The sequence below is a fragment of the Albimonas donghaensis genome (assembly GCF_900106695.1).
GTDB classification, from domain to species: domain Bacteria; phylum Pseudomonadota; class Alphaproteobacteria; order Rhodobacterales; family Rhodobacteraceae; genus Albimonas; species Albimonas donghaensis.
This window is the reverse complement of sequence record NZ_FNMZ01000012.1, coordinates 55,803-107,866: the sequence shown is the minus strand read 5'-3', so window position 1 is coordinate 107,866 and position 52,064 is coordinate 55,803. Positions and strand designations below refer to the sequence as shown.

Below are 52,064 nucleotides of genomic sequence, written 5' to 3'. Positions count from 1 at the left end.
CCCCGCCTCGATCGCGAGGGACGGCAGGTCCCAGCCCCCGGACGCGAACACATGATCGAACGTCCCGTCGCCGTTGTCCGTCGTCGTCGGCGCCCCGAAGGCGCCCTTGAGCCAGAACCCGAGCGCGTGCGCGTCGAGCGGGATCGAGACCTCGCCGTCGGCCGTCAGCGCGTCCTTGATCGGCGCCAGCGGATCCCGGCCGTAGCCGAGAAGGTCGCTGTCGATCAGCGGCTGCTCGCTTCCGAGCGTGGACCGGACGAACGGAATGCGGGTGAACCCGCTCGCCGGCGCGGTCCCGTAAGTGCTTTCAAACGCGAGCAGCAACTGCGCCCGCGCGCCCTGAGCGCGTGCCATATCAAGGCCTCCTGTCGTTCGGGGTCAGAGAAGGGGATCGGGGGTCGAGTAGTGCAGAATGATCGGGACGATCGCGGCCTTGATCGGCTGGCCGCCCTCGGGGCTGACGTCCTGCGGCGCCGGGGCTTGCGCCTCGATCCAGTCGCAGAGCCCACCGAGCGTGCGGTCGGCGCTCACCGCGACGGCGACGGCCAGCTTGAGCGCGTCGAAAGCATCATCCCGCGGGCCGCCCTCTTCGCCCGACACCAGAAACTCGAGCTCCGCGCGGTGCTGATAGTGATAGGCGAGCGGCGAGAGCGTCGGCTCCGGCTCGCCCGGGTCGCCGTCGCGCAGGATCAACAGCCCGCCGGCGGGAATGCGGCCGGGCAACGTGGCGTTGCGAAGCGCCCGCACGCCCGACGGGGCGCCCGCCTCGAGGGCGACGAACAGCGCCTTGAGCACGGCCTCCGAAACACTGTCGCTCATCGCCCGCCCCCGATCCGCCCGCTGGCCCAATTCCGCACGATCCGGCCCGGCAGCCGCCCCTCCCAGGTCTGGGCGGCGCGGGCGAGGTCGAGTTTCTTGGCAAGCTGCACCTGCGGGATCAGGAGGAAAATGACCGCGGTCACCTGCCCCCGACCCGTCTTGGAACGCGAGGCCACGGCGAGCCCGCGCGCGTTGATGCGGGCCGCGTCGACGACCAGGAGGCTCGGTTGGCCCTTGCGATAGACGAAGCGGAGCTTGAGCCCACGCCGCGACTCCCAATCGCCGGGCGTGACTTTCCGGCCTCGCGACGCGGTCCCAGCCGCCGCGGTCGGAACCGCGAGGAAGAACCCGCTGTCGGACTGGATCAGCGCGCCCTCTTCATAGGCCTCGAGAATCTTGGGGGCTTTCGACCAGACCAGCGTCGCGGCGTTGATGCTGTCGCGCCCCTTCGGGAACGTTTCGCTCCGGACCGTGTTGGACAGGCGACGACCGAGACCGGCCGACGTGACCTGCCCGCGCCATTCCATTTTCAGGCCGTCGCCGACTTCTTTCATGCTGGCCGAAACCGCCCGGCGCCCGCCGGCGATTTCTTCCTGCATGGCCTGCGCAAGGCCGGTCACGCTGAAATCGAGCTTCACGCGGGCGAAACCTGCGCGGACCAGACAAGCCGGTCGGCGTCACGCTGCGGCTCGCCGACCACCCGGAACGCCTCGCCTGCGATCACCAGCATATCGCCGGCGGCGAGGTTCGGAGCCTCCGAGACCCGGACCTCGATCAGATCGGCGTCCGTCACCAGCGACGCCCCGCCCCAGGTCGTCAATTCGTCCGGACGGCGGCGCAGGATCCGAATACTGGACTGCCCGCCCAAGCCATCGACGCGATGCGCCGCCAGCCCGAGGTTGGGATCAGCGAAAAGCCGGTCCACCGCCCGGTCGAATACCGTCATCACGCGGCGCCGCCCGAGCCAGCTTCGGCCTCGCCGTCGCCCGAGCCCGAGCCAGCTTCGCCCTCGACGTCGTCCGAGCCAGCCTCGCCTTCGTCGTCGCGTCCCGAGGGCGTCGCCCGCGCCTTGGGCGCCGCCGGCGCGGCCCAGGCGAGCCCGCGCGCGATCAGCGCCTCCGCCTCTTCGGCCGGCAGGCTCACCACATCGCCCGGCGCGTGCTCGATCCGCTCGACTTCGCCGCCCCGCTTGGACGCCTTCCCAGTCACCAGCGTTCGGGCGCTTACCACTTTCATATTCGCCATGTCGGCCTCCTGTCTTTTGCGCCGTCAGGCGCAAGGCGGGCGCGCCGCGATCGGGCGCGCCCGCGTCTTCGCCGACTGATCAGCGCACGGTCGCGCAGAGCGAGGCGTTGGGCCGGGCCGGGATCACCAGCGGCGCCGACTGGCTCATGACCCACTCGACCGCCGGGTCGTCCTCGATCCAGCTCTTCGGGTAGATTTCGAGGGGCTGGTAGCCGGCCCGCGGGTCCTTGATGGCCCCGTGCGCCTGGTAGCCGGCGACGCCGGCCTCGACGCCCCGCCCGCCGAGGATGACGGTGTAATCCGGCATCATGTTGCCGGCGGTCCCGTCCTCGTTGGTGTAGGGCTGCGAATAGGTCCAGACGTCGAACTGGCCGACCGAACCGACATAGGTCGCCCACTGCCCCTCGCCGCGCGCGACCGGGCCGAGCTCGACCTCGGTCGAACGCGCATAGCGATAGTCGAGCAGCGCCGCGACCTGCGGGTCCTTGCGGAACAGCGCCCAGGCCTTCGGGTCCATGACCACGGTCGTCGCCGAGGCGCCCGAGGTCGTCGCGACCTCGTCGGCCCAGGTCTGCACATCGTCGAGGGGGGAGACCCCGGACTCGCCCCAGCGCGCGGAGGTCAGCAGCGCCTTGGTCAGCCCCGACGCCCGCCCGAAATTCACCGACTGCGCCGGGAAGCCCTCGCCCTCGACGGTCACGGCCCCGGTGCGAAGGGCGGCCGAGGCCATCCACTCCTTGCGCCGAAGCACGCGCATATACTGGTCCTCGAGCAGGTCGACGAGGGCGAGGTCGCGACGCTCGCTCGCGGACATGGCGCCGGCGAACCGCTCGCCCGGGCGGCGGCGCAGGGGACGCGAGGCGTCCAGCTCATTCTTGGGCTTCACATAGGCCGGCGTGAAGCTTTCGACCGAGGCGCCCCGGGCGGCGACCGGCGTCCCGGCCTTGAGCGGCGACACGAACGGGGCCAGTCCGGTCATGCGATCGAGCTTGTCGAAATCGACCGTCTCGGTATCGAACAGCGCCAGGTCCGGAAAGAACGTGTCCAGCAGGAACAGCTGCGGGCGGTCGAGCCCGCCGAGCACGCCGACCAGCGTGCGGGTGGTGTAGGAGTCGGGCATCGTAGCCTCCCGATGCGTGAGTGAATGAAGAGGCGGGACGCCCGTCGCGTCAGGCGACGGGCGACACCAGGAACAGAGGCGCCTGGGCGGCGCGCAGGGCCGTCGCGACGGAGGCGGCGGTGTGTCCGGTCCCGAAGGACAGCTTGTCCACATCGAAGGAACCGGCGACGTAGACCAGCGCCTCGACGTCGCCATCGGAGGCGTCGGCCGCCTCGGCGAGGATCGCTTTCGGGGCCTGCGACCCGTCGCTCGCGCCGGACGCGGACAGCAGATACTTGCCCCCGGTCGTGATCCGGCCGAGCACGGCGCCCGCGGCGAGGGCGACGGAATCCGCGATCGTCGCTTTCTCGACGAACACGGGGAACCCACCGGCCAGCAGGCCGGACGGGTCGTAGGTTTCGGTGGTGCGGCTGACCATGACGGCCTCCCGTTCGATCAGGTTGCAAGGACGCCGGCGGGGTCAGGCCCCGCCGGCGTGATTGTCAGGCGGCCTTGCCGGGGCGGCGCAGCGCGAGGATGCGCTCCGCGGCCTTGTCGTCGTCGCTCGACGCGCCGGCGGCCCCGGCGGACGGGGCGGCCGGGTTGCGGCCCTGCATGCGAGCCCCGAGGCCGCCGCCGGCCTTGGGGGCCGCGGCGAGGGTCGCCACGGCCTCGTCGGCCGACAGGGACGTGTTGAACGCGAGCTGCGCGGCCATCGCGACCGAGGCGGGATCCGCGGCGGCGAAGATCGCGGCGCAGCGTTTGCGCTCGGCCTTGCGTCCCGCGGCGAAGCCTTTGCGCCGGGCCGACGCGGCGACCTCTTCGCCCTCACCCTCTTCGTCTTCCTCCGGGGCCGCGTCCTCGCCTTCGGCGGCGGCGCCCGTGTCTTCCTCTTCCTCAGCCGGGGCGTCCTCGGCCTCGACCTCGGTATCCGGCTCGGCCTCGTCGCTGGCTTTCGGCTTGGAGCCGCGACTCGCCAGATTGGCGAACGTGAACCGCGTCATGAGGTTCCTCCTTGGTCAGCCGGCGGCGCCGGCGGTTGCGCCCTCGACGAACAGGGCGAGCGCCTGGTCGCTGGGCAGGATTGCGTCGAAGAGCCCGAGCTTGCGCGCGGCCTCGAGCGACTGCGGGCCGAGATAGGCCCGCGCCTCGGTGGCGAGGACGCCGGCGACGTCGATCGCCCCGGCGCGACCTTCGGCGACCGCCTCGGCGAACACGCCGCGCAGGTCGTCGAGCTCGGCCTGCACGGACGCCGCGGCCGCATCGGTCATAGGCTCGAGCGGGTGGCCCTCGGCCTTGTGAGCACCGGAGCGGAACAGCGTCGGCTTGATCCCCTCGGCGGCGAGCCAGCCGGTCACGTCCATATGCAGGCTGATCACGCCGATATGGCCGAGCCCGCCGGTCCGCGGGCAGCTGATCGTGTCGCCCGCGCTGGCCAGCCAGAACGCGGCCGAGAACGCATGCCCCATCACGATCGAAGCCACCGGCTTCGCCCCCCGCGCCGCCCGGATGGCCGACGCGGTTTCGTCGACCCCGGCGACGTAGCCGCCCGGGCTGTCGATCATCAGCGCGATCGCCTGCACCTGGTCATCGGCGAGGGCGGTCTCGACCTGCCAGCGCAGCTGCTCGCAGCCCGTCGCGCCGTCCCAGCCGATCAGGCAGAAACTCGGCAGGATGATCCCTTGCACCGGGATCAGCGCGACGCCCTCGCGCATGTCATAGGGCCGCCAGCCGGTGGCGGCCGCGGACATGGCGTCGTCGGACCAGGCGACGCCCTGCGGCGCGCCCCCGGCCTCCTGCAGGGCGAGGGCGCGTGCGGCGCGGCCTTCCGCCCAATCGAGGGCGGATTCCGACAGCGCAAGAGGTCCGGCGCAGAGCCGCGCGAGCGCGGATCCGTTGCGGGTCAGCATGGCAATGCCTCCGAAGGGTCGAGGGTCAGGCGGTCGAGGCCGGGCCAGCGTCGCGGTCGCTGGCATGCTCGCCGCCGATCAGCTCGGCGAACCGCTCTTGCGCCGGGTGCAGAACGCCCTCCGGCATTTCGGCGATTTCGCGCGAGAGCTGGGCGAGGTTGTCCTCGTAATCGGCGCCAGTCAGCTCGGCCGCCTCGTCTTCCATAGTCGACAGGCCGAGGGAAACGCGCATGGCCGCGGCCTGCGCTTCCTTGGTCGGGTCCACGAACCCGCGGCCGGGGCCGATCCACTTCGCCCGAAGCCACGCGCCGGGGGCTTCCCAGAACGCAGGCGCGCCGGCCGGAAGCTCGACGAGCCCCTGGTCGATCGCGTCTTCCATGACCGCAAGGCGGATCGGCGCGCACCAGCGTTGCGCGAAGCTCACCCGGCGGGCGGTCCAGCCGCGCCAGATTTCCACCAGCGCCGCGCGGGCCGAACTGTAATTCGTCTTGGACCAGTCGACGGCCAGCTGCTCGTAGCTCGTCCCCAGGCCCGCCGCGATCCGACGCAGGACGGCCGCCTCGAACGCCTCGAAACTCCCGCCCGGCCGCTCCGCCTTCACGGTGTCGATGCTGTCGCCCGGCGGCAGGACCGGCATGCGGACGCCCCCGAAGGTCAGGCCGTTTGCCCCGATCAGCTCGCGCCGCGCGTCGTTGAGCGCGAGGAACTTGCCGTCGCTCAGCAGGTCGGACACCTCGTCGGGCGCGAGCTGGCTTCGGACATAGACCCCGAGGATCGCGCTCAGCACGGCGGCCTGCAGCTCGACCCGCCCGTATTTGTCTTCCATCTTGAGAGCGTCGGAGACCGGCGCGAGACGGGAGACCCCGCGGCTTTGCCCGTCCCGATGCTTGTCGAAGAAATGGACGATCTGCGGCCGGCCCCACTCGGTTTCGCGCTCGATCCGATCGAATGCCCAGGACTGGCCGCCCCACATGGCGCTCGGGTGATCCCGCCGGAAATGATAGGCGAGCGCCGCGCCATGCTCGTCAATCTCGACGCCGCGACGCATGTCGATCCGGTCGGTCATGCCTTGCGGATTGTCCAGCAGGTCGGGGTCCACCACCCGCAGCCGGGTCCGGAAGCCGGTGGCGCCCTCGTCCCAATGCAGCACGGCGAGCGCGTCGCCCTCGAGGAAGTAAGTCCGATACCCGAGCGCCACCAGGCCGCCCCAATCGAGCGCCCGCGAGGCGTCGCAGCGCATCAGCGGATCGTCCGCCCAGGTCCGCCAGGCCGCGTCCATCTGGGCGCCGACCGCCTGCGCCGTCTCGCGGTCGATCCCCAGCGCGCGCCAGTCGGGACGCGAGGTCGGCCGGAACCGGGCGCCGACGACCGAGTCGACCTCCCGCTGCACGGCGCCCGCGGCGAACCCGTTGTTGCGGGCGAGGTCGCGCGCCCGGGCGGTGACCGTGTCACGCGCCCATCCCAATTCGCGATCCGGGTGATCCCGGCCAGGGCTCCACGCCGCGACCTCCGACGTCATGACGTCGGCCGCATCGTAGGGCTGCGACGTCTCGAGCGCCGCCCGGATCCCGCCGCCTCGCCGAATGTCGGCGAGCGTCCGGCGCACATGCGAACCCGCTCGGGTCATCGGAAGCTCACCCCGATCGCCGCGCCGCGCCGACGCTGGCCGAGCTGGCGGCGCAGCTGACCGATATAGGTCTGCAGCTGACCGGCGTCCGCGGCGGCATAGGACACCGACTTGCCGTCGGACGTGCGGACCTGCACCGCCGAGCGCCCGAGGCGGAGCTCATGCAGCGCGTCCTCGGCCTCGGCCAGGCGCACGGTCAGGGTCGCTTGATCGGTCATGTCATCCCTTCCGAAGGGCGGCGAACCGCGCGGCCAGGTCACTTGCGCCCGCAGGGCTTGCGGCCGAGGCCGGCGTGGGCGCCGGCGGTTCCGAAGCAGGGGCCGCGGTCACCGGACGGTCGAAGAGGTCGGGCTCGGCATCGGGCGCGGGAGCATCGCGCTCGGCCTCCAGCGCATCCCACTCGGCGTCCGTCGCCGACCGGAAGCCCGCGAGCCGCGCGGCGAACTCTGCCAGAACCCGCGTATCCAGCGGCTCGTTGCGCCCGTCCGCCTCGATCACTTCCCAGCGGCTTTCCATGACCCCGAAGCGGTTCCGCTTGAGGATCCGCCGCTCGGCGCAGAGGCCCCGAAAGAAGGCATCGCCAAGGCCCGCGGCGAAACTCTGAAAGCCGCGCGCCTGCGGGTCCTCTTTCTTGAGGTCGGCATAGAGGACCGCTTTCAAAGCGGAGACGTTGACCATGAAAGCCCGCTTTTGGCGGCGCTTCACCTTGCCGTCGCGCCGCCGCTCGAACTTCTGCGCCTGGTAGATCGGCCCCTTGTCGGAGCTGGCGCCCTTGGAAATCGAAACCCGTTCCCACGGGTGGCGCTTCGCCCAGGTCCAGACGTCGTCGGTATAGGCGCCGCCGTCGATCGCGAGACGGTCGAGGCGAATGTCGCGGCCCGCCTCGTTCCGCCACCGCCGCTTGAGCAGCCCGTCGAGCTCCGCCCATGCCTCGGCCTCGCCGATATGGTGCGGGATCAGCCCATGATCGACGACGTGGGCGCGGTTGTTCCGCCCGAAGGCGACGACCTGCCACTCGAGCCAGGTCCCCTGACAGTCGACGCCGCAGGCGAGGATCGGGAGACCCGTCGGGATCCGCCCTTTCTGCACCGCCTCGACCGCGTTCTCGGCGCGGTTGCGCAGCTCTTCCCAGCCCGGCGCGTCGCTGGCCGCTTCATAGGGCAGGCCCAGCACGTCGTTGAAGAACGTCTGCTCGCGTCCGGCGTCGCCCCGAGCCTGCAGCCAGGAGACCGCGATCGAGCGCCAATCGCGGAAGGGCATGATCGCCCGCCACAGATGAAAGCTCGGGTGATCCCCTTTCGGGTTGGTCGCCACCCACTCGCCCGCGGCGACCATGTCGTCGCGATGCTTGAACTCGATCTCGGCCCCGCAAGCGACGCAGACGAAATGCGAGCGGCCGGGGTCATCCTCGTCGACCCGGAAGTTTTCCCAGGCGAGCGCCTGTCGGTGGTCGCAGTGCGGACACGGCATCCGCCATTCTTCCGCGGTCCCGCGCTGGTAGGCATGCGATACCCGGCAGGCCCCGGTGATCATCGGCGTCGAGAAACGCCCGATCTTCGCGTCCTCGAACGCTTCCGCCCGCGAGACCGCCAGGGACTCCGGATCGCCCAGCGCGGTCGACTCGAACTTCGACAGGTCGTCCATGACCACGTTGGGCCGGGTCGTCCCGCTCAGCTCCGAGGGCGAGCCGGCCGAGACCGTTCGCAGAGAACAGGTCCGGTCGAGGGTCTCCTGATAGCCCATGTTGTCGAGCTGGCCGGCCGACGATCCGAACACCGCCCGCATTCTCGGGTTGGTGCGCCGATAGGGCATCCACTTGCTTCGCACCCATTCGGCCGCGGCCGTGTTGGTCGGGTGGACCACCAGCGTATTCCGCGGGGCCATGTCGAAGATGCACCCGAGAAAGGGCTTGATCAGCGCATCGGTCTTGCCGATCTGCGCCGAGCCTCGGACCGTCACCTCCCGCGCCGGGTGGTCGGGGCTCAGAACCTCATGGATCCGCCGCAGCATCGGAAATCGGGACGAGTCATAGGGACCCGGGAACGGACTTCCCTGGTCGAACGACAGGTTGCGTTCGGCCCAGCCCGAAACCTCAGGCGGCGGCGGCGGCTGCATCGCCGCGGCGATGGCCCCCATGACGACCCTCTCAGCTGGGACCAGGAACGGCCCGTGCGCGATCACTGACACGCGACGGCCTCCGCCTCGGCGGCCTCGACGTCGGCGAACTCGGCGCCCGCCGCCTGCGCCGCCGCGAGGTCCGCGCGACGCTGGCGATGCTCGCGCCATGCCTTGACCAGCACCGCGCGCACCGTCGGCGCGTCGAGACCATGCTCGGCGGCGACCTGCTGCGCGGCGGTCCGCAGCACGGTCTCGAACTCGGCGACCTCGGCGGCCAGCGCCCGGCGGATCTCGAGCTCGGCCTGCGACGCGAGCACATATCGCCCCTCGAGCTCGGCGAGCTTGAGCCGACCCTCGGTCGCTTTCATTTCCGCCATTTCGGCGCGCGCCCGCTGATAGCGGTCAGCGGCCGGGTCGCTCCGCGGGATCGCCGGGGCGCCGCGGCCCTCGCCGTCGGACGGCTCGAGGTCGGCCAGGTCGCGGAGGGCCCGGGCGGTCCCGGCGCCGTTGCCCATCAGCTGGCCCTGGTCGAGCGTCCGGCCGAGAGCCTCGGCGCACTTCGCCAGGTCGAACCGGCGCGCGCGCCCTTCGCCGGCGTAACAGCCGTCGAGCTTTCCCTCGCGGACATACTGGCTGATCCGGCCGGGCGACACGTCGAGCGCCTTCGCCAGACCGGATGCGTTGACCGTGGTCATGGCCTCATTGGTTTAGCTGGAGTTTAGGCTTTGCCGTTTGTTTAGCGACTCTAAACGTATGCGCTTAAGCGTCCCGTATACGGATCCGCCCAGGAAGGACCCGCTCGGGTTCATGCTTGGGAAAGGCAGCCCCGAACGCAGCGCGCCCGGGCGAAGGATCGACCGGGCGCGGTTGTAGAGCGTGACGACAAGATGCACTCACGCGGATTTTCCCGTCAACGGTCGCTCGGCAGAAATATACCCGAGCAGCACCGCCAGCCGCTCGACGCCGCCGAGGTAGGCGCTCAGGACCGCCCGGCGGGTCGAAGGCCCCCGCGACCAGCCGGACCGGCGCAGGAGCTCCGCAACCGTCAGACCGTCGAGGGCGACCGCGTTCACAACGTCGATCACGCGCAGCGACCGCCGCCCCCGATCCGCGTGCGCCCGGACGCCCCGGGCCGCGAGCGCCATGTCCGACCCGATCGCCGCCTCGCAGGCGCGCAGCTTGAGCGACCATTCGCACCGCGCCGCCGCGCCGCCATCGCCGAGCCCCGTCCGCGGCCCGTCCCCCGGCGCCCTCACCGAAGCGACCATTTCCGCGAGACCAGCGTATTCCCGCGCCGCGTCCTGCAGCGCCTTGGGCAGGCCATCCAAGGCGGCGGGTCCCTTGCGCCGCACCGCGCGCGCAGCATGGACGCGCGCCTCGCCAGTCTTCGGATCGGGGATCACTGTCTCGACCGCGACCGCCTCAAGCCCACCACGACCGAACCCGATCGGCCCCGCGTCGCCGTAGGGGCCGGGCAAGCTCGGCACGCCTGCCCGGCGATGGCGCCGGACCGCGACGCGCAATCGCCGCTCTTGCTCGGCGAACCGCTCGCCGTCGCCCGCGTCCACGTGCGAGCTGGAGACGTCGTCGCTCCACCCCGCCCAAATATCAGGCCGCTGCATCGCCCCGATCCTCCTGCTTGGAAAACACCAATGCGCGGACCTGAGGCTCGGCGCGCCGCCATGCCTCGAGCTCGCTCCGATCCGCTTCGCTGTCGCGCCCCTCGCCCTGCCGCCGCCCCGCCGCCGCCAGCTCGCGCCGGCGGTTCCCCGCGCGGACGCGGATCCCGGGCCAGTCGGCATCGAGCGGGGGGCGGCGGCGGCGGATCAGGAAGTTCGCCAGCTCGGCCGCGAGAAACGGGCTTTCGCCCCAGGCGACCCGCCCCGCCGCCGAACCCATGTAGCTGGTCAGCAGCCGGTCGCTGGCGGGCGGCGCCTTTTCGATCCCGTCGGCGAAGCGCAGGACGACCTGTTCGCTCGGCCATTCGTCCCGCGCCCGGCCGCCCGCCAGCCGATGCACCACCTCGGCCAGCGCCCGCAGCCCGTCCGGCGTCATGTAGGCCAGCCGCCCGACCAGCCGCTCGACGGTCTTCGCGTGGTCCTCGGCCTTCACCCCGCGCTTGCGCCGCAGCCCCTTCGCCTCCAGCGGGCGGATCAGGATCTCGCGCACCCGGGTCCGACCCGGCACGTCCTTCTCTGCATCTTCCACGGCGGCCTCCTGGTGTTGCGGGGGGACTAAGGGGGTTTCAGGTATGGGTGTGGGTATGGGTGCGAAACAGTTTCGCGAAACACTCGCGCAACACTCGCGAAACACTAGATTATGGGTCGACGGGTCGGCGGGAACGCATGATGTTGGCCACCTCGGCCAACTCCGATTGCGCGTTCGCCCGCGCCCGGTCCTCGCGCAGAGAGACCTCGGCCATCGCCCGCGCGACGTTGTCCGCCCGCCAGCGCAGGTCGCGCTCATGCAGGAAGGCCATCACCGCCGAGACGTAGTCGTCGCGCTCGGTCAGCCCCGCATGGGCGCCGCACTTCTCCCGCATGATCCGCTTGAGGCGCGAACGCAGCGCCCGCTCGGAACCGCGCTGGCTCGACGCCCGGCTGTCGGACAGCCGCTGCAGCGTTTGCGCGATGACCTTGACGAGGAACGGATGGCCGAGCCGCACGACGCCGTCGTCGATGGTGGCGCCCTCGTCGGGCGGCAGGCAGATCATCGGCTCCCACCCGTAGAGCGCGCCGCCCCGCACCGCCTCCCAGCCCGCCAGGTCCCGCCCGAAGCCCGCGAGGAACGCGAGCTCGACGTCGTCGGTCGGCAGCGTCCCGGCCGGGTCCTGCACCGCAGCGCGCGCCCAGAGCATCATGCCGTAGAACCCGGCGGCGGGGTCGACCGTCGCCGCGAAGCGCGACCCGAGAAGCCGCTCATGGTGCAAAGGGATCCAGTCGGCCTTGAGCCGCGTTCCGATCGCCACCGGATAGAGGGGATAATTCCCGATCATCCCCGCCCCTCCCGCAGCACCAGCACGGCGGCGGCGAGATAGTTGATCGCCCCCAGCAGCTCGGCCTCATCACGCCCCGCGGGCAGGCGGGCCGATTCCTGCGCCTTCTTGATCGCCTGCCCGGTCGCGAAGCCCGGGCCGACCATGCGCGCGATCTCGCATATGGGCTGGCGCAGGAACGGCGTGTCGCCCCGAGCGTGCCGCTCTTTGCCCTTGCCGTCCGCAGCCTGCGCCAGCGCATCGGCCAGAACCTCGGCCAGCGGCTCGTATCCGGCCGGCGCGGTCATGCCGTCGCCTCCGGCATCGGCGCATAGTCGCCCGGCCGGGTCAGCCGGCGGCGCGTGCCGGGCGGGATCCAGTCCAGCACCGTCACGCCGCGCCCGAAGGCCGGGTATCGCTCCCAGACCAGCCAGGCGTAGGCCGTCGCCGTGGACGGCTTGCGCATCACAGTGACCGCCTCGCCGTCGCGCTCGACCTGGTGCGGCTCGGCGACGTCGGGATCCGGAAGCCGGCCCGCGTGCATCACCACCCGCTCGCAGAACTGCAGGACGCGGGACGGCGGCATGTCGGCGAACAAGGCCTGGTATCGCCGCGCGCCCTCGAGGAACGCGACGCGGACCAGCAGAGCGCAGCCGATCGTCGCCACTTCCATCCCCCGGCGGGCGAAGTCCTCCGCCAGACGAAACGGCGGATTGGTGATGACCCAATCGACCGGCTCGACCTCACCGGGGAACAGAAAGTCGCCGACCGCGAAGCCGACGCCGTAATCGTGGACGTCCGACGCCCGGACGGAGCGCACCGCGCCCGCAAGCCCGCGCACCATGAAGCCCCGGTTCGCCGCGGGCTCCCAGACCGTGCGCGCGCGCCAGTCGGTTTCGCCCGAGCCCCGCAGGGCCTCGACCAGCGCCCGCGCGGCCCATGGCGGCGTCGGGAAGTCGTCGAGGCTGTCATGCGCCTCGACGCGCCGCTGGCGGACCGCGGTCGACAGGTTGCCGACGCCGGTCATGCCGACGCCCCGGCGAGGCCGATCGCCATGCTCACCGAAACATCGCCGACGCCCCGCAGCTCGCCCGCGAGCCCGATCGCGACCCGCGCCTCGGCCTCGGTTTCCGGCTCGCCCTGCACGCCGAGCCGCGCGAACAGCTCCGGCTGGCTGCGCAGCGCCCACAGCGCCGGCGTGGCCCGCGGACAGGGCGGGCGCGACGCCTCGGCCTCGCGCTGCCGCGCCAGCGCCGCCGCCTCCGCACGGGCCGCGTTCATGGCCTCCGCCTGCAGACGGTTGCTCTCGGTCCGCCGCGCGAGCCCCCGCGCGGCGATGGCCGGCGCGATGGCGGGATCATGCTGGTCGAGGACGTGCTTCACCGTCCAGTCGCCGCAGCCGAGCGCCCGGGCAATGTCGCCCAGGCACTCGGCCGAGGCCGCGGCCGCGATGATGGCGGAGCGCAGCTCCGGCGCGATCCGCCGGCCGCTGCGCGCGGCGGCGGCGGGACGCTGTTGCGCCCCGCCGCCCGCCTCGACCGCCCCGCTCATCCGTTGAACGCCTGGTGACGATTGCACGCCCGCCCGCGATGCACCGGAATATCGGGCAGGTCCACGGCGACCGCATCAACCAACCGGGCGAACTCCTGCTCAAGCAGGTCGTCCAGACGCAGGATCTTCACCGTGAACGTCAGCTTACCCTCCGCGACGCTGTAGGCGAACCGCGCCCGCCACTCGACAGGATCGGTCCCGAAGAACACCGGCGTTCGCAGGGTCAGCATTTTCGGGCATGCGACGGACCCCGCCGGCGTGTCCGATTCCTCGAACTGGAACCGCCGCTCGTTGGTGTGGACATTGACCACGGACCGGATCTTCGCCGAGCGGATGGCGTCGAAGTTGAGCGCCACCTCCATCAGATCGGCAGGCTCCGGCTCGATCGCGTCGGCGCAGCGATCCTCGAGGAAGTCGACGAACTCGCGCTGCGTGAGGGGCCTGCCGTCGACCTCCGCCCAGGCCGCGAAAGCAGCGGTGTAGGCCGCATGCCAGTAGGCGTCATGCGTGCCCCAGGACGCGTCGCCCGCCGCCCCGGAGGAACCATGCCAGTCCATGCGCGCGTGAACCCTGCGATCCTCAAGCGAAGCGAAAACGCGGGTCCGCCCGGCGACCGTGAAGTCGCGGACATAGTCGACGAAGCTCGCCGGCGTCTCCAGCGCCACCTCCGCGCGGATGGCGGACGGATGCGGCCGGAACAGCTCCATGCGCTCCAGCTGCACCGTCACGCCTGCGGGCTTGACGATGGCGGAGACGTCGCCCTCGCCGCCGATGGGCACGATCTCCGCCTTGCGCAGATGCGCGACGGCGGCGTCGATCACGTTGCGTTCCTGATCCATGTCGATCTCCTCAGGATTTCGCCATGCCGCCGGGGATCGAGCGCATCAGGCCCTCGTCCTCGTCGCGCGGCGGCGTGCGGGTCAGGTCGCAGTCCTCGGTCGGCCAGTAGAAGGCCTCGCCCTGCGGCCGCTTCGGCAGGGTCGCCTTGACCTCCGCTTTCAGCTTGAGCGCCTTCTCGCCGTTGGGCTCGACGATCAGGCTGATCGTCAGCTTGGCCTTTTCGCCGTAACGGACCACGTCGCGGACGCACTGCCGCAGCAGGTCGTCGGCGTTCTCCACCAGCGCCCCGCCGTCGTGTCGGCCGAGCGCCATCAGAACGGAACTGTTCATCGGGCTTCCTTTCGCGGCCGGCGCGGGGCCGATCCCCGCAGACCCCGGCCGGGCTTGATGCGGCGGGCCGGGACCGAAGGAAGCCGCCCTGGCCCGCCGCGCCCCGGCGACACGCGATCACGCGCCGGGGATCCGAAAAGCCCCGGGGCCGCAGCCCCGGGGGAGTCCAACAGGGAGGTGTCCGCCCGCACCGCTGCGGCCGAACCGTTGGACCGGAGCGCCACGGCGCCCCGGAAACCGAAAGGCCGGCCGAAGGCGCGAAGCCCCCGGCCGGAAGTCACGCGCCGGCTATCGGGGGCGGACACCCCCGCCGACGCGCACGCGAGCAGACCGGAGCGCCCGGGCAAGGGAAGGCTCCGGCCATCCGGACGCGCGCGCCCGGATCTGGTTGCAGCGGGGCGCGGCAATCTCCCGTCGCCGGCGCCGGCGGCGGCGCGCCCCGCTGCGAGCGGCGAGAGGGAGGCCCCGCCGCTGTTGGAATAGGTGCGGCCCGGCGCGAGGCGCAGCAGGCCGCGGGCCGGGGGCGTGGGGCCCTCGACCGCACGCGGGGCCAGGGGGAAGCCCCGCGCGATGATGCCGGCGCGGCTCACGACCGCGCCCCCTTGATCCGCTGGAAAAACTTTTCCGCCCGCGCTTCGAACCGGCGCCCAGCCGCGCGCGCCCGTGCGGCGCGCACCTGGTTGAAGCGGGCGAAGATGCGCCAAAGCCAGTTCATCGCCGCGCCCCCCGGTTGGACGCGGGGTCCGCCTCGGGCTCGAGCACCGCGAACACGGTCTCGGCGCCGGCCATGGCGATGACCCGCAGCACATAGCGGAAATGCGGGGCGTTCTCGCAGCGCAGCCAGTTGCGCACGGTCCGCGCATGAACCGGGCGCCCGTCATGCGACAGGACCTCCGCCGCCAGCTCGGCCAGCTCGTTTTCGGATCCAGCCTCGGGGAAGGCGCGCCGCAACAGGTCCGCGAACCATGCGCGTTCAGAATCTTCGCCAGATGTGCATTTTCTGAAAGACATTTCCGACCTCGCCGACGCAACTTGATGGCGTTCGGCGAGCTTGGTCGTTGGCGGAACGAAGGAACGGGGGGCGGCGTGCTGCATCAGGCCGCCCCCAACCCATCCAGGAACAGCGCAGATGAACGAAGGACTCGCCCCGCGGCCGCGGCGGCGCCATGCTGGCGGCCGGATTTCAAATGACGGTGAAGCGCGTGGATTTCTTCTTGATCTTGATGGCTGCGGCGGCCGCCTGCTTCGCACTGGCCGGACTGCTCACGCTGGCGTTGAATGCCTTGAATGCCTCGGCCACCCCAACGCCGACGGAACGCCCCATCGCGCCCACGGCGGACGACCTGCGTCGGATCGAAGCCGACCCCAAGGGCAAAGGCGCTCCGATCTATCTCGACAGCGGAGAGCGCATCGGCTCCTTCGACATACTGATCGAGTATGTCGATGCGGAGGGAGAGGCGACGCGCAGGGCGATCACGGTTGTCGGCTTCGGGTCCGGCCACTACGCCCCCGGCTTCATGGCCTACTGCCACCTCAGGAAAGCGATGCGGATCTTCCGGCTCGACCGGGTCGACGCGGTGATCGACGACCAGGGAGAGGTTCACGAGGATATTCCGGCCTTCTTCCGAGAACTCGGCATCGGCCAGGCCGCGCGTGCGCATTTTCGCGTCGACGTGTTCGGCGTGGCGCCGCGGAGATCGCAACGCGCGAAGGGGGCGGCGGACTGAGGTCATGCCGCGTCGGCCTCCGAGTCGGAAGCGCGGCCGCGAACGGCCTCAAGACCCGCAACGTCGGGAAGATCGTAGAAATCTCCCGGGCGCACCTCACCGCCAGTAGCCCGGAAGATGCGGCCCACGATCTCGGCCTCAGGCACCCGGCCGGCCTCATACCGAGAGACCGCAGACGTTCGAACGGAGATTGCCTCAGCAAACTCCGACTGCGTCATTCCCCGATTTGTTCGCCATGTTCTGAGCTTCATGGCGAGCACCTAATCCCCAAAATGGGGATCATGTCAACATCCCCAACTTGGCAATTGAACGTCAGGCCAACACCTGAGCCAATCCCCAAAGCGGGAAGCGGAGGAAAGACGTGCGGAAATTCGACCCGATCGTAGTGGGCGCGAGACTGATCGAAGCCCGATCAGCCTTAGGGCTTCGCCAGGTTGACATCTGCAACCGCATTGGCGTCAGCACATCCGCGTGGAACCGCTTTGAAACGGGCGCCCGCCTCATAAAGCCAGAGGCCGCGCAAGCGTTTGCAGAGGCCTACGGGTTCGATCTCAATTTCATATACACGGGATCAGAGCGCGGGCTTGATGACGAAATGCGGCGAGCGCTGGCTGACCAGCGCCGACAAAATTCGGCATAGGCTTCATCCAAACTACGCCCCTCGTCAGCCGCTCGCCCCAATGCGGCCAAGGCTGCGTGGCTCTCCAAGCTTATAATCTGCCCCACCGGATTCTCCCCCTAGGCCCCTTGTTCATGTCATTGAACGGAACGCTTACTGAATCGTCAAGACCGTCATTATCCCCAAATTGGAAAGTTTTGCTTTACTGATCCCCATTTTGGGGATTAGCCTACCCTCCGTCAGCCACGATGGAGGCCAGCATGCAAACCCACGCCACCCCCCGCCCCGCCAAGTCAGCCGCCGGCACGATCGGCGCGCTTGAAGCCGCCGCCGGCATCGGCCGAAGCCATGCCGACCGCTGGGAATTCTGGCGTCGCTTCTCGCCCCTCCGCGGCACGACCGGCCTCAACGCCGGAGCCGCCGAACTGCTCCGCATGGCCGAGGCCGCCGCCGCGCCGGAGGCGACCCGGTGACCTACCGCTCGCCGCCCGCCGGCCACCCCTACAGCACCACCGACCTGTGCAGGTATTTCGGCCTCAGCACCCGCACGCTGCGCTACTACGGCGCGATCGAGCTCCTGCCCGCCTTCCGGCGCGGCGAAGCGCGATTTTACTCCGCCGCCGACCGCGACCGCTTGCGCGAGATCCTGCGCCTCAAGCGTTTCGGGTTCACGTTGCAGGAGATCCGCGAGCTGCTGATCCTCGCCGACCGGCACGACGCCCCCGGCTACGCCGCCCGCTTCGAACGCGCCGCCGCCGCCCACCTCGAAGCGATGCGGGACCGCCTGGCCGAGCTGCAGCACGTCATTCCAGCCCTTGAAGCCGAGCGCGCCGCGAACGCGCGGAGGGACGCGGCATGAACGCCCCCGCCCTCTCCAACCTGCGCCGCTATGCGCCGCGCCCGGCGCATGAACTGCGCGCCGCCCTCGGCCGCCTGCAGGCCTATCGCGAAGCCTTCGCCGCCTCGCGCCCCGACGACATGCCGTCCATAGACGCGGCAATCGCCCGCCACCGCGCGCTGCTGGACGGCGGCGCACCGCCCTCCGACCGTCCTGCGCCGGAGGCCGCGGCATGAAATCCGATCTGATGGACGTGGCCGTCCTCTACCAGCACCGGACCCTTCGCGCCGTCTGCGTCCGCCAGACCCTCGACGGCGAGGACCTCTGGTTTCCGCGCGCGCAGGTCGAGATCTACCCGGCCGACCCGCTGATGCGCGGCGAGCCGATCACCCTCACCGGCCCGGCCGCGCTGCTCAAGTCGAAGGGGATCGCGTGATGCTCCGAACGCCCCACGCTAGCCGCCCGCAGGTGCAGGGCCCGCTACTGCGCCGACGCCGCCGCGACGCGACGCTTCGGCAGGTCCGGAAAGCGCGAGGGATCGAAAGTCACCCAGTGCGCAAGGCGCCGCGCTGGCCAGTCGATCCCGAGCAGTTGGGCGTTGTCGCCATGCAGGCTGCGCGCAGCCTGATTGTGCGCCATCGCGTTGACCGCCCACTTGATGGGGGGCTCGTCGGCATAGAGACTCAGCATGCGGGCCTGGCAATCGGTCGCCCTCATGTCGGCCAGCAGCCGGTAGAACTCACGGCGCAGCTGCTGGTGGGAGCGCGCTCGCCCCGAGAAATCGAAGACCAGCGCCGCCATGGAAATCGCGGCTGCCGTCGCCGCCGCCACCGCGGCCAGGGTCGGGTCGTCGCGCAGGACGGTCGCGAAAGCGGCGCTGCCCGCGAGCGCGGTCAGGTAGTGCGCCAGGCGATCAAGACGCTCGAGATGCGACTGTCGCGCGTCGTGATAGAGCGCGCTGCGAAGGAGCTCGAAGTTCAGCGCTTCTGCGTCGGCGGCCGGATGCCCGGCGGCGTTTTTGACATCGGCGTCCGCGGCGATGGGGCTTTCGGCGACGCGGGCGCCTTCGGGCCCGATGGCGGCCGAGGAGGTGACGGCGGCTTCGGGGGCTTCGAGCCGCTCGCGGCGGTCATCGTCCATGGCGAATTCTCCAACAAAGAGACGGTCCTTTCGGTTGATTATCCCAATCGACTGGATCGGGCGGGGGGCGCTGTGAACGCTCCCCGCCACCTGAACACTCTACCGCACGATGTGGAGTCTTCAATCGGCAAGCGCACATCATGTAGCGCGTCAAGTAGGGAGGCCGCGTGATGCCCCCGACACCCCAGCAGATCGCCGACGACGCCCTCGCCGCGGCCCATGCGCTGCGCGACGCGCAGGCCGCGCTCGACGCCGCCGGCCCGATCGACGCCATGACCTATGTCGCGATGCGCTGCCGCCGCATGGACGCCCTGCGCGCGCTGGAGGGGGCGACCGCCGCCCTGCGCGCCCGCTACGCGGTGATCCAGGAACCCTTCGCAGCGCCGGGCCCCGACCGCCGGCAGATCGGGGTCGCGTGATGCCCCCGAACCTCGCCCCCAGCGCCGACGACCGCGTGCGCGAGATCGAGCGGGACCTCTCGGTCGCTCTGCACTTGATCGGATCGGCTGACGCCTTCGACCGGCGCAGGGCGCGCAAACACCTCGCCGACCTGCAGGCCGAGGCCATCGCCGCCAGCGACCACGCCGCCGCGCTGATCAGGCGAGCCATGACAGCCGCAGACCACGCCGCCACCGCCCTCAACGCTGACGAAAAGGGAGACGCCGCATGATCGCCGATCAACTCGCCACCCGGGCCGCACGCTGGCCCGAGGCCCCGCTGCGCGTGCTCGCGCCCCAGGCCCTCGCCACCGCCACCTGCGCCGGAGACGCCGCGCTCTATGCCGACGAGCCGCCCCTCGCCGCGATCCAGCACCTGCGGCAGGCGTGGGCGGCGCTCCACATGGCCCGCAACGCCCGCGCCTCCGCCCGGGCCCACGCGGCGCGCGAACCGGGAGACGCCGCATGACCCGCCCCGACCCCGAAGCAGCCTGCCGAGGCGCCATGCCCCCGACCCCGACCTTTGAACCCGAGCCGGAGCGCCTGCCGCTCGCCGGCCTCATGGTCATCGCCTTCGCCATCGCGCTCATGGCCCTCGCCGCCGGCTGGGCGCTGCGCGGCTGGTGGGGGGCGTGACGATGGCTGAAGACCAGCACAAGATGGCGATGCAGGCGATAGGCCTTGCCGCGCAGATCCTCACGCAGCAAGCCGAGCCCCTCGTCCGGCTCGTCGAGGCCGAGCGGTCGATGCACAGCCACCTCCACATCACCGATCCGACCCTCTACCGGCGCGCCATCGGCGACGAAGGCCTCCGCCAACAAGTCAAGCTCGCGAAGGCCGCGATGGCTTTCATCGCTGCGGTGCAGGATGTGAAAGCAGAGATTGCGGAGCGGGAGGGCCGGGCCGATGGCTGATTTCCTCGACGATGCGCATCAGCAAGCGACGGCCTCTTTCGAGGACCATGTGATGACGATTGAGCAGGATGATGGCGTGCACCGCTGCATCCACTTCGGCAGGCCGGGCGCGTCGGCCTACAGCTACCGCTTAGTGACATGGCCGGGCCATCTCGCGATTTCTGGCGACCTCGAAGATTTCACGTTCAGCCGGCTTCTCGACATGTTCGAATTCTTCCGCCACGACCGGCCAAACTACAGCTACTGGGCGCAAAAGACGACCGCGCGGTCGAGCTTCGGAACGAAGGTGTTCTCGGATCGCTTATACCGCTCGGCCGTCGTTCGCGAGCTCTGGGAAATGCGGCACGAAATCCGCCGCACCACTGGTCGCTCCGCCTCTGAAGTGCTGCGGGATGTGCGCGAAGAACTGCTCGCCGATGAGTTCCCCGACGAGCGTGAAGCCATCATGCGCACGATGGATTTCAGCCTCAGAACGGCCGACGAGCTGCGGACGTGGAACCTGTTCCACGAATTCTACGAGCATCGGCTGACGGAGCCGTCCTTTAATTTCCGGCTGTCTTGCTGGGCGATCGTGCATGGGATCAAGTCCTATGACGCCGCCAAGGCGCGTGCCGCTAAGTCGCCGGAGTTGGTCGCATGAATGACCTCTCCGGCCTGTTCGGCCCCGACCTCGCCCAGCCCGCACCGGCCCGCGAGCTGATCATCGACAGCTTCGCCGGCGGCGGCGGCGCCTCGACCGGGATCGAGCTCGCGCTCGGTCGCTCGCCCGACTACGCGATCAACCACGACGCGGAGGCGTTGGCGCTGCACGCGGCCAACCACCCCGAGACCGTCCACCTGTCGAAAAACGTCTGGCACGTCGACCCGCTCGAAGTCGTCGGCCAGCGGCCGGTCGGGCTCGCGTGGTTCAGCCCCGACTGCAAGCATTTCTCGAAAGCCAAAGGCGGCAAGCCGGTCTCGCGCGGGGTCCGCGACCTCGCATGGGTCATCGTCCTCTGGATGCGGCGGGCCCGGCCCCGCGTCGTCATGCTGGAGAACGTCGAGGAATTTCAGACATGGGGGCCGCTCGACGCGGACGGCCGGCCGTGCCAGGCGCGCCGCGGCGAGACCTTCGACCGATGGGTGAAGGAAGTCCGCCGCCTCGGCTACCGGATCGAATGGCGGGAACTGCGCGCCTGCGACTACGGCGCCCCGACGATCCGCAAGCGCCTATTCGTCATCGCGCGCCGCGACGGCCGCCCGATCATCTGGCCCGAGCCGACCCATGGCGCGCCCGACAGCGAGGGCGTCCAGGCCGGACGGCTCAAGCCCTGGCGCACCGCGGCGGAGATCATCGACTGGACGATCCCCTGCCCGTCGATCTTCGACACGGCCGACGAGATCAAGGCGAAGCACGGCCTGCGCGCGATCCGCCCGCTGGCCGACAACACGCTGCGCCGGATCGCGCGGGGCGTGATGCGCTATGTCGTCGAGAACCCGCGGCCGTTCGTGGTCGGCGCCGGCGTCGCCCCGTGGATCACCTACGGCCAGCAGGGCGGGCTGAACCGCTCGGCCGAGGACCCGCTGCACACGATCACCGCAAGCGCGCGGGACACGAACGCCGTCGCCGCGGCGACGCTGGTGCAGACCGGCTATGGCGAGCGGCCAGGCCAGGCGCCCCGCGCGCTGGACATAGGCGCGCCCCTCGGGACGCAGGTCGCCGGCGGCGGGAAACACGCGCTCGTCGCCGCGTTCCTCGCGAAGCATACGACCGGCGGCGTCGGGTCCAGCCTCGACGAGCCCGCCCCGACGATCACCGCCAACGGCTTCGTCAAGCGTCCCGGCGGCGCGGCCCCCATCGGAATCGCCGCCGCCTATCTCGCCCAGCACAACGGCGGACCGCGGAACGATGGCCTCGCCGGCCGCGACGCGCGCGAGCCCCTGTCCGCGCTGACCACCACCGGCGCGCAACAGCAGCTCGTCGCCGCCTTCCTGTCGAAATACTACGGGACGGGCGATGGCGCCGAGGTCGACGACCCGATGCACACGGTCACCACCCGAGACCGCTTCGGGCTGGTGACGGTAGAGATCGAGGGGGCGACCTACGCCGTCGCCGACATAGGCATGCGGATGCTCACCCCGCGCGAGCGGTTCCGCGCGCAGGGCTTCCCCGACAGCTACCAGATCGAGGCCGGCCGGGGCTCGGACGGCGAGCCCGTGAAGCTAACCGGGACCGCCCAGGGCCGCATGTGCGGGAACAGCGTCTGCCCGCCGCTGGCCGAGGCGCTGGCCCGGGCGAACGTCCCCGAGCTGGCCGAGGGGCGGGCAGTCTCATGAGCCGCCTACTTGAGCGAAGAGGAGATCGTCAGAACCCCCTCGAACGGTTCGACTGGCCGAGCGAGCGCCTGCAGCTTTCCATCTTGAAGACGGCATCGATGGACCTGACCGCATGCGGAACAATGGATCGGCACAAATCCGACCTGCTCGCAAAGCCTCTCGAAGGCTGCAACGCTCTCGACTTCGCCAACACTGAACTGCCCGCCTGTCGAGGGGCAGACCAGATGCATCTCAGCCATAAAATTCCCTTTCGCCACGCTTCGAATCAGAAAGTGCGATTGAGCTACTACCTTAGGGCTGTTTCAAGTTTCGTCAACTCTCCCTTAAGGAGAAGTCTGTTCGCCGCGCAGGTCGCTTTCGGGCGGGAGGAGGAAGCGGTTTCCATGGGGAGGGCCGCGGGATGACCTCCGGCATGTTGGTCGGCGCGTGGCTGGAGCAGCGATACGGCTGGAACGCGGTCTGGTGGGCCGCCGCCGCGGCGGCGATGCTGTCAGAATGCGGGGAGCCGCTGGGAACCCGCCTCGCCATATGGACGCTGGAGCTCGTGAAATGACCGCTCCCGCCCGCATCCAGCGCCGCCGGGTCCGCGGCTGGCGCATGCCCGAGGGCGCCGCCTATGTCGGCCGACCAACGCTATTCGGCAACCCATGGGCGGCAGGCGACCCCGCCACGGTCGACGTCTGGTTTCGCGGGGACTATCCGGCCTTCGTCGCCGGCGCGTTCTTCCGCGGCCCTCGCGACGCCCAGACCCGGGAATGGGCGGTCGAATGCTTCCGCGCATGGCTCGAGGACGACGCCCCGGCCCTGCCGGACAACCTCACGGACCAGGGCCAGGCCGACGCGATCATGGGCTTTCAGCACCGCCGCGCCATGCTGCTGGACCGCCTGCCCGAGATCCGCGGCCGGGCCCTCGCATGCTGGTGCCCGCTCGATTGCTCATGTCACGCAGACGTTCTGCTGGAGCTCGCGAACCGATGACCCGCCGCCCCGCCCTTGAAGCCCGCCGAGACGCCGTCGCGCTCGACCCGACCGCACCGCTGCTGTCGGTCGACGAGGCGCTGGCGTGGCTCGCGGCGCGCGGGGCGCCGGCGTCCAGGTCGACGCTCGACCGGATGCGGGCGGCAGGCGAATTGCCTTGGGTCTCGACCCGCGGGCGGACTCGCGTCAAGTTCAGGGCGACCGACCTCGCCGCCGCCTTCATCGCTGGATTGGAAACATGCCCCTCACGATCAAGCAGCGCAGCCGCGGCGGAAACTTCTACCTTCGCGGGTCGATCGCAGGGGTCAGCGTTCGCGAGAGCACTGGCACTAACGACCGCCGCGCCGCGGAAGCGATCCGGGTCCGGCGCGAGGCCGAAATCCTCGAGCGTGTCGCGCTTGGACGAAGCGCGGGCCGCACATTCGCCGAAGCCGCACTGACCTATCTGGAGACCGGCGGCGAGGCCCGGTTTCTCGGGCCGCTGCTGGAGTACTTCGGTCCGGACCGGCGCCTCGCCGAGATCGACAACGCCGCGGTGAACGCCGCCGCCGCGGCCCTCTATCCCGGCGCCGCCGCCTCCACGATCAATCGCCAGGTCATCACCCCTATCGCCGCGATCGAGAACCTGGCCGCCGAGGACGACATGCGCGCGGCGCGCCGGTTCAGACGGCGCCGGGTCTCCGACGCCCGGCTGCGCTGGTTGACGCCGGCCGAGGCCGAACGGCTGCTGACCGAGGCCGAGCCCCGCATGCGCCCGCTGATCGCCTTCCTGCTCGGGACCGGTGCGCGCGCCGGCGAGGCGCTGGCGCTGCAACGGGCCGACCTCCACCTCGACACAAGGCAAGCATTCCTCGCCCGCGCGGAGGGGCGCCAGACCAAGAACGGGTTCCCGCGCATGGTCAGATACCCCGCGCGCGTGGCCAGACTCCTGGCCGCCTCCGGCCTGCCCGACGCCGGCGCCGTATTCCGGACCCCGAAGGGCGCCGCCTACAAGCTGCGCGACGCCGGCGGCGGACAGATCCAGGCCGCGTTCAACAAGGCGCGGGACGCGGCCAAGCTCGGCGCGGACGTCACGCCCCACACATGTCGCCACACATGGGCGACCTGGTTCGACGCGGCGACGGGCGATTTCGGGCAGCTGCTCGACCTCGGCGGATGGCGATCGGTCTCGACCGCGCAGCGTTATCGCAAGATCGCCCCCGACTCCCTCGCGGCCGACCTCGCCGCGCATGGCTGGGCGTTCGGCCGCGATCGGCCCGAGGCGGAGGCGGCGCCCGAGACGTCCTCGCCCAGGATGCGCCCACGGCGCGCATGAACGCCCAAAACGCGCCCACGCCGGACGGAATGTCCTGATTTATCCATAGATTTCGGGAGGTTGCCGGGAAATGAATTTCCCTTAGCAGGGGAGCGCCTTCGACCACTCGGCCACCACTCCGCGGACGTGTATATGTACCGAGCCGCGGCGTTGCAATGCCGGTTTCGCCGGTTTTGCGGAGCCGCCGCCGCACCCCCCGTCCAACCGCCGAATCCCGCCATGCCACTGGCGAAGCGCCCCGCCGGACCCTACTCTTAAGGCTTCGTGACGATCCGGCGCCGCGCCCGCGCCGCCGAGCGCCTGCCGGCCTCGGACCGCAGCAAGGAAAGACGAACGCATGACAGACGTCCCCGCCTACACGCCCCCCGAAGTCTGGACCTGGGACCAGGAGAGCGGCGGCCGCTTCGCCTCCATCAACCGGCCCATCGCCGGCGCCACCCACGAAAAGACCCTGCCCGTCGGCAAGCACCCGTTCCAGCTCTACTCGCTCGCCACTCCCAACGGGGTGAAGGTGACGATGATGTTCGAGGAGCTGCTGGCCGCCGGCCACACGGGCGCCGAATACGACGCCTGGCTCATCAGGATCGGCGACGGCGACCAGTTCGGCTCGGACTTCGTGGCGGCCAACCCGAATTCCAAGATCCCGGCGCTGGTCGACCGCTCGGGCCCCGAGCCGGTGCGGGTGTTCGAGAGCGCCTCGATCCTGATGCACCTGGCCGAGAAGTTCGGCGCCTTCCTGCCCGCCTCGGGCCCGGCGCGGACCGAGACGATCAACTGGCTGATGTGGCAGATGGGCTCCGCCCCCTATCTCGGCGGCGGCTTCGGGCATTTCTACGCCTATGCGCCCGAGAAGTGGGAATACCCGATCAACCGTTTCGCGATGGAGGTGAAGCGGCAGCTCGACGTGCTGGACCGGCAGCTGGCCGAACGCAAGTTCATCGCCGGCGACGACTACACCATCGCCGACATGGCGATCTACCCCTGGTACGGCCAGCTGGCCAAGGGGCTGCTCTATTCGTCGGGCAAGTTCCTTTCGGTCGATGAATACAAGCACGTCAACCGCTGGGCCGACGAGATCTGGGCCCGTCCCGCAACCAAGCGCGGCCGTCGGGTGAACCGGGTGGTCGGCGATGAGGCCGATCAGATGCCCGAACGCCACGACGCCTCGGATTTCGACAAGTAGGACCGCGCCTTTCGCCCTCGCTCCGGCCGCGCGCCGGGGTGGGGGCGTTCCTGTTTCACGACGATCGCCCCTGGCGTCGCCCCCGCCGCGCTGCGCCGCCGCGCCGATGCGCGCAAGTGGGCCGAATTTCACTTGATTAGATTTGAGCGAGCCCGCAGAACTGGGCCGACGACACGCGAAATGCGACACGATTGTCCGGTTGACCCCGTCAACCGAACAAAAATAGTGCGAAAACGGTACCGACATGTTTCTATCACGCAATCAACGCGCCAAGTATCAACCCAATCCCGGAACGCCGCAGGACTTCCAGGCCAAGGTGAAGAACTCGGTTTATTACGCGGAATTGCCGGACGATGCGATCGCGGACCACCTCGCCCATGATCTGGCCGAAATTCCGCCCACGAGTTATCGTGAGGGCTATCACGGCGACCGGCATCACGACTATTGGCTGTCCGGCGTGCGGGACTATCGGCGCGTCATGTCTTATTGGGACAAGTACGGCGCAGGCCGCGCGCCTCGCAGCTTTCTTGATTTCGGCGGCTCTTCCGGCCGCGTCGTGCGCCACATGGCGGCGATGAATCCGCAGGCGCAGGTCTATTGCGCCGATCTCGGGATCACCGCCATCGAATGGGCGCTGGCCCATCTGCCCATGAACGTGCAGGCGATGCAGAGCACGATCCTGCCCGGCCTGCCCCTGGCCGACCGCTCCGTCGACGTGATCACGGCGTTCAGCGTGTTCACCCATGTGGACAATCACGAATACGGCTGGCTGGCTGAACTGGCCCGCGTGGCCGCCCCCGGCGCGATGCTCTACCTCACATTGATGACGGAGGACACCTGGGACGCCTGCATGCGGATCGACTGGCGCTACAAGGGGCTGACCGGCTCCGTCGCCGGGTTCGACGCCTATGAGCGCGGAACGCCGATGCCCGCGGACAAGGACAAGATCGCGTTCTACGACAAGTCCAATTCCTACGGCACGACGTTCCACAGCAAGCGCCATGTCCACAAGGTCTGGGCGCGCTTCTTCGACATCCATGAGATCTGGACGCCGCCGGGGGTCGAGACGATCGGCGAACAGACGGTCGTGGTCTGCTCGCCCAAGGCGTCGGCCTGACCCCGCCGCCGCGCGTTCCCCTCCGGGGACGGGCGGCGGCCGGGCCGGGGCGCGGCCCGAGCCTCGGCGCGGGGCGCGGCCGGTCAGGCCACGCCCCGCGCCCGAAGCCCGGCGATGTCCTCGGGCCCGAAACCCAGCGCCTCCAGCACCTCGTCGGTATGCTCGCCCGCTTCCGGCGTGGGGGCGCGCAGGGTCGGCGCCTGGCCGGAGACATGGATCGGCTGGTTCAGCACCTTCAGCGGCCCGCGGGTGGGGTGCTCGACCTCTCCCACCAGTCCCAGATGCGCGACCTGCGGATCCTCGAAGACCTGGTCGATGCTGTTGATCGGCCCGCAGGGGATGCCGGCGGCGAGCAGCGCCTCGGTCCACGCGGCGGCGGTGCGGGTCGCGGTGATCTCCCGGATCAGACCGTTGAGCGCGGGCCGGTTGGCGAGCCGGTCGCGCGGCGTGGCGTAGCGCGGATCCTCCGGCAGGTCCGGGCGGCCGATCACCTCGCAGAAGGCGCGCCACATGCGGTCGCCGGTGGCGGCGATGTTCATGGCGCCGTCCGCGGTGGGATAGACCCCCATCGGCGTGGCGGTCGGGTGGTCGTTGCCCGCCTGCCCCGGCGCCTGCCCGTCGATCAGCCAGCGCGCCGCCTGGAAGTCGAGCAGCGCCACCTGGGCCTGCAGAAGGCTCGACTGGATCCACGCGCCCTCGCCCGTCCGCTCGCGGTTCAGCAGGGCCATCAGGATCCCCTGCGCGCAGAACAGCCCGGCGCCGAGATCGGCCACCGCGATGCCGGCCCGCACCGGCCCCTGCCCCGGCAGGCCGGTGATCGACATCAGCCCGCCCATGCCCTGCGCCACCTGGTCGAAGCCCGGCCGTTCCGCATAGGGCCCGGTCTGCCCGAAGCCGGAGATCGAGCCCATGACCAGCCGCGGGTTGCGCGCATGCAGCGCCTCCCATCCCAGGCCGAGCCGGTCCATGACGCCGGGACGGAAGTTCTCCACCAGCACGTCGGCGCCGTCGACGAGGCGCAGCAGGATCTCGCGGCCTTCGTCCGATTTCAGGTTCAGGGTCAGGCTGCGCTTGTTGCGATGCAGGTTCTGGAAATCCGAGGTCGAGCGGTCCGCGTAGCCCGAGCGGTCGTCCGGCGGCTCGATCCGGATGACGTCGGCGCCCCAGTCGGCGAACTGCTTCACGCAGGTGGGGCCGGAGCGGATGCGGGTCAGGTCCAGCACGCGGAACCGGTCGAGCGGGCCGGAGCGGGGCGGTCGGGCGCCGGAAGAGGTCATGCCTGGGTCTCCATTTCGGTCTCGGCGCCGCGTCGGGCGACAGGGCGGGCGATGCCGCCCGGGCGCAGGATAGTCCGGGCGGGGCGGGACGTCCCGCGCTTCATGAGCCCGCGCTTCATGAGATAGGGCGCGCGGCGGGTTGAAACCCGCCCTACCGCGTCGGCGCGGAGGGTCGCAGGGCGCGCGTCCGCGCGCCGCCGCCTCCGGTTCAGGCGATGACCGCCTCCAGCGGGGCCAGCCCCTCGGCCTCCAGCCGCCAGACCTGCCCGGCGCGCACCGGCGGCAGGCCGGTGAGCGAGCCGGTGATGATCCAGTCCCCCGCCTTCATTCCGCCGAACGGGTCTCCGCCGACCCGCGCGAAGGCGAGCAGCGAGGCCAGCGGGTCGATGGGCGCGTAGGGCGCCTGCGCGTCCACGCCGTCGCGCAGCAGGACCGGGCGCGGGAAGGCGCCGGCCGCGGGCGGACCGGCGACGGGGGCGCCCAGCACCACCGCATGGGCGATGAAATCATCGGCCATCTTCTCGGGCCGGGTCTGGTCGGGATGGGAGACGCGGGCGCGGGTCAGCTCGAAGGCCGGCGCGTGGGCGTCGATCAGCGAGGCCAGCGCCTCGACCGTCATCGCGGGATCGGGAACCAGATCGGCCCCGAGGCGCAGCGCGATCTCGCCCTCGATGCCCTCGGCGCCCGGCGGCGGCGCCTCCCCCGCCTCGGCCCGCGCCAGGACCGCCACCGGCGAAGCCGCGGCGGGCGGCCCGCCCGAGACCTTCCAGGCCCCGGACCGGCCCAGCGCCGCATGGACCTGCGCCTGGATGGCATAGGCCCCGGCGATGTCGGCGGGGCGCAGCCGCTCGGGCAGACGCTCCAGCGGCCGCCCCGTGCGGCGGGCCTCCAGCAACAGGGCCGCCGCCTCCGCCGCCTCCCCCCCCGGGCTCATGCGGAAATTCCGGGGGCGAGGCGGCGGGGCGGGGTCATGTCAGGCGGTCTCCATCTCGGCCAGTTGCGCGCGGAGCCCGGCCTTGTGGACCTTCTCCAGCGTCGAGCGCGGCATCTGGGACACAACGAACACCTCCCGCGGCCGCTTGAAATCCGCCAGCTTGTCGCGGCATTCGTCGAGGATGCGGGCCTTGAGCGCCGCGTGCCCCTCCGGCCCCATCTCCGGAACCGGGATCACGAAGACCACCGGCACCTCGTCCAGCATCCGGTCCTTGCGGGCCACAACCGCGTTCTCGTAGACGCCGCCGACGGTGGCCACCACCCGCTCGATCTCCGAGGCCGCGACGTTTTCCCCGCCGACCTTCAGCATGTCCTTGTCGCGGTCGGCGAAGGTGATCCAGCCGTCCTCGTCCAGCCGCACCCGGTCGCCGGTGTCGAACCAGCCGTCCTCGGAGAAGCTGTCGGACGTGGCCTTCTCATTGCCCAGATACTCAAGGAACAGCTGGATCCCGCGCCAGCCGCGACATTGCAGAAGGCCGACTTCGCCCGGCTCGACCATCCCGCCGTCCTCGCGCAGCACCCTTATGTCATAGCCGGGGCCGGGGCGGCCGGTGGAGCCGGGGCGCCCGCCGATCGAAGACGCCTCGCCGATCAGGCCATGGGTGATGGTCTCCGTCATCCCCCACCAGCCGATGGAGCGGATGCCGAACACCCCGTCCCAGGGCAGTTCGTTGCCCGACATGCCGAACATGCGGAAGCTGTGCGCCTCGGGCATCGGGTGCTGCTGCACGGCCTTGCAGAAGAACGGCAGCATCGACGCCCAGGTGCAGCCGTTGCGGTTGGCCACGTCCCAGAAGCGGGAGGCGGAGAAGCGCGGCTGCATGACCACGGTTCCCCCGACCCACATGGTCGGCAGGATCGAATAGGTCCGGGCGTTGGTGTGGAAGGTGGGCATCTGCACCAGATGCACGTCGCTTTCCACCAGCCCCTCGTTGAACGCCGAGGTCCGCGCGCCCCAGAGCGCGTTGCCCTGCGTCCACAGCACCCCCTTGGGGCGGGACGTGGTGCCGGAGGTGTACTGGACCGAGCCATGCCGCCACGGGTCGGGCGCCGGCCGGGCCATGCCGGCGGGGTCCGCGTCGATGGCGGAGAAGGCCGAGCCCGCGTCCGGCGCCAGCCCCGCGGGGGGCGCGCCGCCGCCGACCATCGCCTCGGTCACCGCCACCCATTTCACATGGCGGCAGGCGCGGGCGACCAGCTCGGCCAGCTCGGGCTGGGTGATCGCGGCGACCGCCCCGCAATTGTCGGCGAAATAGGACAGTTCGTCGGCCGAGGAGCGGGTGTTGGTGGTCACCACGATGGCGCCGATGCGCTGGATCGCGAACCAGAGGAATTCCATCTCCGGGCAGTTGTCGAGATGGACGAGCACCCGGTCCCCCTCGCCGATCCCCCGCGCCGCCAGGCCGGCGGCGAGCCGGGCGACCCGGTCGCGGAAGGCCGCGTAGGTCCAGGTCCGGGGCGGGCCCTCGAACGGCTCCCACACCAGGAACGGACGGTCGGGGCTCTGGTCGGCGCGCAGGTCCAGCAGCCAGTTCACGTCGCGCCCGGCGAAGGGGTTGATGATGGCGCTTTGGGCGTCGCGGGGGGCGGCGCGGGCTCCGGTGGTCATGGGGGCTCCTCCCGGGTGGCGGCGCGTCCGGGCGCCGCTCGTGATTGGGCCGCGGGCCGGGCCGGAGGGGCCGGCCCGCGGGTGGTCGGGCGAACTTACCGGTCCCGCGGAACGAGGGAAACGGTTTCGGGTTCCGATGGGCGAAACCCGCTCACACGGTCTCCGGCGCGCCGAGGATCGTCGTGACCTGGCTCGACAGGAAACCGCCATTGCCATGGGCCAGCGCGATCTTCGCGTCCGGAACCTGCCGGTCCCCGAGCCCGCCCATGATCTGCTGCGCGGCCTCGACCAGCACGAACAGCCCGTACATGCCGGGATGCACGCAGCTCAGCCCGCCGCCATTGGTGTTGACCGGCAGCGCGCCCCCCGGCGCGATGCGCCCGCCCTCGACGAAGCGCCCGCCCTCGCCCTTGGGGCAGAAGCCGAGGTCTTCGAGGAACAGGATCGTGTTGATGGTGAATGCGTCGTAGAGCGCGACCACGTCGATATCCGACAGGCCCACCCCCGCCTGCGCCAGCGCCCGCGGACCGGACTCGGACGCGGCCGAAACGGTCAGATCCGGCATCATCGAGATGTTCATGTGGAAGGTCGCCGCCGCGGTCCCGAGCACATGGACCGGGGTCGCGGTCAGGTCCTTGGCGCGGTCGGCGCGGGTCATCACGATGGCGGCGGCGCCGTCCGTGACCAGGCAGCAGTCGCGCACCCCCAGCGGGTCGGCGACGCGGCGGGCGCCCAGCACATCCGCGACGCTCAGATCCTCGCGCATGAAGGCGTCCGGGTTCAGCTTGGCCCAGTCGCGGGCGGCGACGGCGACCTCGGCCAGCTGCTCGGGCGTCGTGCCGTACTGGTGCATGTGGCGCGCGGCGGCGAGCGCATAGGCGGCCACCGGCAGCACCGGCTTGTAGGGCCCCTCGAACGCGTCCGGGCGGGCCGAGCTCTGCAGCTTCCCCGACGCCGTGCGCTGGACCGAGCCATAGGCGATCAGCGCGGTGTCGATGATCCCCGCATCCAGCGCCAGCGCGGCCTCGGCCACATGGGTCATGAAGGCCGAGCCGCCGGTGCGGTTGTTGCCGGTCACCTTCGGATTCAGGCCAAGCTGCTGGGCGAAGCTGAGGCCGGAGATATAGTCCTGCGGCAGCCCGATCCACAGCCCGTCGCAATCCGCCGGCGTCAGCCCGGCCTGTTTCAGCGCCTTGACCGAGGCGTGGACGGCGATGTCCATGGCGTCGAAACCGTGCGCCTCGCCCATGCCATGGGTGGCGGCGCCGACGATGGCGGTGCGCCCGCGGGGGAATTTCTCGGCCATCTCACGCGCCTCCGACGGGGAGAAAGACCAGCAGGGGGGCGCCGTCCTCCTCGATGATCTTCGCCTGCACCTTCATGCCGATGCGGACCTCCTCGGGCGGCAGGCCGTCGACGCGGGACATCATGCGCGGGCCTTCCTCCAGGTCGATCAGCGCGACGTTGTAGGACGGTTTCGGCGGCCGCATCCGCATGACCGAGGTCGAATAGACCACGCCGCGGCCCGTCGCCTCGACCCATTCCAGATCGGTGTCGCCGGTGCGCGGCTCGGCCACGCGGGGATGCCAGAAAACCTGACCGGAGGCCTTGGCGCGAGGCAGCATGAAGCGGCCGGCGGCGAGATGCGCCAGCCAGTCGGCCTCCGGTTTGATGCCGGTTTCGGGGGCGGGTGCGGTCATCGGGTCTCCTCCCGTTTCTCTCGCGGCGAACCGGCGGCGGACGCAAGACGTCCTCCCCGGCGCCGGCTATGCGACGACGGTCCCGCCGAACGCGCGGCGGAACCCTCCCGGCGCGACCATGCGCCAGACCGAAGCCGGAGACTTGCGCCATGCCCGCCTCAAGCGATGCGAATCCGACCCCGACCGCCGCGCCGACCCTCAATCCCATGAGCCTCTCGGGCCGCGCCGTGATCATCACCGGCGCCGGCCAGGGCATCGGGCGCGCGGTGGCGGAACTGGTCTGCGGGCTGGGCGGCGCGGTCGGGCTGGTGGACATGAACGCCGACGCCCTGGCCGAGACGCAGGCGGGCCTGCCCGAGGGCCGGTCCCTGCGCCTGATCGGCAGCGTCGCCGAGCCCGGTTTCGCCGACGCCGCGGTGGCCGAGACGGTCGCGCGTTTCGGCGCCCTGCACGGGCTGGTGAACAACGCCGGCATCACCCGCCCGGCGATGATCTCCAAGATGACCGAGGATCAGTGGCGCGAGGTCATCGACGTCCACCTCACCGGCGCCTGGCGCTTCATCCAGGCGGCGGGCGCCCACATGATCGCGCGCCACAAGGCGGGAGACGAAAGCGGCGGCGCCATCGTCAACATCTCGTCCGACGCGGGCGTGCAGGGGACCATCGGGCAGATCAACTACTCCGTGGCCAAATCGGGCATCCTCGGGGCCACCATGTCCATGGCCCGCGAATGGGCGCGCTACAACATCCGCGCCAACGCGGTGGCCTTCGGCATGGTCGAGACCCCGATGACCGAGACGGTGCGCAGCGAAAAGTTCCGCGACACCTATCTCGCCCGCGTGCCCATGGGCCGCTGGTCGAGCCCGCAGGAAGCGGCGAACCCGATCTGCTTCCTGCTGTCCGACGCGGCCTCCTACATCACCGGGCAGCGCATTTCGGCCAATGGCGGCAGCCAGATGAACCCGTAAGGCGCGACGCCTGCGCCGCAGGTGACGGGGCGGCCGGGGCCGGGCATGATCGGGGGGCCTCCCAACCGCCCCCTCCCAACCGTCCCGGACCCGCGCCCATGACCGCCTGCGACACCCTTTTCGAGAACGCCCTCCTGCCCGATGGGCGCCGCGCGGGCTTCGCCGTGACCGGCGGGCGCATCGAAACCGTGCTGGAGGACGGCGCCCCCCGTCCCGAGACCGCCGCGACGGTGGATTTCGGGGGCCGGCTGGCGGCGCCGGGCTTCGTCGAGGGGCATGTCCATCTCGACACCTCCTTCATCGGCGACGCCTGGGTCCCCCACAAACCCAACACCGCCGGCTTCGACGTGCGCGAGCGGGTGCGCTTCCAGAACGAGAACCTCGCCGAAGCCGCCCCCCTGGCCGAACGCGCCCGGGCGCAGATGGAGCTGTGCCTCGCGCAGGGCTCCACCCGCATGCGCTCGCATCTCATCATCGACCTCGCCCGCGGCCTCTCCCACGCCGAGGCGCTGCTGGAGATGCGCGCCGCCTGGGCGGACCGCATCGACCTTCAGCTCTGCGCCTTCCCCCAGTCCGGGATCCTGGCCGAGCCCGGCGTCGCCGACCTGATGGACGAGGCCATGGCGCTGGGATGCGACGTGGTGGGCGGGCTCGACCCCGCCGGGTTCGACGGCGACCTGGAGGGGCATCTCGACGTGGTCTTCGGCCTGGCCGAGCGTCACGGCGCCCCCGTCGACATCCACCTGCACGATGCGGGCCATCTGGGGGTGTTCGAGATCGAGCGCATCGCCCAGCGGACCCGCGCGCTGGGCATGCAGGGGCTGGTCGCGATCTCCCACGCCTACGGGTTGGGGGACGTGCCCGAGCCGCTCCAGCGCCGGGCGGCGGAGGCGTTGGCGAAGGCCGGGGTGGCGATCATGACCAACGCGCCCGGCGCCCGCCCCCTGCCCCCGGTGGCGCTGCTGCGCGAGGCCGGGGTCACGGTCTTCGGCGGCTGCGACAACATCCGGGATTCCTGGTGGCCCTGGGGGGATGGCGACATGCTGGGACGGGCCAACATGATCGGCTACCGCTCCGGCTTCGCGGTGGACGCGCAGCTCGCGGCCTGTTTCGACATGGTGACCGAGGGCGGGGCCGCGGCTCTCGGCCTGTCCGACTACGGCTTCCGCCCCGGCGCCCCGGCGGATTTCGTGACCCTCGACGCCCGCCACACGGCCGAGGCCGTGGCCGCCCGCCCCCGCGATCGGCAGGTCTGGAAGCACGGCCGCAAGGTGGCGGAGAACGGGGCGGTGATCGTCTGAGCAGCCGCCGTAGGGCGGGTGCGAACCCGCCGCGCCCGTCCGGGATCGATGCGCGAAGGCGGGGCGGCGCGCGCCCTGCACGCCCCGCTCCCTCGGTTCAGGCGTTCTTGATGGTCAGGCCCCCGTCCACCGGGATCGCGACGCCGGTGATGTAGCTCGCCGCCGGCAGGACCAGGCTCAGCGTGACATGAGCCACCTCCTCGGGATGCCCGTAGCGGCCCAGCGCCGTGCGGCGCTTGGCGAAAATCGCCTTGTGCTCCTCCGAGATATGCGAGGTGATGCCGGTCAGGATCGGGCCGGGGCAGATGCAGTTCACCGTAATGCCCTCACGCCCGAAATCCACCGCCAGCGCGCGGGTCAGGCCGATGACGCCGGTCTTGGCCGCGACATAGGGCGAGTTGCCCTTGGTGGCGCCCCAACCCTCGGTCGAGGCGATGTTGACGATCCGCGCCGCATCCGACTTGCGCAGCCACGGCAGCGCCGCGCGGATCATCCGCTGATGGGCCGACAGCATGCCGGCGAGGCTCGCGGTCCAGGCGGCCTCATAGGCTTCGTCATCCTCGAAGGCCGGGTGGCGTGAGAAACCGGCGTTGTTGATCAGGATGTCCAGCCCGCCCAGCTCCTCGGCCAGGGCGGGCACGCTTTCGCGGATCGCGTCCGCGTCGGCGACGTCCAGCGCCATGGGCACGGCGCGCCCGATGCCCTCGCCGCCCGGCGCGGCGCGGGCGGCGTCGATCTCGGCGGCGACGGCCTCGCAGGCCTCGGGGCGCAGGTCGGTGACGGCGACGTCCGCGCCCTCCCGCGCCAGCAGGTGGGCGGTGGCCCGCCCCATGCCGCTGGCCGCCCCGGTGACGATGGCGCGGCGCCCGCGGATCGAACGGCTCAGCTCGCGATAAGGCTCCATGGCGGGTCTCCGAATGGCCGGGAGAGGGCCCCCCGGGAACGCTCCGGAGCCTGCCTTTCCGCCCCGCCCGCGGCTTGCGTCGAAAGCGGCGGGAGAATTTCGGCGCCCCCTCTTGAATACCGAACGTTCGGTAATAGATCTCCGCCAACGCCGCCCCCGCAGGAGACCCCGATGGCCCGACCGCAAAGCATAGAGGACGACGCGCTGCTGATCCGCCTTGCGGAAGTGTTTTGCGACCGCGGCTTCGAAGGCGCCTCGCTCGCGCATCTCGCCGCCGCGTCGGGGCTGCGCAAGGCCAGCCTCTACCACCGCTTTCCCGGCGGCAAACGCCAGATGGCGGAAGAGGTTCTGGCCAACGCCTCCGCCCGGCTCGACGACCTCGCGCTGGTCCTGCTTCAGGGCGAGGGCGCGCCGGACGAGCGCGCCGCCCGCGCGGCCGAGGGGCTCGACGCCTTCTATGCCGGGGGGGCGCGGGCCTGCCTGCTCAACATGCTCTCGGCCCCGCGGGAGGAGGACGGCCCCTTCGTCGACGGCGTGCGCGCCGCCTTCGAAAAGCTGGTCGCCGCCTTCGCGGCGCTGGCCGAGGAAGCCGGCGCCGCGCCCGAAGACGCCCGCGCGCGGGGCGAGCGCGCCGCGATGTTCCTGCATGGCGGGCTGGTCCTGTCGCGCGGGATGCGCAGCGAGGCCCCTTGGCGTCGGGCGCTGACCTCCCTGCGGGACGAGCTCGCGCCCGCCGTCCCCCTTGCCGTTTCAGCCTGACCGGAGCCCCCCGAGATGACCGCGCATTACCGCAACCAGATGTTCGGCCCCCACGCGCTTGCGACGCAGGAGGCGCTGCTCGGCCGCCTCGCCCATCCCCGCGACGCGGACGCGGCGCAGGACGGCCCCGACCGGCTGGGCCCCGAGGAGCGCGCCTTCATCGAGAGCCGCGATTCCTTCTTCATGGCCACCCATGGCGAGACCGGCTGGCCCTACATGCAGCATCGCGGCGGTCCCCCGGGCTTCGTGCGCGCGATCTCGGAGCGCGCGTTCGCCTTCCCCGATTTCCGCGGCAACCGGCAATACATCTCGGTCGGCGCGCTGGAGGCCGACGACCGCGCGTCGTTCTTCTTTCTCGACGCGGCGCGGCAGGGGCGGCTGAAGCTGATCGGCCGGGCGCGGGCGATGGACCTGGCCGAGCGCCCCGACCTCGCGGCCCTGCTGGCCCTGCCCGACTACCCCTCGCCCCAGCGTCCCGCGAAGGTGGAGCGCGCCATGGTGGTGGAGGTCGAGGCCTTCGAGTGGAACTGCCCGCAGCACATCACGCCGCGCTTCTCCGCGGCCGAAATCGCGCCGACCATCGCCAAGATCCAGGCCGAGATGCAGGCCCGGATCGACGCGCTGGAGGCGGCGCTGGCGGCGCGCGACGGCTGACGCCCGCGCCCGCCCACCGGATCGCCCCCGCCGCAGGGCCACGCGCCGCGGCGGGATTCCACCCCGACCATCAACCAAAGGACTTCCCCATGAAAATCACCCGCAAAGGCTCCGCCGCCTGGTCCGGCGGCCTGAAGGACGGCAAGGGCGCGATCTCCACCGAAAGCGGCGCGCTCGACGCCCATCCCTACGGCTTCGCCACCCGCTTCGAGGGCGTGAAGGGCTCCAACCCCGAGGAGCTGATCGGCGCCGCCCATGCCAGCTGCTTCACCATGGCGCTGTCGCTGATCCTGGGCGAGGCGGAGCTGACCGCCAAGTCGCTCAACACCACCGCCAAGGTGACGCTGGAGAAGCTGGACGACGGCTTCGCGGTGACCTCCATCGCGCTGGAGCTGACCGCCTCCATCCCCGGCACGGATGACGCGCAGTTCCAGGAACTGGCCGCCAAGGCCAAGGCCAACTGCCCGATCTCCAAGCTGATGAACACCGACATCACGCTGACCGCGACCCTGTCCTGAGCCGCGCCTCAGGCCCATGCCCTCGCCCGGCCCGCGATCCAAGCGGGCCGGGCTTTTTGTTGCGCGCCCCATTGCGGGCATATGCACGCATACACTACATTCCCAAAAGGAACCCACGAATCCCGCGACCCATTCCGGAGACCCCGCCCATGCTGGACGCCCCCCGAGACATCGTGCTCTGCCACCCGACGCGCACCGCCATTGGCGGCTTCGGCGGCGGTCTGCAGGCGGTCCCCGCCACCGATCTCGGCGCCGCCGCGATCCGCGCCACGCTCGCCCGCGCCGGGCCGGCGGCCGACGCGGTGGAGCTCGCCGTCATGGGCCAGGTGGTGCAGGCCGGCGCCGGCATGAACCCCGCCCGCCAGGCCGCGATCCGGGGAGGCCTGGCCGAGGAGACCCCGGCCCTGACCGTCAACCGGGTCTGCGGATCGGGCGCCCAGGCCATCGTCTCGGCGGCGCAGGAGATCGCGCTGGGGCATGCCGACATCGCCGTGGCGGGCGGGATGGAGAACATGGACCTCGCCCCGCACCTGATGCCCGGCGCGAGGCGCGGCGTGCGCATGGGCGACGCGCCGGTCCATGACGCGATGCTGCGCGACGGGCTGCACGACGCGTTCTCGGGCCGGCATTCCGGCTGGCACACCGAGGACCTGGTCGCCGAGATGCAGATCACGCGGGAGGCGCAGGACGCATGGGCCGCCCGCTCGCAGTCCCGGTTCTCGTCCGCCCGCGACGCCGGGAAATTCGACGCCGAAATCGTCCCGGTCGACGCGCCCGCCCGCAAGGGAACCGAGATCTTCGCCCGCGACGAGGCCCCCCGCCCCGACTCCACGCCCGAAACCCTCGCCCGCCTGCGCCCCGCCTTCCGGGAGAGCGGCACGATCACCGCGGGCAACGCGCCGGGGCTGAACGCCGGAGCCTCGGCGATGCTGGTCATGGACCGCGCCGCGGCCGAGGCGAAGGGGATCGCGCCGCTGGGAAGGCTGGTGGCCTGGGGCGTCTCGGCGCTGGCGCCCGAGCGCTTCGGCATCGCGCCCGCCCCCGCCATCCGCCAGGCGCTGGCGCGCGCCGGCTGGCGGCTGAGCGACCTGGAGCGCGTCGAGATCAACGAGGCCTACGCCGCCGTGCCGCTGGCGGTGATGCAGGAGCTGGGCCTCGCCGAGGACGTGACCAACCCCGAGGGCGGCGCCATCGCCCACGGCCACCCCATCGGCGCCACGGGGGCGATCCTCGTCACCCGGGCGCTGCACGCGATGCGGCGAGAGGGACAGCGCCGCGCCATGGTCAGCCTGTGCATCGGCGGCGGACAGGGCGTCGCCCTGGCGCTGGAGGCGATGTGACCGGCTGACGCCCGGGCCGGGGGCGCCTCCCCGTCGCCGGCCCGGATCTTCTCGCGGGCGATGCCTCGCCGGCGCCGCCCCCCTTCCGCCCCCCTTCCGACCCTCTCGACAAGGATCCCACCATGACCCGTTCCAAGGCCATCATCACCGGCGCCACCGGCGGCATCGGCGCCGTCTACGCCGACCGTCTCGCCGATCGCGGCCACGACCTGATCCTGACCGGCCGCGACCTCTCCCGGCTCTCGGAGCTCGCCGACCGCCTCGGCCGCAAGACCCATGTCGAGACCATCGCCGCCGATCTCGACCGGGCGGACGACCTCGGCGCGCTGGCGAGCCGGCTCGAAAGCGACGCCTCCCTCACGCTGCTGGTCAACAATGCGGGCATCGCCAGCGGCGGCAGGGCGCTGTCGGCCGATCTCGACGAACAGGAGCGGCTGATCCGCCTCAACGTGATCGCCGCCACCCGGCTCGCCCTCGCCGCGGCGCGCGCTTTCGCCGCCAGGGGGCGGGGGACGATCATCAACATCGCCTCCGTCACCGCCCTGATGCCGGAGCGCTTCCCCCCGGTTTACCCCGCCACCAAGGCCTATCTGCTGGCCTTCGGCCAGTCGCTGGCGGCGGAGCTCGCCCCCGCCGGCGTGCGCGTGCACAACGTGCTGCCCGGCGCCACCCGCACCGAGATCTGGGAACGCGCCGGCCTGTCGCTCGACGCCTTCCCGGCCGAGATGGTGATGGAGGTCGAGGAGATGGTGGACGCCGCCCTCGCCGGTTTCGACCAGGGGGAGCTGGTGACGATCCCCTCCCTGCCCGACGCCGACGACTGGCAGCGGCTGGAGACGGCGCGCGCGGCGCTGGGGCCGAACCTGTCGCGGAACCGGGCGGCGGCGCGTTTCGGCCTCCCCACAGCCGCCTGAGACCGGCGGAAGAGGGCGGCCTCGGCCGCCCTCACGCGCCCCAGAGCACGAGCCCGACGATGCCCAGCGCCACCAGGGCCACGCCGAAGATCTCGCGCCGGGTCGGCCGTTCGCGGAACATGATGACCGAAGCGGCGACCATGAAGATCACCTCCACCTGGCCCAGCGCCCGCACATGCGCCGCGCTTTGCAGGGTGAAGGCCGCGAACCAGCCGAGCGAACCCAGCATTCCCACCAGCCCCACCCAGGACGAGGCCCGCCACGCCCCGGCCAGCGCCCGCGCCTGCGCCCGGTCCCGCCACATCAGGAACGCCACCACCAGCACCGCCTGGAAAAGCGTGACCTCGGCCAGCGTGGTGGCGGCGCGCAGGATCACGTCGCCGCTCTCCAGCGACAGGGCCGCGCCGCGATAGGCCACCGCCGACAGCCCGAACAGACCCCCGGAGGCGATGCCGATCAGCGCGCTTTTCCCCGACACCCCCGCCTGCGCCACCCCGCCGGCGGGCAGCGAGATCAGCGCCACCCCGACAAGGCTCACCAGGATCGCCGCCGCGCCCGCAAGGCTCATCGGATCGCCCAGCAGCACCACGCCGATCAGCGCGGTCTGCACCGTCTCGGTCTTGGTCAGGCCGGTGGCGACGGCGAAATTGCGCATCGAGAACAGGTGGATGAGCAGCCAGGTCGCCCCGATCTGCGACAGCCCTCCGATGGCGGAATAGGCGTGGAACCGCCCCGGCGCGACCGGGATCGCGTCGCCCCGCCCCCAGATCAGCGCCGCCAGAAGCGCCAGCGCCAGCGGGGCGGCGTAGACGAACCGGGCGCCCGTCGCCCCCTCGACCGAGAGCGTGGCGCGCAGGCGTTTCTGAAGGGCCGAGCGGAGGTTCTGGCAGAAGGCCGCGGCGATGGTGATGGGGATCCAGAGTTCCATCCCGCCAGAGAGCCCGGCCGCCGGTTCCGGGCAAGAGGCGCCGAACGGGAACCCGGATTGCCCCCAGCGCAAGGCTTGCCGGCAGGTCAGCTTTGCGCGCCCCGCCGCCTCGCGCGCGGGTCACCCCGCCGCGCGGATCCCGCCCCCCGCCGCGGCCTCCCGCCGGAATCGCGCGCGATAGGCGCCCGGCGCCACGCCCGCGACCTCGCCGAACGCCTTGCGGAACGCCTCGGCCGAGCCGAAGCCGCAATTGGCGCCCACGTCGTCGAGCGCCAGCCCGGTCTCCTCCAGCAGCTTCATGGCCCGCGTCACACGCTCCCGCCGCAGCCATTTGAGCGGCGTGGTCCCGGTGGCCTCGCGGAAGCGGCGCAGGAAGCTGCGCTCGCTCATCCCCGCGCGGTCGGCCATCTCGGCGACGGCGACGGGACGGGCCAGTTCCCCCCGCGCCCAGTCGAGCACGGCGGCGAGGCTGCGGCCCGGGCGCAACTGCACCGGCGCGTCGACATATTGCGCCTGCCCGCCTTCGCGATGCGGCGGCATGACCAGGCGCCGGGCCACGATATTGGCCACCCGCGCGCCATGATCGGCGCGGATCAGATGCAGGCCCGCATCGATCCCCGCGCTGCTGCCGGCGGAGGTGATGACGCCGCGATCCTCGACATAAAGCGCGTCCTCGGCCAGCTCCACGCCCGGAAACCGCGCCTTCATCGCCGGCATGTGGCGCCAGTGGGTGGTGACCCGGCGCCCCTCCAGCACCCCCGCAGCCCCCAGCACGAAACCGCCCGAGCAGATCGCCAGCATCCGCGCCCCGCGGGCATGGGCGGCGCGGATGGCCTCGACCAACGGGGCGGGCGGGGCCTCGTCCCGGTCGCGCCAGCCGGGGATGACCACGGTGTCCGCGGTCGCCAGCGCCTCCAGCCCCGCGTCGACCTGGACCCGGAAGCCGCCCATGGCGCGCAACCCGCCGGGCCGGCGCTCGGCCGCGGCCAGCGAGAAGTCGTACCAGGGGAAGTCGAATTCCGGCCGCGGCAGGGCGAACAGCTCGGTCACGATGCCGAATTCGAAGGTGCACAGCCCGTCATAGACCACCGCGACGATGCGATGAGGGGCGGAAGCGGGGTCGGGGGTGTGGTCGGGGGCGGGCATGGCGGGTCTCCGGGCGGCTTTGGCGGAAAGTTACCGCATCATGGCGATTCCGCCAATTCCGCCGATGCCGCATCCGGCGCATCAAGAGCGCGCGCCAAACGCCGACCCGCCAACCAGGAGCCCCGCGATGCCCAACCCGATCACCGACATCCCCGCCGCCGCTTCCGACCGGGCGCTCGCCCATTTCTCGGCCCTGCTGGAATTCGAGACCGATTGCTGGGACACCCATGCGGCGCTGGAGGCCGCGCGGGCCTCCGACGCCCCGGCTGATTTCGTGGTGCTCGACGTCCGGGCCCCGGCGCTGTTCGAGGCCGGCCACGTCCCCGGCGCGCAGAACCTGCCGCATGGCAAGATGACCGCGCGCCGGATGGCCGAGTTCCCGGCGGGGATCACCTTCGTCGTCTATTGCGCCGGCCCCCATTGCAACGGCGCCGACAAGGCCGCGGTGCGGCTGGCGCGCCTGGGCCTGCCGGTGAAGCGGATGATCGGCGGCGTGACCGGCTGGATCGACGAGGGGTTCGACCTGGCCTCGGGCGCCTGACCTCCCGCGCGACGCCGTAGGGCGGGTTTCAACCCGCCTTTCCGCCGCTAGCGTGTCGCCTCCGGGGCCCGCGTCTCGCCCTGCAGGAAGCGGCGCATCGACGTCAGCCGCGCCGCCGAAAAATCCAGGAACGCCCGGGCCCGCGGCGCGCGCTGCAGGTCCGGGTGCACCAGCAGCCACAGGCCGGTGGTCAGCTCCGGCGCCGGGGGCTCCAGCCGTTCCAGGTCCGGGCGGGCGTCGCCCAGGAAGCAGGGCAGAAAGCCCCGCCCCGCCCCCTGCGCCACCGCTTCCGCCAGACCGAGGATCGAGTTGGCGCGATAGCCCGCCGCCGCCCCCTCCGCCGCCATCCGGGTCCGGGTCAGCGCCCCCGCCGCCAGGTCCGCGAGGTCGTCCGAGGGCGAGACCCAGTCCCGCGCGCCGCCGCCCGCCGGGCCGTAAAGCGCCCAGCACAGCGCCCCCACCCGCCGCCCGGCCAAGGTCTCGGGCGGGGCGTCGGTGGCCCGGATCGCCACATCGGCGTCCCGGCGCGAGAGGTTGGCGGGGTAGTTGCCCACCGTCACCTCCAGCCGGACCGACGGGCATTCCCGCCGGAACGCCGCGAAGACCGGCGTCAGCAGCCCGATCAGCAGCGCGTCCGACGTCGCCACCCGCAGATCCCCCGCCGGCAGGATCTCCCGCGATGCCATGCGGCCGGCGAAGCCGGCGACGCGGCCCTCCATCTCCCGGGCGATGGCGGCCATCTCCTCGCCCGCCGGGGTGGGGGCGTAGCCGTCGCGGCCCCGCTCGAACAGGGTCGCGCCCAGCCGGGCCTCCAGCGCGCCGAGGCGGCGGAAGACCGTCGAATGGCTGATCCCGAGGCGACGGGCGGCGGCGGGCAGGCTCCCGGCCTCGGCCACCGCGCCGACCAGCCGAAAATCCTCCCAGCCCGGGGCGTCGCCCGCCGTCTCCGCCATCTCCCGCCCCTTTCCGCGGCCATGCCGCCAGCGCAGTCCCAATTCCATCCGCGCCATCCCGACATTGCATCAGCGCAATGTCAAACCCCTACGGCGGCGCGTCCCCCGCCCCTATCTTCAGACCCAGCGAAACGCCCTCCGCAACGGAAGGAGACCCGAGATGACCACCCCTGCCCGCCCGCTCCACCACGTCACCGCCATCGCCGGCGAGGCGCGCCGCAACCTCGCTTTCCACACCGGGACCCTCGGCCTGCGGATGGTGAAGAAAACCGTCAACTTCGACGATCCCGGCGCCTATCACTTCTATTTCGGGGACGAAGCCGGCGCCCCCGGCTCCATCCTCACCTTCTTCCCGTGGGAGCACGCCGCCGCCGGACGCCTCGGCGTCGGCGAGACGCAGGAGACGGTGTTCCGCATCCCCGAGGCCTCGCTCGGCTTCTGGACCCAGCGCCTGCTGGAAAAGGGCGTGACCCATGGCACGCCCGAGACCCGCTTCGGCGAGACCGTCCTGCCCTTCCGCGACCCCGACGGGCTGCGGCTGGCGCTGGTGGCGACGCCGGGCGCGGGGGACGAGCCCGCCTGGACCGGCGGCGGCATCCCCGCCGAGCACGCGATCCGCGGCATGCAGGGCGTCAGCCTGCTGCTGGAGGAGACCGCGCCGACGGCCGCGATCCTCACCGGCGTCTTCGGCTTCGTCCGGGGCGCGACCGAGGGGACCACGACCCGCTTCACCGCGCCGGGCGGGGGCCTCGGGAACGTGATCGACCTGCGCGAGGCCGGCGGCTTCCTGCCGGCGCGGCCGGGCCGCGGCTCGGTCCATCACATCGCCTTCCGGGCGACGGATGACGCCGATCAGGCCCGCATGGCCGCCCTGCTGGCCGCGAACCACGGCCTGCAGCCGACCGAGCAGCGGGACCGCAACTACTTCCGCTCGGTCTATTTCCGCGAGCCGGGCGGGGTCCTGTTCGAGATCGCCACCGACGCCCCCGGCTTCGCGGTGGACGAGCCCGCGGAAAGCCTCGGCCAGGCGCTCAAGCTGCCCGAGGCCTACGAGGCCCACCGCGCCCGCATCGAAGCGGCGCTGCCCGCGCTCGACTGACGCCGATCGGGGCCTCCGGTTCGCCGGGGGCCCCGCCCCAACCGGGAGCCCCGAGATGACCGCCCGCACCGATTTCGCCACCGATTTCTCCCATGTTTTCGTCCCCGCGACCGACCCGGCCGCGCCGCCGCTGCTGCTGCTGCACGGGACCGGCGGCGACGAGCGCGACCTGCTGGAGCTGGGGCGCGCGGTCTCTCCCGGCTCGGCATTGCTTTCCCCGCGCGGGCGGGTGTCGGAGCACGGCGCCCCCCGCTTTTTCCGCCGCCATGCGGAAGGGGTGCTGGACGAGGACGACCTGCGCGCCCGCACCCATGAGCTCGCCGATTGGGTGGAGGCGCGGACCGCCGCCCATGGCCTCGCCGCGCCCCTCGCGCTGGGGTTCTCCAACGGCGCCAATATCGCCGCGGCCATGCTGTTGCTGCGGCCGGCGACGCTGGCGGGCGGCGTGCTGATGCGGGCGATGGCGCCTTTCGGGGCGGCGCCGTCCCCCCGCACGTCCCCCGGCTCGCCCCCCGCCCCGGCCCCCGACCCGGCCCCGGCCCGCTCCGCGCTGATCCTCGCGGGGCTCGCCGATCCGATCGCGCCTGCGCCCACGGTGACCCGGCTCGTCGACATGCTGACCGGCGCCGGCCTGACCGTGGACCGACGCGAGACGCTGGCGGGCCACGGCCTGGTGCGCGAGGACCTGGACGCCGCGCGCGCCTGGATCGCCGCCGCGCGCGGCTGATCCGGGCGCGCGGCCCGCGGCCCGCCTTCCGCATCGCGGGACGTTAATCCATGAAACGGTTTGACATGCCGCCCCGCTCCGCCACCCTTCGGGGACACCGCACATGCGCGGCGGAGCCCGGCCTGTCCCCCCATCGGACCCGTTTCGGCCCAGGCCCGTCGTGCCTCGATGAAAGCGTCGGGACGCCCCGCCCCCAGCGGGGTTCGCCCGAGCCGTCAGGAGGAGCCGCCGCATGAGCCGACCCCGGTCGCCTTTCGCCCCCGTCGTCACCCGTTCCGCCCTCGCCGCCCTGCTGGCCGCGACCGCGCTACCGGCCGCCGCCGCCGATCTGTCGGTGGTCTCGGGCCCGGTCGGCCGGGACAACGAGGTCCTGCGCCAGAACCTCGACAGGTTCGAGGAGATGACCGGCCATTCGGTCGAGATCGTGGAGATGCCCTCGTCGACCACCGACCAGTTCGCCCAGTACCGGCTGTGGCTGTCGGCGCGGAATGCGGACATCGACGTCTACCGCACCGACATCGTCTGGGCGCCGCAGCTCGCCTCGCATTTCGTGGACCTGAAGGACGCCGCGGGCGACGCCGCCGGCGACCATTTCGAGTCGATCATCCAGAGCCAGACCGTCGACGGCCGCCTGATCGCCATGCCGATGTTCACCGACGCCCCGGCGCTTTATTACCGCAAGGACCTGCTGGAGAAATACGGGCTCGACGTGCCCGAGACCTGGGACGCGATGGCCGAGGCCGCCCGAACCATCCAGCAGGGCGAGCGCGAGGCGGGCATGGCCGACTTCCACGGCTACGTCTTCCAGGGCGCGGCCTATGAGGGGCTGACCTGCGACGCGCTGGAATGGGTGAAATCCTTCGGCGGCGGGCAGATCGTCAGCCCCGAGGGCGAGATCACCATCAACAACCCCAAGGCCGCCGAGGCGCTGGACACGGTCGCCGCGTGGATCGGCGACATCTCCCCCGAGGGCGTGCTGGCCTACAAGGAGGAGGAGAGCCGCGGCGTCTGGCAGACCGGCAAGGCCGCCTTCATGCGCAACTGGCCCTACGCCTGGGCGCTGGGTCAGGGCGACGATTCCGCCGTGAAGGACAAGTTCGCCATCGCGCCCCTGCCCTCGGGCGGCGACGGCTCGGCGGCGACGCTGGGGGGGTGGAACCTCGCGGTCTCGAAATATTCGGAGAACCAGGAGGCGGCGATCGAACTGGTCATGTTCCTGAGCGGCGAGGAGGCGCAGAAAACCCGCGCCATCGAGCTGACCCGCCTGCCGACGCTCAAGGGGCTCTATGACGACCCGGAGGTGGCGGAGGCGCAGCCCTCCATCCCCCAGTGGAAGGAGATCTTCCTCAACACCGTGCCGCGCCCGTCCGCGCCCACGACCACCAACTACAACGAGGTGTCGAAGGAGTTCTGGGACGCGGTCCACGCCACCCTGTCGGGCGAGCGTCCGGCGGAGGCGAGCCTCAAGCGGCTGGACGCGAGGCTGACCCGGCTGAAGGGCTCGGGCTGGTAAGACCCGTCCCCATGGCCCGCCCCATGGCCGACCCCATGGTCCCGCCCGCCGCCCGTCCGGCGCCCCGCTCCGGCGCGTTTTTCGCGCCGGGGCGGGGGTCGCGCGCCCGTCCGTCCCGACGGAGGGCGCGCGCATGACCTCCCGCCCCGCGCCCCCGGCCGCCTCCCGTTCCGCGCTGCGCGCCCAGCGCCTGCGTTCGGCCGCCATGTTCCTCGCGCCCATGCTGGCGGTGCTGGCCTTCGTCGCCGGCTGGCCGCTGGCGCGCACCATCTGGTTCAGCCTGACCGACGCCTCGCTGGGCGACCTCGCGGGCGCGCAGTGGATCGGGCTGAACAACTACCTGGAATGGTTCGACTACGGCGACGGGGACGGCGAGTATTTCGGGCTGCTCGCCGATCCGGGCTGGTGGAACGCGGTGGGCAACACGCTGCGCTTCGCGCTCGTCACCGTCAGCGTCGAGACCGTGCTGGGCATGGCCATCGCGCTGGTGCTGAACGCCGATTTCCCGGGCCGGGGCTGGGTCCGCGCCGCGGTGCTGATCCCATGGGCGATCCCCACCATCGTGTCGGCCAAGATGTGGGCCTGGATGCTCAACGACCAGTTCGGGATCATCAACGACGTGGGCATGCGGCTGGGTCTGCTCTCCGCCCCCGTGGCCTGGATCGCGTCGGGCGACACGGCGCTGATCGCGGTGATGATCGTCGATATCTGGAAGACCACGCCCTTCATGGCGCTGCTGATCCTCGCCGGCTTGCAGATGATCCCCCGCGACATCTACGAGGCCGCGCGCATCGACGGCGTTCACCCGGTGCGGGTGTTCTGGAAGATCACCCTGCCGCTGGTGGCGCCGGCGCTGATCGTGGCGACGATCTTCCGCGGGCTCGACGCGCTGCGGGTGTTCGACATCGTCTACGTGCTGACGCCCAACAACCAGCAGACCACCACCATGTCGGTCTTCGCCCAGCAGAACCTGTTCCAGTTCGACAAGTTCGCCTACGGCTCCGCCGCCTCCACCCTGCTGTTCCTGGTCATCGCCTTCATCACCATCGGCTATATCAAGGCGGCCCGGCTCGACCTGACGGGGGGCGGGCGATGACCGCGATGAAACTGCTGAAACGCGCGGCCTTCTGGGCGCTGGTGGCGGGGATCGTGCTGTTCTCGGTGTTCCCGTTCTACTACGCGATCCTCACCAGCCTGGAGACGGGGTCGGGCATCTTCACCGTGTCCTACTGGCCCGACGCGCTGGATCTCGGGAACTACGCCTCGGTGATGAACGAGGGGGAATTCCCGCGGAACTTCCTGAACTCCGTCGGCGTGGCGGTGGCGGTGGTGATCGTGTCGCTCTGCCTCGCGGTCACGGCGGCCTATGCGCTGTCCCGCGTGCCGTTCCGGGGGCGCGGCCTGCTGCTGCTCACCGTGCTGTCGGTGTCGATGTTCCCGCAGATCGCGGTGCTGGCGGGCCTGTTCGAGATGGTCCGGTATTTCGGGCTCTACAACACGCTGGGTTCGCTGATCCTCAGCTACATGATCTTCACCCTGCCCTTCACGGTCTGGGTGCTGACCACCTTCATGCGCGACATGCCGGTGGAGCTGGAGGAAGCCGCCATCGTCGACGGCGCCACGCCCCTTCAGATCGTCGTGAAGGTGTTCCTGCCGCTGCTCTGGCCGGCGCTGGTCACCACCGGGCTGCTGGCCTTCATCCAGGCCTGGAACGAGTTCCTCTTCGCCCTGACCTTCGTCGCCTCCAACGACACCCGCACCGTGCCGGTGGCCATCGCGCTGCTGTCGGGATCCTCGGGCAAGGAGGTCCCGTGGGGGGAGATCATGGCGGCGTCGGTCATCGTGACCCTGCCGCTGGTGGCGCTGGTGCTGGTCTTCCAGCGCCGCATCGTGGCCGGGCTGACCGCCGGCGGGGTGAAGGGATGAACGTTTCCCACGACCCCGACTGGTGGCGCGGCGCGGTGATCTACCAGGTCTATCTGCGGTCCTTCCAGGACTCGGACGGCAACGGGATCGGCGATCTAGAGGGGTTGCGCCGGCGCCTGCCCCATATCGCCGATCTCGGGGCCGACGCGGTGTGGATCACGCCGTTCTTCCGCTCTCCGATGAAGGATTTCGGCTACGACGTCTCGGGCTATGGCGACGTGGACCCGATGTTCGGCACGATGGCGGATTTCGACGCCGTGGTCGCGGACGCCCACCGGCTCGGCCTGCGCATCGTCATCGACCTGGTGCTGTCGCACACCTCCGACGCCCATCCCTGGTTCGTCGAGAGCCGCGGCGCCCGCGAAAGCCCCCGCGCCGACTGGTATGTCTGGGCCGAGGCGAAGCCGGACGGGACCGCCCCCAACAACTGGCTGTCGATCTTCGGCGGCCCGGCCTGGGAATGGGACACGACGCGGCTGCAATACTACCTGCACAACTTCCTCGCCGCCCAACCCGACCTCAATTTCCACAATCCGGAGGTGCAGGACGCCCTGCTGGCGGTGGCGGAGGCCTGGCTGAAGCGCGGCGTCGACGGGTTCCGGCTCGATACCGTGAACTTCTATTTCCATGACGCGGCGCTGACCGACAATCCGCCCCTGCCGCCCGAACAGCGCAACGCCAACACCGCGCCGATGGAGAATCCCTACAACTTCCAGGACCATCTCCACGACAAGACCCAGCCCGAGAACCTCGCCTTTCTGCGCCGGCTGCGCGCGCTCTGCGACCGCCACGGCGACCGCGCCCTGCTGGGCGAAGTGGGCGAAAGCCAGCGCGGGCGCGAGGTCATGGCCGCCTACACCGCGGGCGGCGACAAGCTGCACATGTGCTACGATTTCGACTTCCTCGCCCCCGATCCCCCAACCCCCGCCCGCGCGCGGGAGGTGATCGAGGGGGTGGAGGCGGTGTCGGAGACCTCGTGGCCCTGCTGGGCCTTCTCCAACCACGACACCGTGCGCCATGTCACCCGCTGGGGGGCGGAGGCGCCGGGCCGGGCCGCGGTTCTGGCGGCGCTGCTGCTGTCGCTGCGCGGCTCGGTCTGCCTTTATCAGGGCGAGGAGCTGGCCCTGCCCGAGGCCCGCATCGCCTTCGAGGACATCCGCGACCCCTACGGCCTGCGCCTCTGGCCCAAGTTCCGCGGCCGCGACGGGGCCCGCACCCCGATGCCGTGGGAGACCGACGCCCCCAACGCCGGGTTTTCGGAGGCCGCGCCGTGGCTGCCCGCCCCCGAGGCTCACCGCCCGCTGGCCGTGGACCGGCAGGAGGGCGACCCGGCCTCGCCGCTGCACGCCTATCGCAGGCTGCTCGCCTTCCGCCGCGCCCATCCCGCGCTGATCCGCGGGACGCTGGAGATGGCGGAGGCCGGCCCCGACCTGCTCGCTTTCGCCCGCCGCGACCCTGCGACCGGCGACGCCGTGTTCTGCGCCTTCAACCTCACCGACGCGTCCCATGCCGGCCCCGCCCCCTGGGCGGCCGAGACGCTGGAGATCCCCGGCCCCGCGCCCCTGTTCGGCGGCCGAGTGATCGACGGCTCCCTGCGCCTCGGGCCCTGGGACGCCTGGTTCGGCATGTCCCCCGCCACCGGAGACCCCGCATGACCCGCCTGACCCTCGACAAGATCGCCAAGTCCTACGGGACCGTGGAGGCGCTGCGCGACATCGACCTCGCCATCGAGCCCGGCGAGTTCGTGGTCTTCGTCGGCCCCTCCGGCTGCGGGAAATCCACCCTGCTGCGGGTCATCGCCGGGCTGGAGGAGATCACCGCCGGCGACCTGAATTTCGACGGGACGCGGGTCAACGACCTCACCCCCGCCCAGCGCGGCATCGCCATGGTGTTCCAGTCCTACGCGCTCTACCCGCATATGTCGGTCTACGAGAACATGGCCTTCGGGCTGAAACTGGCGAAGACCGCCCGCGAAACCGTGCGCGAAAAGGTCGAGGCCGCCGCGGAGATGCTCCAGCTGTCCGAGCTGCTGGACCGCCTGCCCCGTCAGCTTTCGGGCGGGCAGCGGCAGCGGGTGGCGATCGGGCGGGCCATCGTGCGCGACCCGCGGGTGTTCCTGTTCGACGAGCCCCTGTCGAACCTCGACGCAGCCCTGCGCGTGCAGACCCGGATCGAGATCGCCGCCCTGCATGAACGCATGGCCGAGACCACGATGATCTACGTCACCCATGACCAGGTGGAGGCGATGACGCTCGCCGACCGCATCGTGGTGCTGCGCGACGGGCGGGTGGAGCAGGTGGGCGCGCCGATGGAGCTTTACGACCGCCCCGCCAACACCTTCGTCGCGCAGTTCATCGGCTCGCCCGCCATGAATCTCGCGCCCGCCCGCCCCGGCCCGGACGGGCTGACGATCCCCGGCTGCGCGCCGGTCCCGCTGGCCGCCTCGGGCGAGGGCCTGCGGCTGGGCGTGCGCCCCGAGGCCCTGCGCCTGGCCGAGCCGGGGGAGCCCGTCTTCAATGAGGGCCCCGCCACGCTGGTCGAGAAACTGGGCGAGACCCAGCTGGTCTATTTCGAGCCCGAGGGCGCGGAGACCCCGCTGATCGCCAAGCTCCCCGGCGCCCTGCCCGCCCGCCGCGGCGAGGTGTTCCGGCTCGCCGTCGATCCCGCCGATCTGCGCCTGTTCGGCGCCGACGGCAAGGCGATGGAGGCGACGCCGCTTCCGCAACCCGCCTGACCCCCGCCCGCCGGGCGAGGCGGGGGGGGGGGGGGGCGAAAACCGTGGCGGGCGAATATCCTGCCGCGGTGCAGCGCGGTTGACCGAGTCAGAAACTTGGAGTTAGCTTCAAAAAAATAGCAGCCCCCAAGTTTCGGAGCCCGCCCCTGCCCCTCCGCCCCGCCTTTCGTTTCGCCGCGCGCGCCGCGTCCCCCGGACGCGACGCATGAACGTGACCGGCGCCGCCACGCTCGCGGCCTCGTTCTGGATCGCGGTGGGGCTGATCTTCGCGGCCAATGTGCTGCTGCCGCTGCAGGACGCGTTTTCCAAGGGCTATGTGCAGGACCTTCCGGTCTGGCAGGTGCTGCTGGTGCGCAGCCTGACGGTGCTGGCCATCGCGGTCGCCATCGGCCGCGGCCCGGTGATCCGCCGCGCCCGGCGCGCCCGCAACCTGCGCTGGATCGTGCTGCGCGCGCTGATGAAC

At 71.3% G+C, this 52,064-nt stretch carries 68 protein-coding genes (2 of these 68 cut by a window edge); 35 read left to right on the top strand and 33 right to left on the bottom strand.

The genetic code is table 11. The features are described from left to right. The 22 genes from BLV24_RS20335 to BLV24_RS20230 form a co-directional block, all read right to left on the bottom strand. Positions 1-354 carry the 5' end (the start) of a phage tail tube protein gene (locus BLV24_RS20335; protein WP_092685307.1) on the bottom strand. 591 nt of this gene lie to the left of the window's left edge, so only the first 354 of its 945 coding nucleotides appear in the window; its start codon is at positions 352-354; the stop codon falls past the left edge of the window. 24 nt (positions 355-378) lie between these two features. Next, a complete protein-coding gene (locus BLV24_RS20330; RefSeq protein ID WP_092685305.1) occupies positions 379-819 on the bottom strand; it encodes an acyl-CoA transferase in 441 nt (146 codons plus the stop codon). After that, complete coding sequence (locus BLV24_RS20325) at positions 816-1,457, bottom strand: DUF6441 family protein (RefSeq protein ID WP_245710684.1); 642 nt, start codon at positions 1,455-1,457, stop codon at positions 816-818. Before BLV24_RS20325 ends, BLV24_RS20330 begins: the two co-directional genes overlap by 4 nt. Further along, positions 1,454-1,765, bottom strand: a complete 312-nt coding sequence (locus BLV24_RS20320; RefSeq protein WP_092685303.1) for a head-tail joining protein — start codon at positions 1,763-1,765, stop codon at positions 1,454-1,456. Before BLV24_RS20320 ends, BLV24_RS20325 begins: the two co-directional genes overlap by 4 nt. Continuing rightward, on the bottom strand, positions 1,765-2,064 hold the full coding sequence (locus BLV24_RS20315; protein ID WP_092685301.1) for a hypothetical protein: 300 nt from the start codon (positions 2,062-2,064) through the stop codon (positions 1,765-1,767). The genes BLV24_RS20320 and BLV24_RS20315 overlap by 1 nt, the downstream gene beginning before the upstream one ends. A gap of 79 nt (positions 2,065-2,143) precedes the next feature. After that, a complete protein-coding gene (locus tag BLV24_RS20310) occupies positions 2,144-3,184 on the bottom strand; it encodes a major capsid protein (protein WP_176954860.1) in 1,041 nt (346 codons plus the stop codon). A 49-nt stretch (positions 3,185-3,233) separates the two neighbouring features. Continuing rightward, positions 3,234-3,602: a head decoration protein gene (locus tag BLV24_RS20305; protein ID WP_092685296.1), complete on the bottom strand. Its 369-nt coding sequence runs from the start codon at positions 3,600-3,602 to the stop codon at positions 3,234-3,236. Positions 3,603-3,666: 64 nt separating this feature from the next. Continuing rightward, a complete protein-coding gene (locus tag BLV24_RS20300) occupies positions 3,667-4,167 on the bottom strand; it encodes a hypothetical protein (protein WP_092685294.1) in 501 nt (166 codons plus the stop codon). 15 nt (positions 4,168-4,182) lie between these two features. Continuing rightward, entirely contained in the window at positions 4,183-5,073 is an 891-nt protein-coding gene (locus BLV24_RS20295) for a S49 family peptidase (protein ID WP_176954859.1), read from the bottom strand. Between the two features lie 25 nt (positions 5,074-5,098). Next, entirely contained in the window at positions 5,099-6,700 is a 1,602-nt protein-coding gene (locus BLV24_RS20290; RefSeq protein ID WP_092685290.1) for a phage portal protein, read from the bottom strand. After that, complete coding sequence (gpW, locus tag BLV24_RS20285) at positions 6,697-6,918, bottom strand: gpW family head-tail joining protein (RefSeq protein WP_092685288.1); 222 nt, start codon at positions 6,916-6,918, stop codon at positions 6,697-6,699. The genes BLV24_RS20290 and gpW overlap by 4 nt, the downstream gene beginning before the upstream one ends. A 1-nt stretch (position 6,919) precedes the next feature. Next, on the bottom strand, positions 6,920-8,887 hold the full coding sequence (locus tag BLV24_RS20280) for a phage terminase large subunit family protein (RefSeq protein ID WP_176954858.1): 1,968 nt from the start codon (positions 8,885-8,887) through the stop codon (positions 6,920-6,922). Next, positions 8,878-9,513 carry a hypothetical protein gene (locus BLV24_RS20275; RefSeq protein WP_092685284.1) on the bottom strand — a complete coding sequence of 212 codons (636 nt, stop codon included), beginning with the start codon at positions 9,511-9,513 and terminating at the stop codon, positions 8,878-8,880. Before BLV24_RS20275 ends, BLV24_RS20280 begins: the two co-directional genes overlap by 10 nt. A gap of 198 nt (positions 9,514-9,711) precedes the next feature. Then, complete coding sequence (locus BLV24_RS20270) at positions 9,712-10,440, bottom strand: hypothetical protein (RefSeq protein WP_092685282.1); 729 nt, start codon at positions 10,438-10,440, stop codon at positions 9,712-9,714. Then, positions 10,427-11,026 carry a hypothetical protein gene (locus BLV24_RS20265; protein ID WP_092685280.1) on the bottom strand — a complete coding sequence of 200 codons (600 nt, stop codon included), beginning with the start codon at positions 11,024-11,026 and terminating at the stop codon, positions 10,427-10,429. The genes BLV24_RS20270 and BLV24_RS20265 overlap by 14 nt, the downstream gene beginning before the upstream one ends. A 109-nt stretch (positions 11,027-11,135) precedes the next feature. Continuing rightward, positions 11,136-11,813 carry a hypothetical protein gene (locus BLV24_RS20260; protein ID WP_092685277.1) on the bottom strand — a complete coding sequence of 226 codons (678 nt, stop codon included), beginning with the start codon at positions 11,811-11,813 and terminating at the stop codon, positions 11,136-11,138. Further along, positions 11,810-12,100 (bottom strand): hypothetical protein, encoded by a 291-nt coding sequence (locus BLV24_RS20255; protein WP_092685275.1) that lies wholly within the window; start codon positions 12,098-12,100, stop codon positions 11,810-11,812. Before BLV24_RS20255 ends, BLV24_RS20260 begins: the two co-directional genes overlap by 4 nt. Next, positions 12,097-12,819 (bottom strand): hypothetical protein, encoded by a 723-nt coding sequence (locus BLV24_RS20250; protein ID WP_092685273.1) that lies wholly within the window; start codon positions 12,817-12,819, stop codon positions 12,097-12,099. Before BLV24_RS20250 ends, BLV24_RS20255 begins: the two co-directional genes overlap by 4 nt. Further along, positions 12,816-13,343, bottom strand: coding sequence for a hypothetical protein (locus tag BLV24_RS20245; protein ID WP_092685271.1), 528 nt, complete (start codon positions 13,341-13,343; stop codon positions 12,816-12,818). The genes BLV24_RS20250 and BLV24_RS20245 overlap by 4 nt, the downstream gene beginning before the upstream one ends. After that, positions 13,340-14,182 (bottom strand): DUF2303 family protein, encoded by an 843-nt coding sequence (locus tag BLV24_RS20240; RefSeq protein ID WP_092685269.1) that lies wholly within the window; start codon positions 14,180-14,182, stop codon positions 13,340-13,342. The genes BLV24_RS20245 and BLV24_RS20240 overlap by 4 nt, the downstream gene beginning before the upstream one ends. Positions 14,183-14,192: 10 nt before the next feature. Further along, positions 14,193-14,513, bottom strand: a complete 321-nt coding sequence (locus tag BLV24_RS20235) for a YfdP family phage-associated protein (protein WP_092685267.1) — start codon at positions 14,511-14,513, stop codon at positions 14,193-14,195. A gap of 711 nt (positions 14,514-15,224) precedes the next feature. Then, positions 15,225-15,464, bottom strand: coding sequence for a hypothetical protein (locus BLV24_RS20230; protein WP_245710683.1), 240 nt, complete (start codon positions 15,462-15,464; stop codon positions 15,225-15,227). Positions 15,465-15,700: 236 nt separating this feature from the next. Here BLV24_RS20230 and BLV24_RS22140 point away from each other — a divergent pair, with 236 nt between their 5' ends. Continuing rightward, positions 15,701-16,240 carry a WYL domain-containing protein gene (locus tag BLV24_RS22140; RefSeq protein WP_176954857.1) on the top strand — a complete coding sequence of 180 codons (540 nt, stop codon included), beginning with the start codon at positions 15,701-15,703 and terminating at the stop codon, positions 16,238-16,240. A gap of 2 nt (positions 16,241-16,242) precedes the next feature. On the opposite strand, the gene BLV24_RS23045 is transcribed toward BLV24_RS22140, so the two are convergent. Continuing rightward, on the bottom strand, positions 16,243-16,491 hold the full coding sequence (locus tag BLV24_RS23045; protein WP_092685261.1) for a helix-turn-helix domain-containing protein: 249 nt from the start codon (positions 16,489-16,491) through the stop codon (positions 16,243-16,245). Positions 16,492-16,601: 110 nt separating this feature from the next. On the opposite strand from BLV24_RS23045, the gene BLV24_RS23040 reads away from it, so the two are divergent. The 5 genes from BLV24_RS23040 to BLV24_RS20200 all read left to right on the top strand — a co-directional run bounded on the left by BLV24_RS23040 (position 16,602) and on the right by BLV24_RS20200 (position 18,133). Beyond that, positions 16,602-16,880: a helix-turn-helix domain-containing protein gene (locus BLV24_RS23040; protein WP_092685258.1), complete on the top strand. Its 279-nt coding sequence runs from the start codon at positions 16,602-16,604 to the stop codon at positions 16,878-16,880. A 239-nt stretch (positions 16,881-17,119) separates the two neighbouring features. Then, positions 17,120-17,332, top strand: coding sequence for a hypothetical protein (locus BLV24_RS22135; RefSeq protein ID WP_176954856.1), 213 nt, complete (start codon positions 17,120-17,122; stop codon positions 17,330-17,332). Continuing rightward, positions 17,329-17,718 carry a MerR family transcriptional regulator gene (locus tag BLV24_RS20210; protein ID WP_176954855.1) on the top strand — a complete coding sequence of 130 codons (390 nt, stop codon included), beginning with the start codon at positions 17,329-17,331 and terminating at the stop codon, positions 17,716-17,718. Before BLV24_RS22135 ends, BLV24_RS20210 begins: the two co-directional genes overlap by 4 nt. Next, the gene (locus tag BLV24_RS20205; protein WP_092685254.1) at positions 17,715-17,933 is read left to right on the top strand and encodes a hypothetical protein; all 219 of its coding nucleotides are present in this window, start codon (positions 17,715-17,717) and stop codon (positions 17,931-17,933) included. Before BLV24_RS20210 ends, BLV24_RS20205 begins: the two co-directional genes overlap by 4 nt. Continuing rightward, positions 17,930-18,133: a hypothetical protein gene (locus tag BLV24_RS20200; RefSeq protein ID WP_092685252.1), complete on the top strand. Its 204-nt coding sequence runs from the start codon at positions 17,930-17,932 to the stop codon at positions 18,131-18,133. The genes BLV24_RS20205 and BLV24_RS20200 overlap by 4 nt, the downstream gene beginning before the upstream one ends. Positions 18,134-18,177: 44 nt before the next feature. Here BLV24_RS20200 and BLV24_RS20195 read toward each other — a convergent pair whose 3' ends face one another. Next, positions 18,178-18,837, bottom strand: coding sequence for a hypothetical protein (locus tag BLV24_RS20195; RefSeq protein WP_092685250.1), 660 nt, complete (start codon positions 18,835-18,837; stop codon positions 18,178-18,180). Positions 18,838-19,007: 170 nt separating this feature from the next. Here BLV24_RS20195 and BLV24_RS20190 point away from each other — a divergent pair, with 170 nt between their 5' ends. The 13 genes from BLV24_RS20190 (at position 19,008) to BLV24_RS20145 (ending at position 27,097) form a co-directional block, all read left to right on the top strand. After that, a complete protein-coding gene (locus BLV24_RS20190) occupies positions 19,008-19,256 on the top strand; it encodes a hypothetical protein (protein WP_092685248.1) in 249 nt (82 codons plus the stop codon). Further along, positions 19,256-19,507, top strand: a complete 252-nt coding sequence (locus BLV24_RS20185) for a hypothetical protein (RefSeq protein ID WP_092685246.1) — start codon at positions 19,256-19,258, stop codon at positions 19,505-19,507. The genes BLV24_RS20190 and BLV24_RS20185 overlap by 1 nt, the downstream gene beginning before the upstream one ends. Next, positions 19,504-19,743 (top strand): hypothetical protein, encoded by a 240-nt coding sequence (locus BLV24_RS20180; RefSeq protein WP_092685244.1) that lies wholly within the window; start codon positions 19,504-19,506, stop codon positions 19,741-19,743. The genes BLV24_RS20185 and BLV24_RS20180 overlap by 4 nt, the downstream gene beginning before the upstream one ends. After that, positions 19,740-19,910 (top strand): hypothetical protein, encoded by a 171-nt coding sequence (locus BLV24_RS22130; RefSeq protein ID WP_176954854.1) that lies wholly within the window; start codon positions 19,740-19,742, stop codon positions 19,908-19,910. Before BLV24_RS20180 ends, BLV24_RS22130 begins: the two co-directional genes overlap by 4 nt. A gap of 2 nt (positions 19,911-19,912) precedes the next feature. Next, positions 19,913-20,188, top strand: a complete 276-nt coding sequence (locus BLV24_RS20175) for a hypothetical protein (RefSeq protein WP_143040380.1) — start codon at positions 19,913-19,915, stop codon at positions 20,186-20,188. Continuing rightward, positions 20,181-20,828 (top strand): hypothetical protein, encoded by a 648-nt coding sequence (locus tag BLV24_RS20170; RefSeq protein ID WP_092685240.1) that lies wholly within the window; start codon positions 20,181-20,183, stop codon positions 20,826-20,828. The genes BLV24_RS20175 and BLV24_RS20170 overlap by 8 nt, the downstream gene beginning before the upstream one ends. Beyond that, on the top strand, positions 20,825-22,504 hold the full coding sequence (locus BLV24_RS20165; RefSeq protein WP_092685238.1) for a DNA cytosine methyltransferase: 1,680 nt from the start codon (positions 20,825-20,827) through the stop codon (positions 22,502-22,504). Before BLV24_RS20170 ends, BLV24_RS20165 begins: the two co-directional genes overlap by 4 nt. After that, positions 22,501-22,908 carry a hypothetical protein gene (locus tag BLV24_RS21785; RefSeq protein ID WP_143040379.1) on the top strand — a complete coding sequence of 136 codons (408 nt, stop codon included), beginning with the start codon at positions 22,501-22,503 and terminating at the stop codon, positions 22,906-22,908. The genes BLV24_RS20165 and BLV24_RS21785 overlap by 4 nt, the downstream gene beginning before the upstream one ends. Next, complete coding sequence (locus BLV24_RS22125; protein WP_176954853.1) at positions 22,905-23,057, top strand: hypothetical protein; 153 nt, start codon at positions 22,905-22,907, stop codon at positions 23,055-23,057. Before BLV24_RS21785 ends, BLV24_RS22125 begins: the two co-directional genes overlap by 4 nt. Further along, complete coding sequence (locus BLV24_RS20160; RefSeq protein WP_092685236.1) at positions 23,054-23,482, top strand: DUF4326 domain-containing protein; 429 nt, start codon at positions 23,054-23,056, stop codon at positions 23,480-23,482. The genes BLV24_RS22125 and BLV24_RS20160 overlap by 4 nt, the downstream gene beginning before the upstream one ends. Positions 23,483-23,639: 157 nt before the next feature. Further along, the gene (locus tag BLV24_RS20155; RefSeq protein ID WP_245710682.1) at positions 23,640-24,797 is read left to right on the top strand and encodes a site-specific integrase; all 1,158 of its coding nucleotides are present in this window, start codon (positions 23,640-23,642) and stop codon (positions 24,795-24,797) included. 337 nt (positions 24,798-25,134) lie between these two features. Continuing rightward, positions 25,135-25,980 (top strand): glutathione-dependent disulfide-bond oxidoreductase, encoded by an 846-nt coding sequence (yghU, locus tag BLV24_RS20150; protein ID WP_092685232.1) that lies wholly within the window; start codon positions 25,135-25,137, stop codon positions 25,978-25,980. Positions 25,981-26,224: 244 nt separating this feature from the next. Further along, positions 26,225-27,097 (top strand): class I SAM-dependent methyltransferase, encoded by an 873-nt coding sequence (locus tag BLV24_RS20145; protein WP_092685230.1) that lies wholly within the window; start codon positions 26,225-26,227, stop codon positions 27,095-27,097. A gap of 83 nt (positions 27,098-27,180) precedes the next feature. Here the strand turns inward: BLV24_RS20145 and BLV24_RS20140 are convergent, their stop codons facing one another. From BLV24_RS20140 to BLV24_RS20120, 5 genes are all read right to left on the bottom strand, one after another. Next, positions 27,181-28,374, bottom strand: a complete 1,194-nt coding sequence (locus BLV24_RS20140; protein WP_092685228.1) for a CaiB/BaiF CoA transferase family protein — start codon at positions 28,372-28,374, stop codon at positions 27,181-27,183. Between the two features lie 208 nt (positions 28,375-28,582). Beyond that, the gene (locus BLV24_RS20135) at positions 28,583-29,308 is read right to left on the bottom strand and encodes a hypothetical protein (protein WP_092685226.1); all 726 of its coding nucleotides are present in this window, start codon (positions 29,306-29,308) and stop codon (positions 28,583-28,585) included. Between the two features lie 39 nt (positions 29,309-29,347). Further along, positions 29,348-30,976, bottom strand: a complete 1,629-nt coding sequence (locus BLV24_RS20130) for an AMP-binding protein (RefSeq protein WP_092685224.1) — start codon at positions 30,974-30,976, stop codon at positions 29,348-29,350. A 151-nt stretch (positions 30,977-31,127) separates the two neighbouring features. Then, the gene (locus tag BLV24_RS20125) at positions 31,128-32,282 is read right to left on the bottom strand and encodes an acetyl-CoA acetyltransferase (RefSeq protein WP_092685222.1); all 1,155 of its coding nucleotides are present in this window, start codon (positions 32,280-32,282) and stop codon (positions 31,128-31,130) included. A gap of 1 nt (position 32,283) precedes the next feature. Then, complete coding sequence (locus BLV24_RS20120; protein WP_092685220.1) at positions 32,284-32,676, bottom strand: Zn-ribbon domain-containing OB-fold protein; 393 nt, start codon at positions 32,674-32,676, stop codon at positions 32,284-32,286. 149 nt (positions 32,677-32,825) lie between these two features. On the opposite strand from BLV24_RS20120, the gene BLV24_RS20115 reads away from it, so the two are divergent. Together BLV24_RS20115 and BLV24_RS20110 are read left to right on the top strand one after the other, a co-directional pair. Further along, entirely contained in the window at positions 32,826-33,644 is an 819-nt protein-coding gene (locus BLV24_RS20115) for an SDR family oxidoreductase (RefSeq protein ID WP_218133486.1), read from the top strand. A 98-nt stretch (positions 33,645-33,742) separates the two neighbouring features. After that, positions 33,743-34,945, top strand: coding sequence for an amidohydrolase family protein (locus BLV24_RS20110; RefSeq protein ID WP_092685218.1), 1,203 nt, complete (start codon positions 33,743-33,745; stop codon positions 34,943-34,945). A gap of 97 nt (positions 34,946-35,042) precedes the next feature. Here the strand turns inward: BLV24_RS20110 and BLV24_RS20105 are convergent, their stop codons facing one another. Continuing rightward, entirely contained in the window at positions 35,043-35,849 is an 807-nt protein-coding gene (locus BLV24_RS20105; RefSeq protein WP_092685216.1) for an SDR family NAD(P)-dependent oxidoreductase, read from the bottom strand. 171 nt (positions 35,850-36,020) lie between these two features. Here BLV24_RS20105 and BLV24_RS20100 point away from each other — a divergent pair, with 171 nt between their 5' ends. The 5 genes from BLV24_RS20100 (at position 36,021) to BLV24_RS20080 (ending at position 40,034) form a co-directional block, all read left to right on the top strand. Beyond that, positions 36,021-36,608 (top strand): TetR family transcriptional regulator, encoded by a 588-nt coding sequence (locus BLV24_RS20100; protein ID WP_092685214.1) that lies wholly within the window; start codon positions 36,021-36,023, stop codon positions 36,606-36,608. 15 nt (positions 36,609-36,623) lie between these two features. Next, entirely contained in the window at positions 36,624-37,262 is a 639-nt protein-coding gene (locus BLV24_RS20095; RefSeq protein ID WP_092685212.1) for a pyridoxamine 5'-phosphate oxidase family protein, read from the top strand. Positions 37,263-37,357: 95 nt separating this feature from the next. Then, positions 37,358-37,780, top strand: coding sequence for an OsmC family protein (locus BLV24_RS20090; protein WP_281242956.1), 423 nt, complete (start codon positions 37,358-37,360; stop codon positions 37,778-37,780). A gap of 149 nt (positions 37,781-37,929) precedes the next feature. Continuing rightward, positions 37,930-39,120, top strand: coding sequence for a thiolase family protein (locus BLV24_RS20085; RefSeq protein WP_092685208.1), 1,191 nt, complete (start codon positions 37,930-37,932; stop codon positions 39,118-39,120). 122 nt (positions 39,121-39,242) lie between these two features. After that, positions 39,243-40,034 carry an SDR family NAD(P)-dependent oxidoreductase gene (locus BLV24_RS20080; protein WP_092685206.1) on the top strand — a complete coding sequence of 264 codons (792 nt, stop codon included), beginning with the start codon at positions 39,243-39,245 and terminating at the stop codon, positions 40,032-40,034. A 31-nt stretch (positions 40,035-40,065) separates the two neighbouring features. On the opposite strand, the gene BLV24_RS20075 is transcribed toward BLV24_RS20080, so the two are convergent. Continuing rightward, the gene (locus BLV24_RS20075) at positions 40,066-40,962 is read right to left on the bottom strand and encodes an EamA family transporter (RefSeq protein WP_092685204.1); all 897 of its coding nucleotides are present in this window, start codon (positions 40,960-40,962) and stop codon (positions 40,066-40,068) included. Positions 40,963-41,082: 120 nt separating this feature from the next. After that, the gene (ftrA, locus tag BLV24_RS20070; RefSeq protein ID WP_092685202.1) at positions 41,083-42,108 is read right to left on the bottom strand and encodes a transcriptional regulator FtrA; all 1,026 of its coding nucleotides are present in this window, start codon (positions 42,106-42,108) and stop codon (positions 41,083-41,085) included. Between the two features lie 127 nt (positions 42,109-42,235). On the opposite strand from ftrA, the gene BLV24_RS20065 reads away from it, so the two are divergent. After that, a complete protein-coding gene (locus BLV24_RS20065; protein ID WP_092685200.1) occupies positions 42,236-42,649 on the top strand; it encodes a rhodanese-like domain-containing protein in 414 nt (137 codons plus the stop codon). Between the two features lie 47 nt (positions 42,650-42,696). Here BLV24_RS20065 and BLV24_RS20060 read toward each other — a convergent pair whose 3' ends face one another. Continuing rightward, on the bottom strand, positions 42,697-43,650 hold the full coding sequence (locus tag BLV24_RS20060) for a LysR family transcriptional regulator (RefSeq protein WP_245710680.1): 954 nt from the start codon (positions 43,648-43,650) through the stop codon (positions 42,697-42,699). Between the two features lie 112 nt (positions 43,651-43,762). On the opposite strand from BLV24_RS20060, the gene BLV24_RS20055 reads away from it, so the two are divergent. From BLV24_RS20055 to BLV24_RS20020, 8 genes are all read left to right on the top strand, one after another. Continuing rightward, a complete protein-coding gene (locus BLV24_RS20055; RefSeq protein WP_092685196.1) occupies positions 43,763-44,701 on the top strand; it encodes a ring-cleaving dioxygenase in 939 nt (312 codons plus the stop codon). A 55-nt stretch (positions 44,702-44,756) separates the two neighbouring features. Then, positions 44,757-45,428, top strand: coding sequence for an alpha/beta hydrolase (locus tag BLV24_RS20050; protein ID WP_092685194.1), 672 nt, complete (start codon positions 44,757-44,759; stop codon positions 45,426-45,428). A gap of 232 nt (positions 45,429-45,660) precedes the next feature. Continuing rightward, positions 45,661-46,941: an ABC transporter substrate-binding protein gene (locus BLV24_RS20045; RefSeq protein WP_092685192.1), complete on the top strand. Its 1,281-nt coding sequence runs from the start codon at positions 45,661-45,663 to the stop codon at positions 46,939-46,941. Between the two features lie 133 nt (positions 46,942-47,074). Further along, the gene (locus BLV24_RS20040) at positions 47,075-48,037 is read left to right on the top strand and encodes a carbohydrate ABC transporter permease (RefSeq protein WP_092685190.1); all 963 of its coding nucleotides are present in this window, start codon (positions 47,075-47,077) and stop codon (positions 48,035-48,037) included. Further along, positions 48,034-48,867 carry a carbohydrate ABC transporter permease gene (locus BLV24_RS20035; RefSeq protein ID WP_218133485.1) on the top strand — a complete coding sequence of 278 codons (834 nt, stop codon included), beginning with the start codon at positions 48,034-48,036 and terminating at the stop codon, positions 48,865-48,867. Before BLV24_RS20040 ends, BLV24_RS20035 begins: the two co-directional genes overlap by 4 nt. After that, positions 48,864-50,522 carry an alpha-glucosidase gene (locus tag BLV24_RS20030; RefSeq protein ID WP_092685188.1) on the top strand — a complete coding sequence of 553 codons (1,659 nt, stop codon included), beginning with the start codon at positions 48,864-48,866 and terminating at the stop codon, positions 50,520-50,522. The genes BLV24_RS20035 and BLV24_RS20030 overlap by 4 nt, the downstream gene beginning before the upstream one ends. Continuing rightward, positions 50,519-51,601: an ABC transporter ATP-binding protein gene (locus BLV24_RS20025; protein WP_092685186.1), complete on the top strand. Its 1,083-nt coding sequence runs from the start codon at positions 50,519-50,521 to the stop codon at positions 51,599-51,601. Before BLV24_RS20030 ends, BLV24_RS20025 begins: the two co-directional genes overlap by 4 nt. 205 nt (positions 51,602-51,806) lie before the next feature. After that, positions 51,807-52,064, top strand: partial view of a DMT family transporter gene (locus tag BLV24_RS20020; RefSeq protein WP_092685184.1) — the 5' end (the start) only. It continues 750 nt past the right edge of the window; only the first 258 of its 1,008 coding nucleotides appear in the window; its start codon is at positions 51,807-51,809; its stop codon lies off the right edge, out of view.

Excerpts from the sequence above, each read along its gene's own strand:
- BLV24_RS20025 (WP_092685186.1), top strand. The coding sequence starts at position 50,519 with ATGACCCGCCTGACCCTCGACAAGATCGCCAAGTCCTACGGGACCGTG.
- BLV24_RS20135 (WP_092685226.1), bottom strand. The coding sequence starts at position 29,308 with ATGAGCCCGGGGGGGGAGGCGGCGGAGGCGGCGGCCCTGTTGCTGGAG.
- BLV24_RS20195 (WP_092685250.1), bottom strand. The coding sequence starts at position 18,837 with ATGGACGATGACCGCCGCGAGCGGCTCGAAGCCCCCGAAGCCGCCGTC.
- BLV24_RS21785 (WP_143040379.1), top strand. The coding sequence starts at position 22,501 with ATGAGCCGCCTACTTGAGCGAAGAGGAGATCGTCAGAACCCCCTCGAA.
- BLV24_RS20085 (WP_092685208.1), top strand. The coding sequence starts at position 37,930 with ATGCTGGACGCCCCCCGAGACATCGTGCTCTGCCACCCGACGCGCACC.
- BLV24_RS20030 (WP_092685188.1), top strand. The coding sequence starts at position 48,864 with ATGAACGTTTCCCACGACCCCGACTGGTGGCGCGGCGCGGTGATCTAC.
- BLV24_RS20095 (WP_092685212.1), top strand. The coding sequence starts at position 36,624 with ATGACCGCGCATTACCGCAACCAGATGTTCGGCCCCCACGCGCTTGCG.
- BLV24_RS20060 (WP_245710680.1), bottom strand. The coding sequence starts at position 43,650 with ATGGAATTGGGACTGCGCTGGCGGCATGGCCGCGGAAAGGGGCGGGAG.
- BLV24_RS23045 (WP_092685261.1), bottom strand. The coding sequence starts at position 16,491 with ATGAAGCTCAGAACATGGCGAACAAATCGGGGAATGACGCAGTCGGAG.
- BLV24_RS20100 (WP_092685214.1), top strand. The coding sequence starts at position 36,021 with ATGGCCCGACCGCAAAGCATAGAGGACGACGCGCTGCTGATCCGCCTT.
- BLV24_RS20125 (WP_092685222.1), bottom strand. The coding sequence starts at position 32,282 with ATGGCCGAGAAATTCCCCCGCGGGCGCACCGCCATCGTCGGCGCCGCC.
- BLV24_RS22135 (WP_176954856.1), top strand. The coding sequence starts at position 17,120 with ATGCAAACCCACGCCACCCCCCGCCCCGCCAAGTCAGCCGCCGGCACG.
- BLV24_RS20260 (WP_092685277.1), bottom strand. The coding sequence starts at position 11,813 with ATGATCGGGAATTATCCCCTCTATCCGGTGGCGATCGGAACGCGGCTC.
- BLV24_RS20045 (WP_092685192.1), top strand. The coding sequence starts at position 45,661 with ATGAGCCGACCCCGGTCGCCTTTCGCCCCCGTCGTCACCCGTTCCGCC.
- BLV24_RS20315 (WP_092685301.1), bottom strand. The coding sequence starts at position 2,064 with ATGGCGAATATGAAAGTGGTAAGCGCCCGAACGCTGGTGACTGGGAAG.
- ftrA (WP_092685202.1), bottom strand. The coding sequence starts at position 42,108 with ATGCCCGCCCCCGACCACACCCCCGACCCCGCTTCCGCCCCTCATCGC.
- BLV24_RS20250 (WP_092685273.1), bottom strand. The coding sequence starts at position 12,819 with ATGACCGGCGTCGGCAACCTGTCGACCGCGGTCCGCCAGCGGCGCGTC.
- BLV24_RS20110 (WP_092685218.1), top strand. The coding sequence starts at position 33,743 with ATGACCGCCTGCGACACCCTTTTCGAGAACGCCCTCCTGCCCGATGGG.
- BLV24_RS20190 (WP_092685248.1), top strand. The coding sequence starts at position 19,008 with ATGCCCCCGACACCCCAGCAGATCGCCGACGACGCCCTCGCCGCGGCC.
- BLV24_RS20275 (WP_092685284.1), bottom strand. The coding sequence starts at position 9,513 with ATGACCACGGTCAACGCATCCGGTCTGGCGAAGGCGCTCGACGTGTCG.
- gpW (WP_092685288.1), bottom strand. The coding sequence starts at position 6,918 with ATGACCGATCAAGCGACCCTGACCGTGCGCCTGGCCGAGGCCGAGGAC.
- BLV24_RS20180 (WP_092685244.1), top strand. The coding sequence starts at position 19,504 with ATGATCGCCGATCAACTCGCCACCCGGGCCGCACGCTGGCCCGAGGCC.
- BLV24_RS20140 (WP_092685228.1), bottom strand. The coding sequence starts at position 28,374 with ATGACCTCTTCCGGCGCCCGACCGCCCCGCTCCGGCCCGCTCGACCGG.
- BLV24_RS20165 (WP_092685238.1), top strand. The coding sequence starts at position 20,825 with ATGAATGACCTCTCCGGCCTGTTCGGCCCCGACCTCGCCCAGCCCGCA.
- BLV24_RS20290 (WP_092685290.1), bottom strand. The coding sequence starts at position 6,700 with ATGACCCGAGCGGGTTCGCATGTGCGCCGGACGCTCGCCGACATTCGG.
- BLV24_RS20240 (WP_092685269.1), bottom strand. The coding sequence starts at position 14,182 with ATGGATCAGGAACGCAACGTGATCGACGCCGCCGTCGCGCATCTGCGC.
- BLV24_RS20040 (WP_092685190.1), top strand. The coding sequence starts at position 47,075 with ATGACCTCCCGCCCCGCGCCCCCGGCCGCCTCCCGTTCCGCGCTGCGC.
- BLV24_RS20120 (WP_092685220.1), bottom strand. The coding sequence starts at position 32,676 with ATGACCGCACCCGCCCCCGAAACCGGCATCAAACCGGAGGCCGACTGG.
- BLV24_RS20130 (WP_092685224.1), bottom strand. The coding sequence starts at position 30,976 with ATGACCACCGGAGCCCGCGCCGCCCCCCGCGACGCCCAAAGCGCCATC.
- BLV24_RS20185 (WP_092685246.1), top strand. The coding sequence starts at position 19,256 with ATGCCCCCGAACCTCGCCCCCAGCGCCGACGACCGCGTGCGCGAGATC.
- BLV24_RS20245 (WP_092685271.1), bottom strand. The coding sequence starts at position 13,343 with ATGAGCGGGGCGGTCGAGGCGGGCGGCGGGGCGCAACAGCGTCCCGCC.
- BLV24_RS20310 (WP_176954860.1), bottom strand. The coding sequence starts at position 3,184 with ATGCCCGACTCCTACACCACCCGCACGCTGGTCGGCGTGCTCGGCGGG.
- BLV24_RS20055 (WP_092685196.1), top strand. The coding sequence starts at position 43,763 with ATGACCACCCCTGCCCGCCCGCTCCACCACGTCACCGCCATCGCCGGC.
- BLV24_RS22130 (WP_176954854.1), top strand. The coding sequence starts at position 19,740 with ATGACCCGCCCCGACCCCGAAGCAGCCTGCCGAGGCGCCATGCCCCCG.
- BLV24_RS20300 (WP_092685294.1), bottom strand. The coding sequence starts at position 4,167 with ATGACGCGGTTCACGTTCGCCAATCTGGCGAGTCGCGGCTCCAAGCCG.
- BLV24_RS20145 (WP_092685230.1), top strand. The coding sequence starts at position 26,225 with ATGTTTCTATCACGCAATCAACGCGCCAAGTATCAACCCAATCCCGGA.
- BLV24_RS20115 (WP_218133486.1), top strand. The coding sequence starts at position 32,826 with ATGCCCGCCTCAAGCGATGCGAATCCGACCCCGACCGCCGCGCCGACC.
- BLV24_RS20200 (WP_092685252.1), top strand. The coding sequence starts at position 17,930 with ATGAAATCCGATCTGATGGACGTGGCCGTCCTCTACCAGCACCGGACC.
- BLV24_RS20175 (WP_143040380.1), top strand. The coding sequence starts at position 19,913 with ATGGCTGAAGACCAGCACAAGATGGCGATGCAGGCGATAGGCCTTGCC.
- BLV24_RS22125 (WP_176954853.1), top strand. The coding sequence starts at position 22,905 with ATGACCTCCGGCATGTTGGTCGGCGCGTGGCTGGAGCAGCGATACGGC.
- BLV24_RS20170 (WP_092685240.1), top strand. The coding sequence starts at position 20,181 with ATGGCTGATTTCCTCGACGATGCGCATCAGCAAGCGACGGCCTCTTTC.
- BLV24_RS20330 (WP_092685305.1), bottom strand. The coding sequence starts at position 819 with ATGAGCGACAGTGTTTCGGAGGCCGTGCTCAAGGCGCTGTTCGTCGCC.
- BLV24_RS20065 (WP_092685200.1), top strand. The coding sequence starts at position 42,236 with ATGCCCAACCCGATCACCGACATCCCCGCCGCCGCTTCCGACCGGGCG.
- BLV24_RS20270 (WP_092685282.1), bottom strand. The coding sequence starts at position 10,440 with ATGCAGCGGCCTGATATTTGGGCGGGGTGGAGCGACGACGTCTCCAGC.
- BLV24_RS20255 (WP_092685275.1), bottom strand. The coding sequence starts at position 12,100 with ATGACCGCGCCGGCCGGATACGAGCCGCTGGCCGAGGTTCTGGCCGAT.
- BLV24_RS20050 (WP_092685194.1), top strand. The coding sequence starts at position 44,757 with ATGACCGCCCGCACCGATTTCGCCACCGATTTCTCCCATGTTTTCGTC.
- BLV24_RS20305 (WP_092685296.1), bottom strand. The coding sequence starts at position 3,602 with ATGGTCAGCCGCACCACCGAAACCTACGACCCGTCCGGCCTGCTGGCC.
- BLV24_RS20160 (WP_092685236.1), top strand. The coding sequence starts at position 23,054 with ATGACCGCTCCCGCCCGCATCCAGCGCCGCCGGGTCCGCGGCTGGCGC.
- BLV24_RS20105 (WP_092685216.1), bottom strand. The coding sequence starts at position 35,849 with ATGGAGCCTTATCGCGAGCTGAGCCGTTCGATCCGCGGGCGCCGCGCC.
- BLV24_RS20295 (WP_176954859.1), bottom strand. The coding sequence starts at position 5,073 with ATGCTGACCCGCAACGGATCCGCGCTCGCGCGGCTCTGCGCCGGACCT.
- BLV24_RS20320 (WP_092685303.1), bottom strand. The coding sequence starts at position 1,765 with ATGACGGTATTCGACCGGGCGGTGGACCGGCTTTTCGCTGATCCCAAC.
- BLV24_RS20205 (WP_092685254.1), top strand. The coding sequence starts at position 17,715 with ATGAACGCCCCCGCCCTCTCCAACCTGCGCCGCTATGCGCCGCGCCCG.
- BLV24_RS20080 (WP_092685206.1), top strand. The coding sequence starts at position 39,243 with ATGACCCGTTCCAAGGCCATCATCACCGGCGCCACCGGCGGCATCGGC.
- yghU (WP_092685232.1), top strand. The coding sequence starts at position 25,135 with ATGACAGACGTCCCCGCCTACACGCCCCCCGAAGTCTGGACCTGGGAC.
- BLV24_RS20235 (WP_092685267.1), bottom strand. The coding sequence starts at position 14,513 with ATGAACAGTTCCGTTCTGATGGCGCTCGGCCGACACGACGGCGGGGCG.
- BLV24_RS20075 (WP_092685204.1), bottom strand. The coding sequence starts at position 40,962 with ATGGAACTCTGGATCCCCATCACCATCGCCGCGGCCTTCTGCCAGAAC.
- BLV24_RS20035 (WP_218133485.1), top strand. The coding sequence starts at position 48,034 with ATGACCGCGATGAAACTGCTGAAACGCGCGGCCTTCTGGGCGCTGGTG.
- BLV24_RS22140 (WP_176954857.1), top strand. The coding sequence starts at position 15,701 with ATGACGGTGAAGCGCGTGGATTTCTTCTTGATCTTGATGGCTGCGGCG.